A 54,790-nucleotide genomic window follows, 5' to 3' on the forward strand; every position below is an offset into this window, starting at 1 on the left:
AAGGACCCTAACACCGGCTACGCTGCCAGTAGCCGCGTAACCACAAATCCCGTGTCCACTACATGGGGGCAAGGCCCTTAGGGTCACGCTATGAGCCTTGATGATCGAATCGTCGCCGAACTGCGTAAGCACGAGCCAAGTGCGGCTATCTCAGGCGCACAGTTGGCCGCAGCCCTTTCGGAGGGCTGGCAAGCCGTCTACGACTCAAGTAGGCGTCTTGAAGCAGCTAGTCGGAAACCGGGAAGCGACCACATCATCATCATCTCCAACCAGCGCGAAGACAGTTCAATCGAACCGCCAAACGAGTTCTACGTCCATCTGTCTAGCGTCGTCGAACCCTGACACGCCAGGCCGGTTGTAGTCATCGGTACGGGTAACTGGGCGAACGGGCCCGCCCGGCGTCCGCCAGGATTCGTGCGGCTGCTGTCGGTAGAAATCAGCGACGGCCGCTACCCGAGTTATACCCCGGTGACGCCACGTCCGACTCGGAGAGCTCGAACGGCGGCGGCGCCATAACTTCAGGGGTGAACAGATTGCCCCCTGTCGGGGTGCCCTCGGCCGGCGGTGCACTCTCCGCGGGTGGGGTGCTGATGATCTCGCTGGTGCCGACGGGGGTGTCGGAAACATCCTCAGATGCATCGCCCACGGGACCGCGCGGCACCCAGACCAGCAGGTCCTGCATACCGTCGTTGTAGACGACGCTGTTGGGCACGTCGCCGACGACGTCGAAGTAGAGCTTGCCGGTCGACGTCCCGCCGGGCGGTGCCGACGGCAGACCGCCACCGATCACGCGGTAGTTCGCCCCGCTCTCGGCCCGGGCGTTGAAGAACGCGGTGATCGGGTTGGCCCAGCCGCCGACCCCTTCGACAGTCACGGTCGCCGAGTAGAGCTGGCCGTTGTGCGGCACGGGGTCCGAACTCGGCTTCAGGCCCTTGACCGTGTAGCCGATCTCGTTCAGCGTCTCCTGCTGTCCGAACGGCTTGATGTTGTTGGCCGCCGAAGCAGAGCCCGCCGTCATGCCGGCCATACCGAACACGATCGCGGCGATCCCCACGGGCGCCACAAGTTTGATCTTCACCGTTACTCCCGTCCCACACCGAGGCAGTGTCCAACGCGGAGGTTACCCGCCGAACCGCTGGTCAAACGCAACTTCGCGCAGATCATTCGGACGTTCAGTGCCCGGCTGCCGGGACACCGGCATCCGCTGCATGCCCGAGCGGGATAGGAACAAGCCGAATCTCGAGATCGGAAGGATGTCATGGGCAAGCAATTCGGGTGGGGACGCTTCTTGGCGGTGGCGCTGCCGGTATCGATTCTGACGTTCATCCTCGACGTCGTATTCCACAAGACTGCGGGACCGGCACTCTTCGGCAACAGCTACCCGGCGGCCGACTACCCGCAGCGCCCGCTCGCCGAAATCATGGACCTGTTCCCGTTTCTCGGGTTCACGTACGTCCTGCAGCTGACGATGCTGTGCTTCCTGTTCCTGCGGCTGTACCCCGGCCGCGGGCTGGGCAAGGCCGCCTGGTGGGGCATCTGGGGCGGCCTGTTCGTCGTCATCCCCAACATGCAGTTCTTCGTCGCCGTCGCCCACACCACATGGACGATGCTCGTCATCCAGATGATCGAAGCCATCGCACTGTGTGTCCTGGCGGCATGCCTATTCGAAATCGCCTACCGCCCAAAGGACTACAACCAGGACAGCGCGGCCACCACGAGCGCCTCGGTGCCGGTGTCGAGCGTCGGCTGAATCACCGGGCCGAACGTCGGCGAGTGGTTCACCGGGATGTCCTGACTGATCCGGCCGGCTTCGGCAGCACGGCTGAATTCGGCGGCATCGATGCCGCCGAACATCCAATAGGTGTACGGCACGCCGAGCGCCCGCGGGATGTCGCTGAAATCCTCACTCGCGGAGGCCTGCGGGATGGCCAGCACACGGTCGCCGAATTGCTCGACGAACGCCTCATGAACCCGGGCGGTGGCGGCCTCGTCATTGTCGGTGACCGGAAACTGGTCGTAGAACTCGAATTCCGGCTCCTTCGGGGAATCCGACGCCTGGCACTCGGCGATGACGATACGCTTGACGGCCGCGATGACGGCGGTGCGCACCGCCTCGTCGTAGGTGCGCAGATTCAGTTCCAGCACGGCGTGGTCACCGATGATGTTGCTCTTGGTGCCCGAATTGATGCTGCCGACGGTGAGCACGACGGTCTCGATCGGCGCGACCTCGCGCGACACGATGGTCTGGAGCCGGACGACGATCATCGCGGCCAGCACAACGGGATCGATGGTGGCGTTGGGCATGGACCCGTGGCCGCCGCGGCCGTAGACCGTCACGCGGATGCTGTCGGCCGCGGCCATCACCGGCCCGCTGCGGGTGCCGACGTATCCGGCCGGAGCCGGAGCGACGTGCTGACCCAGCGCCACGTCGACCGTGCCGACGACGTCGGCCAGCCCGTCGGCGACCATGCCGGCGGCACCGCCGCCGACCTCTTCGGCCGGCTGGAACAACGCAATCGCGGTGCCCTGCCAGTGATCTCGCCCGTCGGCCAGCAGCGCGGCCGCGCCGAGCAGACAGGTGACGTGGGTGTCGTGGCCGCACGCGTGCATGACGGGCACGTCCTTGCCGGCGGCGTCGGTGCCGCGCACCGTGCTGGCGTAGGGCAGCCCGGTGGCCTCGGCGACGGGCAGCGCGTCCATGTCGGCGCGCATGAGGACCGACGCACCGTCACCGTTGCGCAGAATGCCCACCACGCCGGTGCCGCCGATTCCGCCTGTCACTTCATAGCCGATCTCGGTCAGCTTGTCCGACACCAGCTTTGCGGTGCGATGTTCCTGGTGTGACAACTCCGGGTGCTCGTGCAGGTCCCGGTACAGGTCCTCCTGCCACACCCGCACCTCGGGCAAGCCGGCCAGCACGTCCGTCGCACGACTCATAGCGCTGCCTCTCCGGTGAAGTCCTTGACCACGTCGGCCACCCGGCGCAGCTGGTCGATGTCCGAACTGGTGGGGATGAGATGCACCTCGTCGGTGCCGATGTCATCGAATTTCTGTAGCACGTCGAGCAATTCGTCTTCCGTGCCGGCCCAGCCCGTGGTGGGCGCCATCGCGTCGACGTACTCCTCGGGAATCCAGTTCATGTACCGGCGCAGGTGCCGGTGCACCTGGTTGCGCGCTTCGTCCTTCTCCCCGAGGGCGAACCAGAACGACGTGGCCAAGTGCGGCTTGGGTTTTCCCGCCTCGGCCCACGCCTCCCGGGCGACGTCGAACAGTTCGCTCTCACGCTCCACGTTGAGGTCCAGCGTGGTGCCGGCCATGCCGTCCGCCCAATTGGCGGCGCTGCGTATGGTTTTCGGGCCGATGGTGCCGACCAGCAATCGGGGGCCACCCGGTTGGACGGCCTCGGGGCCGACGGGCAGCACGGATTCGGTGAGCTTCTCCCCCGCCCAGACGCGCTTCATCAGCGCGACCCGCTCGGCCATGCCGCGCATGGTCTGGGTCTTCGGGTCGGCACCGACGGCGTTGTAGTCCTCGTGCCGTCCCCCGACGCCGAGGCCGACCGTCAGCCGTCCACCGCTGAGCATGTCGCCCGTGGCAAGCGCTTTCGCCAGCATCACCGGATCATGTAGTTGCGGGACGATCACCGTGGTGACGAGCCGCACGCGGTCGGTCCAGGCCGCCAGGGCGCCGAGCAGCGTCAGGGAATCGGGATTGTCGAACGCGATGCGCTCACCCCAGCACAGGGACGAGAAGGGCCCGCCGTCGATCACTCTTGCCCAGGCCGTCAGCGTTGCCGCATCGAGGTTGGGCTCCATCACTGGCATCGTCATCCCGATCTGCACACAGCCGATTCTGGCATGCGCGTCCAGCGCGAGGGTTCGGGTCGGCCGGCCGGACTCCGTCCATGAGCGGACCGGCAAGGCCCGGTACAGGGCGAACCGGTGGGGTTTACCCCCAGAGATGTCGCGGGAAAACGCCGTGTCCCGGGGCTTCGCCGGTGCCTAAGTTGGAGGCATGGTCGCAACAGCTACAGACCCCGCGTCGGCCGAGCCGACACATCCGACAACGACGCCGCCGGTGCCGCGCACATCAGACCTCGGTGTCGTCCCGACGTCGTCGATGATCGTCGGCGCGTTCGCAGGCATGATCTGGTTCTGGATACCGCTGTCCCTGCTCATCCTCGCCGTCACCTCGATCCCCTCGGTGATCGGGACGGTGTTCGGCGGAGTGGTGTTCGTCTACGCCGTCCGCGCCACCGACCGGGTCGAGCGGGTGCGCAGCGAGGCGGTGTTCGGCTTCGGCATCGCCGTCCCCTACCGAAAGCTGACGCCCTACAGCGGTTTTCAAGGATGGGCCCACCAATTGTGGCTGGACGTGAGCAGCGGCCGGTTCTGGAAGGTGTTGGCGCACAGCTACCTGCGCATGGTCTTCGACATCTTCGCGGTCGGGCTGGCCTTCTCCTTGCTGGCTTTCGCGCTGCTCGGTCCTGCCGCGGCGACCGCGATCCACAACAGCGATCCCGCTGCCGGACTGAGCTTCATCTCCCCGCCGCTGTCCTGGCTGCTGGCCATCATCGCGCTGGCCGCCGCCGCAGGCATCCTGGTGTTCGGTCCCCGGGTGGACGCCGCCGTCGACCGGTGGCTCCTGCCGGCATCGCCGACGGCGGCGCTGCAGCATGAGGTCAGCGCCCTGCACCAGGCCCGTCGCGGCGCGGTGTCGTCGGCGTCCACCGAACGGCACCGCATCGAACGCGACCTGCACGACAGTGTGCAGCCCCGGCTGGTGTCGTTGGCCATGACGATCGGGCTGGCCCAGACCAAGCTCGACTCGGACCTGCCCGAGGCCCGCAAGCTGATCGCCGAGGCACACGACGACGCCAAGGCCGCGCTCCTCGAACTGCGAAATGTGGTGCGCGGCATCGCGCCGACGATCCTGGCCGACCGCGGCCTGGACGCCGCACTGTCGGCGGTGGTGCAGCGCACCGAAACCGCCGGCGTGCCGGTGACGCTGGAACTGCAACTGCCGAAACGTTTTTCCGACGAGGTGGAGTCGTGCGCGTACTTCGTCGTCGCCGAGTCGTTGACCAACATCGCCAAGCACGCCCAGGCCACCCACGCCGTGGTCACGGTGCGCTACCACGAGCCCACCGACCAGCTCCACATCTCGGTGTTCGACGACGGTATCGGCGGGGCCCAGACGACCGGCGACGACACGACGGGCCTGCGCGGACTCGGTGAGCGGGTGCGCGCGGCGCGGGGCACCTTCGCCGTCTCGAGCCCCGAAACCGGAACGACGACCGTGACGGCGGTACTGCCATGCGCATTGTGATCGCCGAGGATTCGGCCCTGCTGCGCGCGGGTATCGAGCGCATCCTGATCGACGCCGGCCACGACGTGCTCGCTGGGGTGCCCGATGCCACCGAGCTGCTGCGGGCCGTCAACGAGCACAACCCCGACCTCGTCATCGTCGATGTCCGGATGCCGCCGACCTTCACCGACGAAGGCATCCGCGCCGCCGCGCTGCTGCGCAGCCAGAATCCCGAGTCACCGGTGCTGGTGCTGTCGCACTATGTCGAGGAACGGTACGCGGCTGACCTGATCGCCTCGGATACCAGGGGTTTCGGCTACCTGCTCAAGGACCGCGTCGCCGACGTCCCGGCATTCCTGGACGCCGTCACCACGGTGGGGACGGGTGGCACCGTCCTGGACCCGGAGGTGGTGTCCCAAATCCTGGTGCGCACCCACCGCCGCTCCACCCTGGCCGTGCTCACCCCGCGCGAGCAGGAAGTCATGCAGCTGATGGCAGAAGGCAAGACCAACTCGGCCATCGCAGGGCTGCTGCACATCTCGATCGGCTCCGCCGAGAAACACATCGCATCGATCTTCACCAAGCTGGACCTGACGCCCGACGACAGCGAGAACCGGCGGGTCCTCGCCGTCTTGCGCTATCTCGAATCCTGAAGAGAGAAAAGGACTTTCCCATGACTTCGAATCTGGATACCGCACCGCCGGCCGACACCGCCACGCCGCCCGCGCTGACCCCGGGCGGCCGGTCGGCGATGCGCTCGCTGCTGGTGGTGACCGCCCTCGTCGTGACGCTGTCGGCGGCCGCCGGGATCGGCGGATTGGCCTGGGGCATCAGCTCGGTGCGCGTCGCGGCCGAAACCGAGACCCTGCCGGCCGATTTCAGCTCCCTGACGATCGACACCGGCGATCTGCCGACTGCCATCAGGATCGCCAGCGACCGCAATGCCCATGAGCCACGGGTCCGGATGCGGCTGCTCAATACCGCAAAAGACGATCACCAGGCCCTGAAGGTCACCCGCAACGGTGGCGCTGTGAGCCTCACGGTGACCGGCACACCGTCGCCGCTGTTCGACTTCGGGCCGCCCGGGGAGATCATGGTGACGCTGCCTCCCGATGTCGCACACCGGCTTTCGGTCACCACCAAGCAGCAGGTCGGCGTGATGCTGAGTCTGACCGATCTGGATCAGCTGACCGTCCACAACACCGACGGCGCGGTGATCCTCGGTGGCAACGCCCGCCGGATCGAGATCCACACCCAGAGCGGCGATGTGCAGACGCGTGAGCCGATCGTCGTCACCGACGCGTTCATCGCCGACTCGACCGATGGCCACATCGCGGTGGACTTCAAAGAGGTCGCTCCGCGCACCGTGGAGGTCACCAACCGGGACTCCGACATCGACATCACCGTGCCGACCGGTGGGCCGTACCTGGTGCGGGCACAGGCGGGCGACCACGCGCAGGTGCGCGTGCCGCAGACCGAGGATCCGGCCCGCGCCGTCGCTCAGATCACCGCACGGACCGATGATGGCAGCATCACCGTCACTACGCGCCGGTGAACGGCCCCACCCGCAAGGTCGGGTAAGCCGTACTGGCGCAAGCGGTATCAGCATGGCCGATGATGATGGGCTCGGTGTCACCCGGCAGGTTGACCTGCAATCCGCTGACCGGCACGGCATTACAGTCGGCCGGGAAGTTGCCCGCGTTGACGATGCCGAGGTTCGCCGCGGTGGACTGGCCGGGTTCGATCACCACGACACCGATGACGGTCTCCGCATCCTGACTGGCGGCCACGCCGACCACATGGTTGTCGGAGCCGGCAATGAACGACACCGCCGGATAACCCGACATGCTGCACGGGGCGTCCCCGGAGTTCTTCAGGATCACCGGATAGAACGTCGTCCCGGCGGCACCGTCGGGCGGGCCGAGGCTCGGTGTCAGTTGCGCAGTGGCACAGCGCGGTACCTGGACGGGGTCGGCATGAGCGACCGTGATCGGCCAGGCGCAGGCCACCGCCAACGGGATCGCGACAACGGTTCGCATGCCTGCTCCTTTCCCGATGCTCACGCGAGCCCGGCCATGATGTCGGCGACCGAACCCGACCGGATTTTCCGGAATCCGGTGCCCGCCCAGACGTTTGTCCCGTCCGGGTCGCCGGCTGCCACCGCCGCCTTGCGCAGCGGGCTGGTGAGGTAATGCACCTCGGGATAGCCCAGCGGCGCCTGCTCGTCGTGTTCGTCGATGAACCGGTTGCGCAGCCCGCGGGCGTACCGTCCCGAGAAGGCTTTGGTGACAACGGTTTCGGTGAACCGTGGATCGACGAGTGCGGCGCGGTGCACCGGGCTGGAGCCAGACTCCTCGGCGAGCAGAAATGCCGTGCCGAGTTGTGCGGCCACGGCACCGGCGGCGATCACGGCGGCGACGTCGTCGCCGGTCATCAGGCCGCCCGCGGCGACGACGGGCAGTTCGGTGGTGGCGAGTACGTCGGCCAGCAGTTCGGTGAGTGGCTGCGTGGCGGGCGCGGCCAGCGGATCGTAGGTGCCGCGGTGGCCGCCGGCGCCGGGGCCCTGCACGGCGAGGGCGTCCACCCCAGTGGTTGCGGCCTGCGCGGCTTCGTCCGCGGTGGTGACCGTTGCGACGGTGGTGATACCGGCCTGCCGCAACCGCGCGCACTCGTCGGCGGTTGGCCCGCCGAAGGTGAAGGACACGACGTCGGGCCGCAGGTCGGCGACGACGTCGAGCTTGGCCGCCCAGTCGTCATCGTTGAATGTCGCATCGCCGAGCGCCGCCCCGTAGCGGGTGGCTTCGGCAGCGAGTTCGGTCGCGTACCGCTCGATCTCGCGGGGCTGTGCGGTACTGGGCTGCGAGGCAAAGAGATTCACGCCCAGCGGGCCGGTGGTCAGCGCGCGTGCGGCGGTGATGCGGTCGGCCAGCGTCTGCGCCGTCAGGTAGCCGGCTGCCACGAATCCCAGGCCACCGGCCGCCGACCCCGCAGCGGCCAGCTCGGGCGTCGATGGCCCACCGGCCATCGGCGCGACAATCACCGGAACTGCCAGCTCACGCAGGTCGAACGCCATACTTAGATCATGACAGGCAGGGGCCGCACACCGCGGCAGTGACGCGACGCTCGTGAACGGGTAGAACGGAGGAATATGGCCATCACCTTCAACCACACCATCGTCCACTCGACCGACCGCTCGGCCGCGGCCACCTTCTTCACCGAGCTCTTCGGTTTGCCTCCCGCCCAAGAAGGCGGGCCGTTCCTCGCCGTCGAACTGAACCACGGCGTCAGCTTGGATTTCGCCCAGGTCCCAGAGGGGACAAATGTCGTCCCGCAGCATTACGCGTTCCTGGTGTCCGAGGATGAGTTCACCGCGATCTACGGCCGGATTCGTGAACGCGGACTGCAATATTGGGCCGATCCGCGCGGCCAGCATCCCGGCGAGATCAATCGCAACGACGGTGGCCGGGGCGTCTACTTCCAGGATCCCAGCGGGCATTACCTGGAGATCATCACCCGGCCGTACGGCTCAGGCGGCTGAGCACCCGGTCCGCCAGTGTCACGGCGCCCGGGCCGCGTAACCGGGGCAACACCTTCGGCCGGTTGCCGAGCACCGAGATCAGCTCGGCGGCCGTGCCCTCCACCGCCGGCCCGGTGGTGCCGTGACGCCAGCCGGTGTCGACGGCGCTGAGCTGAAGACCCCGGCTGTTGCGGTATGCGGGGACGAACGGGTTGGGGAAGGCGACTTGGGTGTCCAGGACCGTGTTGAGCAGGTGGGCCGGGATGTCCGGTTCCCGGCCGACGGCGAACAGGATGTCCAGCTCGTGGGTGATGTGGTCGCCCAGCAGTAGCCGGGCCGGAAAGTATCGGCCGACGCCGGCGGGACGGGCGCTGACGGCTCGGAAATCGTCCAGCAGGCGTTCGGCGCTGCGGCCCCGTGCGCGTTCGGTGGCAGTGGCGGTGTTGGCGCGGTCGAAGTCGCGGTGCCGGATCATCTCCCCCACGAACGCGCCGACGGGATGACTGCATCCGACCACCAGATGTCCCAGCACGTCGCGGTTGCTCCACTCCACACACAGGCTCGGTGCGGCCCATTCTTGCGGCGTCAGGCCGGCAACGACGTCGGCGAATCGTTCGTCGTTGGCGCGCAACGCATCACGCGCGGACATCAGAGGTGCTCCGTCAGGAAGGCGAGCTGATCGTCGAGTACTCGCCGCACCAGCGGCGGGTGGTAGATCGCGAAATGGTCGGATGCGTAGTGCCGCGCGATCCCGCGCGGCGCTCGCTCGGCCACCGCTTGGGCGTACCGCGGATCCATCAGCGTCTCGTCATCGCAGACGCACACCAGGAGGGGCGCCTGGACCGTCGCGGCATGGCGCAGCGCCGATCTCGTGATCAGCAGCGCGGCGTCGACCGCGGTGATCCGATTGTCGAACGCGGTGCCGGCCGGCACCGTCGACCGCCACCCGTTCTCGGCTCCGGGCACCGTCACGAGCGCGTCGGTCCCGGGCTGTCCCACGATGGGCACGTAGCGACGTCCGCGCCGGAGAAGCGCACGCACCGCGTCGTGGACGATCGCCGGTGTCAGCCGCAGCGCACCCCGGATGCCGACGCTGCGGGCCGATGCCGGCCCGTGAGTGATGGGACATTGCACCACCGCGGCGGCGATGTCGGTGCGGCTGCCGGCCACCCGCACCACGTTCATGCCGCCGAGGCTCGTGCCCCACAAGCCGATGCGGTCGGCGTCGACTTGCGGGTGCCGCTGTAGGTAATCGATTGCGGCGTCGACGTCCCGGCATTGTTCAGGAATCGAAATATGTTGCCGCGGTTCGCCTTCGGAGGCCCCGTTGAACCGGTAGTCGAAGGACAAGGTGGCAATGCCCGCGGCGGCGAAATGCTGTTCGTACTGCGACAGCATCATGTCGCGGGTGGCGCCGAGACCGTGCACCAGGACGACGGCGGGATGCGGACCAGGGGTCGACGGCAACGTGAGCCACGCGGCGCAACGGTCTCCACCGCTGACGAAGTGCAACTGCTCGACCGGGATCGCTGATGTCATCTGAACTCCTCACATAAGTACGCTGTACGTATCGTCTACACTTCAACACGTACGACGTACTCGTCAAGGGGGTGCTCATGCGCGCACGGTTCACCACGGACGAAATCGCTTCCGCTGCACTGCGAATCGTCGACGAATCCGGTTTGGCGGCGCTCAGCATGCGGTCCCTGGCCGCGGCACTCGGCACGGGGCCGATGACGATGTACAACTACGTCGCCGACAAAGAGGGCCTGGAAGAACTCGTCGTCGCCGCGGTGTCCGCCGGGATCGAGGTGCCCGAACCCACCGACGACTGGGCCGCTGATGTCCATGCAACGGCGTCCGCGGTGTGGCGCGGCGTGCGGGCCCACCCGGCCGCCATCCCCCTCGTCCTGACCCGGCGAATGGCGTCGGCCACGGGGTTCGCTGCCGCCGACGCGCTCGTCGGCGCGCTCGAGCGGGCCGGCCTGTCCGACGCTGCCAGGCTGTCCGCGTTTCACGCGGTGCTGGGATTGGTGACCGGCTCGGCTCAGGCCCAGCTGGCCGGGCCGTTCTCGGGCGACGCCGCCGAGACTGCGGCCCGGATCGGGTCGGCAGCCGGAGTCCGGTACCCGCACATCGCCGCACTGTCCGAGGTGGCCGCGACCGTGTCGGTCGAGGACGACTTCGACGGCGGGCTGCGGATGCTGATCGCGGGCATCGCGGCGGCGGGCAGGTAGCGGCCGCTCATCCGCCGCGAGCGCGACGTAACTGCACGCGAATCACGGTGTGTCGGCGTACAAACACGGCCGCTCGCGGCAATGAGGACTAGCTGTAGCGGCAATGAGGGCTAGTTGTAAATGGGGGCTAGCTGTGGCCGCGGCGGGCTTCCTGGGTGCGGTAGTCACCTGCCAGCGTGCTGACGTGGTCTGGAAGCTTGCCCGTGGCCACGTCGGCGAGGCTGGTCTGTTCCAGCACCGAGCGCATGCTGGCGCGCAGGGCGCGCCACACATCGGTGAGGGCGGCCGTCGGCCCGGAGTACGGCAGATCGCCGAGTCCGATGTCGCGGACGCTCGCCAGCGGGCCGTCGATGCAACGCAGGACGTCGGCGATGCTGATGTCCGCGGCCGGCCGGGCCAGCTCGTAGCCGCCGTCGCGGCCGCGGTGGCTGCGCACCAGACGGTCGGTGCGCAGGTTGGTCAGGATGTCGACCAGGAACTGCGCGGGGATGCCCTGCGCCTTGGCCAGGTCCTCGGTCTTGACCAGCGCACCGGCGTCGGCGGCGGCCAGTTCGACCATGGCGCGGACGGCGTACTCCGCCTTGGCTGACATCCGCATCAGCCAATCATGCCATTCCGGGCCGGATTAGTCCGGAATAGCTGCGACGTTGGGCGCGACCACCGCCACCAGATCGGCCAGGCCGGCGAGGCTCGCCGCCTGCAGCGCCGCGGCCGGCACCGCCTGACCGTCGGGCCCGGCCAGGGTGCGCGTCGCCGTCGCGGCGGCCACGACCGTCGGCGCGTACCCGAGGCTGAACGCGCCACGGGCGGTGGAATTCACGCACATGTGCGTCATGAAGCCGGCGAGCACCAGGTTCGACGCGCCCAACGCCTTGAGCCGCTCATCGAGATCGGTCTGCACGAACGAGTTCGGGAACTGCTTGACGATCACCGGCTCGTCGCCGCGCGGCGCCACCCGGTCGACGATCGCACCGGACTCGCCCCCGATGTCGTACAGCGAGCCCGGCCCATCGTCGTGCTGGATGTGGATGACGGGGATGCCGGCCGTGCGGGCACGGTCGAGCAGTGCGGCAGTCTCATCGAGAGCGTCCTGCACACCCTCGAGCTCCATCACCCCTTGCGTGTAGGTGTTCTGGCAGTCGATCAGAACCAGGGTCGAGTCCGCGAGGCCGACCGGTTCGACAGGCAGGCTGGACAATTCACGCAGGGTGGGGCGAGTCATGTTGTGAGCCTAGTGGCGTGCGGTGGCAGTTAGGCTGAATTGGTGGGGCTACCGGACTGGTCGAGGCCGAAGATCCTGCTGGCGCTGCTGGCTGTCACCGTGCCGATCTTGGTTCTCATCGCCATCAACAAAGCGGACAGTTCGAGTGCACCGCCGCAGCAAGAGGCCAGCGCCGACTGCCGGCAGGTCGACCAAGCAGTGCGGCATTGGTCAGAGGCTTTGCCCGCCATTCAGTTCGGACTGACCCGCTCCGCCGATGCCGCCGCCATTGCCCGTGACTCTGCCACCGCGGCGGCCGCAGTGCGCAGTGACGCGGCCTCGATCACCGATATGACCTTGCGTGACAAGGTAACCGCACTGGCAGACAAACTCGACATGGTCAGTCGGGGCAGGCCGAGTGCCCCACCGGACTGGCGTCCCGACCAGACCTTCATGGATGGATACCACCCGATGACGACGCTCGTGCACCAGCTCAAAGTCGCGTGCCCGAACGTCGGCAACGATCCGGCGCCGGCCGGGCCGCCCACCCTGCCGACGAATTAGCTTCGGCGGGAATCGCTTTCGACGTCCCCCGCCCGAGGCTAGTTGTTGCCGTTGAGACCCGGATGCAGACCGGGTGCGACGCTCGGTGCGCCCGGCGCGGTGACAGCCGGACTGAACAGGTTGCCTCCGGTGGGGCTGATGCTCTTCTCCGTCGGCGTCGCCGATGGAGACGGCGACGAGGTCGTCGTCGTTGTGGTGGTGGTCGACGGCGACTGCCCGCCGTTGTTGCTACAGCCCGCGGTGAGCACGCCCATGGCAAGGAGGGCGGCGCCGCCGGCCGCGGCCATCAGACGACGAGTGGACAGATGAGTACGCATACGAACACAAACTAGCCCTGACCGGCTGTTATCGCCACCGATCGATCAGCGGGCCGATTCCTGCCCCAGGATCGCCGCGCCCAGCCACCGCCGGATGAACGCCCGCAACTCGTCGGGAGTGCGCCCGTCCCCTGCCGGCGCGAGGAAGTAGGACAGCATGATGCGCAGCGTGAATTCGACCAGCTCGCGCAGCGCCGCGTCGTCGTATCCGTAGCTCGCCCAGTCGACGTCGAACCGGGTGATCATCTGCATGCCGAAGTCCTGCGCCTCGGCAGACGCCATGTCACTGCTGTGCGCGCTGACGTACGGCGCCGACATCAGGATGCCGAGGTGCGGTGTCCGGGCCACGGCGTCGAGTGTGTAGAGCACGCCTTCGGTCATCGCGTCGGCGGGATCGTGAATCCCCCGCACGTGCTCGCTGAGCTGATCCAAAAAGCCTGCGACCGAGGCGATGGCGGCGGCGCGCATCAACTCGTCGGCCGTCGGGAAGTACCGGTACACCGTCTGGCGGATGACGCCGAGCGATTCGGCGACGTCGGCGATCGTGATCGCGGTGCCCGTGGTCGCGAGCAGCTCGACTGCCGCGGCGACGATGCGGCGGGTCGCCTCGTCGTCATCGGCGGGCGGCTCCCCTCCCCAACCGCGACGTTTGCGTGCCATCCGCCGGACGGTACACGGCCGGCACCGCGCCGGGCATTGACGGATGTTCGCCAACACTGTAACCATACACAGGCGACATAGTTTGTATGATTACTGATCGAGGTGCCCAGTGACCGATCTCCAGGTCCGCAAGATGCGGTTCGCTTTCGCGGACCACCCCGTGCCCTTCCTCTGGAACGAGACCAACCCCGCGTTCTCCGCAATGGCAAATGCCGTGTCCTTCTTGGCGATTGCGTTCGAGAAGATGATCGTCAGCACCATGGCCGAGGCCAAGCCACTGCTGACCGACCCGGTGATCGCCGAAGAGGCCGACGCCTTCGTCCGCCAGGAGGGGCAGCATTCGATGGCCCACCGGGCCCATGCGCGCGGCCTCATCAAGGCCCACCCGGAGCTCAAGGAGACCCTCGACGAGGTGATCGCCGCGTTCGACGACCTCGTCGCCAACAAGCCCCTCAAATATCGGCTGGCCTACACCGCCGACCTGGAGGCGACGTTCACGCCGGTCTTCAAATTGATGCTCGACCACGACGACACGTTGTTCGCGCCAGGCGACGACCGCGTCGCGTCACTGTTCTTGTGGCACTTCGTCGAAGAGGTCGAGCACCGGAGCTCGGCGCTCATCATCTACAACGGCCTGGTCGACGATCCGTGGTACCGCATGCGGGTGGCGCCGTCGATCTTCAAGCACGTGATGGATTGCGTGCGGATGGCGTGCAACGGGTTCAACAAGCATCTGCCGCTGGAAGTCCGCAAGGTCGACGCGCTGTCGGCGTTCGCGCTCGAGCGCCGCAAGAACACGATCCTGAAGAAGCTGGGCCGCATCCCGGACTTCGGGCCGTTCACGAGCGCGTTCCACGACCTGCCGGTCCGCGAGCAATTGGTGGCGCTGTCAGGCATCGTCCGCAGCCAGATTCCGGGCCACAACCCGGAGCACGAGAAGCTGCCCGCACTCGCGGCCGAATGGTTCGATCGCTACGACGCCGGCTACGACGTCACCCACTGGTACACCGCCGGAAAGCAGAGCGCCCATGTCTGACCTGTGTTCCCCGACGTTCGCCGATCTCGCCGGGCGCCTTGGCTTTTCCTGCGACACGGCCGGCGGCCTGCTCGAGGTCCGCAATCCCCTGCAGCTGGAGAACTGGACCCTGCCGGTCCTGGAGTTGACGGTGATCACCGGCGCGGTGCTGACCCTGGTCTACGCGATCATCCGGCTGCGCCGCCACGGTGACGCCACCAACATCGCCCTGTGGTTCGGCGCCGTCGCCTACCTGCTGATCATCGAGCCGCCGCTGTACTTCCCCGCAGCCTTCGGCATCGCCGACCGCGTCGACACCATGTTCGCGCACAACGTGTTCACGTTGGACTTCCTGTGGGGCCGGCTGCCGCTGTACATCGTCGCGATCTACCCGATGATGGCGACCGTCGCCTTCGAAATCGTGCGCAGCCTAGGGGTTTTCCGGCGGTACGGCACCCTGGTCGGCGCCGTCTGCGTCGGGTTCGTCCACCACGCGTTCTACGAGATCTTCGACCATCTGGGCCCGCAGCTGCGGTGGTGGGAATGGTCGGTGCACAACCCGATGAACCAGCCGATGTTCGACTCCGTACCGCTGCCCAGCGTCGTCGTCTTCGCCGCGCTGTGGCCGATGTCGCTGGCGCTCTGTGTGCAGTTCTTCGTGGGCCGGCACGCTGATCGGGGCCGCCGCTTCACCGGTTTCGAAATCGTCTGGCGCACTGTGGTTGCCGGGGTGTTGGCTTCACTGGGTACCGCGATCCTGCCGCTGCCCGCGACCGTGATCGGCGGCGTCACCGGCAGCAGCACCGCGGGCGGTATTGCCTACGCGGCGGAACTCGTGGCGGTGTGCGCCGTGGCGGTCTGGGCGCTGGTGACGCAATGGCGCCGGCTGCGCGGCACCGTCGCCAGCCCGACCGAACCGCGCTACGTGAGCCCGCCATGGCTGATCGGCTACGCCGTCGCCTACCTGGTCGTCATGGCGGCGCTCTGGCTCAGTGCCCTGCCCGCCTACTTCGGCGCGGTCAACGGCGTTACCGCGCACGGGGATCCGATCGGCAGCCTGTGGTACACGGCGGCGTGCTTTGCGATCGCGATCGCCTGCCTCGTCGCGGTTCGCACCGTTGCACCAGCGAAAGCCAATGCGCCGCTGCCGGTTACCGCGTCGGCGTAGCTCGATAGGCCCCAAGAGAAATCCGTAGCTTCAATCACGAGGCACTCTCGACTGTCATTGTTGAAGCCAGGGACGTTTTCGGGCCGTCAACAGTCCCTGGCTTCAATAACCATCGGCACATCACCACTTCGGCTGCACTGAGGGATTTTTCCCGCTACGGAGTCTGCATGGCTGGACGCAGTCGTCCGAGATGCGCGAAATGGCTGTGGGAACATGCGTCCCCACAGCCATTTTCGTCGATGTCGCGAGAGCTACTGCGTCGCGGTGATCGCCAGCACCCGCTCGGCCAGTTCCGGCCGGCACACCACCAGGTCGGGCAGCTTCGGGTCCTCGCGGTTGTAGACCAGCGGCGAACCGTCGATCCGCGAGGTGTGCAGGCCGGCAGCGCGGGCCACCGCGACCGGCGCGGCGGAGTCCCACTCGAACTGACCACCGGCGTGGACGTAGACGTCGGCCCGGCCCTGGATCACGGCCGCGACTTTGGCTCCGGCCGAGCCCATTTCGACCAGGACTCCGTCAAGGGCGTCACGCACCGCGAGCGCGATGGCCGGCGGGCGGGTGCGGGACACCACGATGCGCGGCGGACCGTCGACCGCGAAGGGCGCGGCCACCTCGGGCGTGTGCAGCGTGGTGTTCTGCGCGGGCAGCGCCACGGCGCCGGCGACCAGCTCGCCGGATTCCCACAGCGCCACGTGCACGGCCCAGTCGTCACGGTCCAGCTCGGAGAACTCGCGGGTGCCATCGAGCGGGTCGATGATCCACACCCGGTCGGAGGTCAGGCGGGCGCTGTTGGCCCGTTCCTCCTCCGTCGCCTCCTCCGAGAGCACCGCGTCATTGGGACGCAAGCGTGCGAGCTCCGTCATCAGGAACTCGTGAGAGCGCTTGTCCCCCGCCGCTTTCCGCTCGGAAGCGTCGGCCGTGGCGAACTCGGCCCGCACGTCCAGCAGCAGGTCACCCGCGCGGGTGGCCAGCCGCTCGGCAACCTCGTGATCGGTCATCGCGGCGCCACCAGCATGTCGACGACGCGCTGCGCCTGAGCATCCAGATCACCCGGCACCAGCGCCAGGTCCGGGTTCTTCGGCCGCTGGTACGGGCTGTCGATACCGGTGAAGTGCGTGATCTCACCGGCACGCGCCTTGGCGTAGAGCCCCTTGGGATCGCGGGCCTCGCAGTCGGCCAGCGGGGTGTCCATGAACACCTCGAAGAACTCGAATCCCTGGTCCGTGTGGACCTTTCGCGCCAACTCACGGTGCTCTTCCAGCGGGCTGATCGCCGGCACCAGCACGATCTGGCCGGAGTCGGCCAGCAGCGTGGCGATGTGGGCCAGGCGGCGCAGGTTCTCCGAGCGGTCGGCCATGGAGAAGCCCAGGTCCGAGTTCAGCCCGTGGCGCAGGTTGTCGCCGTCGAGAACGTATGCGGGACGTCCCAATTCGAGCAGCTTGCGCTCCACCAGCATGGCGACCGACGACTTACCCGAGCCGGACAAGCCGGTGAACCACACCGTGCTGCCCTTCGACAACCGGTCCTCGGCCGTGACGAGGTTGGCGTGCCGCACCGCGTTCGGGCTGGCCGACCGGTTGGCCGCCGGCGTGGTGTCACGCACCATGCCCGCGGCGACGGTGCCGTTGGTGTCCGGGTCGATCAGGATGAACGAGCCCGTCACGGCGTTGCGCGAGTACTCGTCGAGCAGCAGCGGCTGCTGCGTGCGCAGCGTGACGCGGCCGAGTTCGTTGAGCTTCAACGCCGTTGCGCTCTTGTCGCGGTGCAGGGTGTTGACGTCCAGCCGGTAGTCCAGGTCCGAAACCCGGGCCCGCGTGGTGCGGGTGGTGTGCTTGATGATGTAGTCCCGGCCCGGCTCGAGGCTCGCGTCGTCGGACATCCAGCACACGGTGGCGTCGAATTCCTGCGTGGTGTGCGGCTGGTTGTGCACACGAGCGATCATGTCGCCGCGCGAGATGTCGATGTCGTCGGCCAGACTCACCGATACCGCCATGGGCGCGAAGGCCTCCTCGAGCGGCCCGGTGGGGCCGTCGATCGCGGTGATGGTGCTGGTCTTTCCCGTTGGGAGAACGACGATCTCGTCGCCGGGGCGCATGACGCCACTGGCGATGGTGCCCGCGTAGCTGCGGTGGTCGGCGTGCTCGTGGGTCTGCGGGCGGATGACGTACTGCACCGGGAAGCGGACGTCCATGAGGTTGCGGTCACCGGCGATGTACACCTCTTCGAGGTGGCTCAGCAGCGACGGACCCTCGTACCACGGCGTCTTGTCCGACTTGGTCACCACGTTGTCGCCGGCCAGCGCCGACAGCGGGATGGTGGTGACGTCCTGGATGTCCAGGCGGGCCACGAACTCGTGGAAGTCGTCGCGGATCTTCTCGAAACGCTCACGGTCCCAATCGATCAGGTCCATCTTGTTGACCGCCAGCACGATGTGCTGGATGCCGAGCAGCGAGGCCAGGAAGGCGTGCCGGCGCGACTGCTCCAGCAGCCCGTGGCGGGCGTCGACCAGCACGATGGCCAGCTGCGCCGTCGAGGTGCCGGTGACCATGTTGCGGGTGTACTGGATGTGACCCGGGGTGTCGGCGATGATGAATTTCCGCTTGGCCGTGGCGAAGTAGCGGTAGGCGACATCGATGGTGATGCCCTGTTCCCGCTCGGCGCGCAGGCCGTCGGTGACCAGTGCGAGGTCGGTGTAGCCGTGGCCGCGTTCCTTGGAGGTGCGCTCGACGGCGGCCAGCTGGTCCTCCATGACGGCCTTACTGTCATAGAGCAGCCGGCCGATCAGCGTGGACTTGCCGTCATCGACGGAGCCAGCAGTGGCGATACGAAGCAACGTTGCCATATCAGAAGTAGCCTTCCCGCTTACGGTCTTCCATGCCGGCCTCAGAAATCCGGTCGTCTGCGCGGGTCGCGCCGCGCTCGGTCAGTCGGGACACCGCGGTCTCGGCGATGACTTCCTCGACGGTCGAAGCCTCCGACTCGACGCAACCGGTGCAGGTGACGTCACCGACGGTGCGGAACCGGACGGTCTTGGTGATGACCGGCTCGTCGTCGTTCGGCTTCAGGTATTCGTGCACGGCCAGCAGCATGCCGTCGCGCTCGAAGACCTGGCGCTCGTGCGCGTAGTAGATGCTCGGCAGCGCGATCTCCTCGGCGCCGATGTAGGCCCAGATGTCGTACTCGGTCCAGTTCGACAGCGGGAAGACGCGGATGTGCTCGCCCTTGCGGTGCCGGCCGTTGTACAGGTTCCACAGCTCGGGGCGCTGGTTCTTGGGGTCCCACTGGCCGAACTCGTCGCGGAAGCTGAAGACACGCTCCTTGGCGCGGGCCTTCTCCTCGTCGCGCCGGGCGCCACCGAAGGCGGCGTCGAACTTGTTCTCGCGGATGCCGCGCAGCAGCGACACAGTCTGCAGCGGGTTACGCGAGGGACCGTTGTCGACGACGCGTCCGGCGTCGATGTCGTCCTGCACGCTGGCCACGACCAGGCGCAGGTTGTACTTCTCGACCAGGGCGTCGCGGGTGGCGATGACCTCTTCGAAGTTGTGGCCCGTGTCGACGTGCATGACGGGGAACGGCAGGCGGCCCGGCGCGAACGCCTTGATGGCCAGGTGCAGCATCACGATCGAGTCCTTGCCACCGGAGAACAGCAGCACCGGCCGCTCGAACTCCGCGGCGACCTCGCGGATGATGTGGATGGCCTCGGCCTCCAGCGATCGCAGATGGCTCAATTCGTATTTGGCGGCCCGCTGGTCCACCTTGGACGCCTCGGCGGCGTCGGGAGTGACGGTCATCATTTCCCCGTAAAGTTGGTAGAACTGGTCAAGTTAAGAACCATGGTCGGAATTTACGTGCCCGGTGGCGCAGTGTCAACGGTTGTAACCACCGAGATCAGGTGGAACAACGCCGCCGGCGGCTGCCGGCTTCCCGATCGCCGTCTCTGCCCGAAGGAGCACCCCACCCCACGCTTCACGCCGGGTCGCCATCACTACCTGCCAGGTAATTGAACCGACTACCCGCCGCGCGCAGACTTCCATGACATGAGCCCGAGTACCGGCGCCGAGGTCATGGCGCAGTTCATCCCGCAGTCACCGCTCGTCGCCAAGCTGGGCATCGTCGCCGAAGCACTCGACGCCCCGGAGGTCCGGTTGCGGATGCCGTGGGACCCGACCAACACCACGCTGGCCGACATGGTGCACGGCGGCGCCATCGCCGCACTGGCCGATGTCACGGTCATGGCGGCGGCGTGGTCGACCGAACGCGAACCCGAATCGCTTCGCGGGGTGACGATCTCGATGTCGGTCCAGTACCTGGCGCCCGCCCGGTCGACCGACCTGATCGGTGTCGGGCGCGTGCTGCACCGCGGAAAGTCCTTGGTGCACTGCGAGGTCGAGATCGAGACACCGGGCGGCGACCCGGTGGCCAAGGCCGTCGGCACGTACAAGATCGGCTGAGCGAGGCCGCCCGATCGAGGCCAACGAAACGCAATGCCTCGGATCGCAGTCACCTGCTGACTGCAATCCGAGGCATAGACGCGTGCTCCGATCAGTGGGGCGCCTCGAGGTCGTAGACCGTCGCGCCACCGACGTCGAGCTTGGCGAAGTGCCCCGTCACCCATGCGGTGATCTCGGCGGCACTACCCCGCTCACGCCGGGGGCCGCCGGGCCCCTTGTGATCGCCGGCGATGAAGTAGTGGATCTGGCCGTCCTCCACGTACCGCTGGAACTGCGCCAGGGTCGGCGCGTTGTCCCCGCCGGAGAATCCGCCGATCGCCATCAACGACTTGCCGGTGCTCAACTCCAGATCGCCGGCCTGGAAGGACCCGACCGTCGCTGCGGCCCAACGGTTGTCGGCACCGCGGATCAGGTTCTCGAGTTCGGCGTTGGGGCCGTCGCGGTGCGGACCACCCGGGCCACCACCCGGCCACGAATCACCGCCGGGCCGCGGCGGACCTGACATCGAGCCGGGGCCACTGCTGTGGGCCGCGGCCACGTTGTAGATCGTGAACGACGCCGACCCGGCCAGGGCCGCGGCGACCGCGATACCGGCGACGACGGCCGTGACCCGTCCGGAGCGCGCCCCGACCGCCACGACGGCCACCGCCGCCAGGACCGCCACCACCGCGATGGTCCACCGCAGGGCGGGCATCCAGTCCGGGGTGCGGGACAGCAGCGCGAACGCCCACCCGGCCGAAACGACCAAGATTAGTGCGAGCAACAGCCGTGCCGACAACGTCTCCCGGCGCTGCCACAGCTGCGCGACCACCATGCCGGCCAACGCGGCGACCGCAGGGGCGAGCGCGACGTTGTAGTACGGGTGCACCGTGCCGTCCATGAAGCTGAACACCGCACCGGTCACCAGAAGCCAACCGCCCCAGAGCAATACACCCGCGCGTGCCAGGTCGGTCCGCGCGGCGCGGCGACTGGTCCACAACAGCAGCACGAGACCGAGCAACGCCGCGGGCAGCAACCACGACACCTCGACGCCCATCGACGGGCCGAAGAGCCGGGTGATGCCGGCGTGGCCGCCGAAGAAAAGGTTGTCCCGCATGCCGCCGCCGGGGCCGCCTGGGCCGCCGCTGGGACGGTCACCGCCGGTGATCCGCTCGATGCCGTTGTAGCCCAACGCCAACTGCAGCAGGCTGTTGTCGGTCGACCCGGCGATGTATGGACGGGCGTCGGCCGGCCACAGGCTGACCAGCGCGATGTACCACCCGGCCGAAACCACCACGGCCACACCGGACATCAGCAGCGCGCTGATCCGGCGTCCCACGCTGAACGGCGCGGCGACGAGGAATGCCAGGGCCAGACCCGGTACCGGCAGGAAGGCCTGCAGCATCTTGGTCAGGAAGGCGAAGCCGACGATGACGCCCGTCAGCGTCATCCACCGCGCGGACACGGCGAATTCGGCGGACTGGATGGCCCGCACCGTGCAGTAGGCCGCGCTGATCAGCAGCAGCACGAGCAGCGCGTCGGGGTTGTTGAACCGGAACATCAGGGCCGCAACGGGAGTCACCGCCAGCACCAGACCGGCCAGCAGTCCGGCGGCCGCGCCGCTGGTGCGACGGACCGTCGCGTACAGCATCCCGACCGACGCCACACCCATGAGGGCCTGCGGCAGCAGCATGCTGAACGCGCTGAATCCGAACAGCCGGCCGGACAGGCCCATCAGCCACAGGGCGGCCGGCGGCTTGTCGACCGTGATCGCGTTGCCGGCATCGAACGATCCGAACAGCAGCGCCTCCCAGTTCTGGGTGCCGGCCTGGGCCGCGGCGGCGTAGTACGAGTTGGCCCAGCCCGACGAGCCGAGCGCCCACAGGTACAGCACGGCCGTCCCGGCCAGCAGTGTCAGCAGCGCGGTCCGTTCCCAGACCGGGCGTCCCCACACGGCCGGGCGGCGGCGAGCCTTCGGCAGGTGAGCCTTGGCAGGCGCGGTGGCGATCACGAGCGGGTCTCCTCTGAAGCGGTTGGTAGGCAGGTCAATTCGCGCACTGGGTGGACGCTCTAGCTCTGACGCCGCGGGTGGAACACCCAACCGCGCAGCAGCACGAACCGCACTGCGGTGGCAACCAGGTTGGCGGCCACCAGCACGCTCAGCTCGAGGAGATGGTGGGCGTGCGGCGCGAACACGTGCAGCCCGGCCAGCGCCCCGCTGGTGATGGTCAGGGCGATACCGAAGACGATCAATCCCTCGAACTGGTGCCGGGTCGCACTCGCCGCTCCCCCACCGCGGACGCCGAACGTGAACCGCCGGTTGGCGGTGGTGTTGACGATCGCGGTGAGCAGCAGGGCGATCAGGTTGGCGGTCTGCGCGCCGAGCGCGGTGTGCATCATCATGAACAGCAACAGGTAGGCCAGCGTCGAGGCGACGCCGATGGTCCCGAAGCGGACGACCTGACGCAGCAGCGAGCCGGGCGCGGCCGCCTTGGTCGACGAACCCAGCTGGGCGGCAATCGTGTTCACCGGGATGCTGCCGTTGGCGAAGCCGCGCAGCAGGCGGCCGACGCCCTTGAGGTCGGCGGCCGCGGTCGCGATGATGTCCACGCGGCTGTCGGGGTCGTCGACCCAGTCGACGGGGACCTCGTGGATGCGCAGTCCCGTGCGCTCGGCCAGCACGAGCAGCTCGGTGTCGAAGAACCAGCCGGTGTCCTCGACGAGCGGCAGCAGCGCCTGGGCCACGTCGGCCCGGATGGCCTTGAAGCCGCACTGGGCGTCGGAGAACTTGGCCGACAGTGCCCCGCGCAGGATCAGGTTGTAGCAGCGCGAGATGAACTCCCGCTTCGGCCCGCGCACGACGCGGGAAGACCGGGCGAGCCGGGTGCCGATGGCCAGGTCCGAGTGGCCCGAGATCAACGGGGCCACCAGCGGGCCGAGGGCCGCCAGGTCGGTGGAGAGATCGACGTCCATGTAGACGAGCACCGGGGACTGCGAGTGCGACCACACCTCGTGCAGCGCGCGGCCGCGGCCCTTGAGCTCGAGCCGCACGACGCGGACGTTGTCGAACTCGAGGGCCAGCTCGGCGGCAACCTGTGGGGTGGCGTCGATGCTGGCGTTGTCGGCGATGGTGATCTGCACCGGGTACGGGACGTGCTCTTCCAGGTGGCGGTGCAGGCGGCGGATGCAGCCGGGCAGCGCGACCTGCTCGTTGTAGACGGGCACCACGATGTCCAGCACCGGGACGCCGGCAGCGCGTGCGGCGAGGGCGGCATTTGGGCGCGTAGTGAAGCGTTGCTCGGCGTCGCGCTCGACCAGGTTCGTCATGACATTGATTTTTGGACCGCAGCTTTAGGCCGCCATGGGCTGAAGCTATGGGCCAGCTATGTGTTTCGAGCCGCCGACCGCCCGCACCGCGGGATCAGCGCGGCCGGGTCAGGTCGTAGACGACGGTGTTGTCCACAGTGGTGGCGGTGAAGTGTGCGCTGACCCAGGTGGCGATCTGCCGCGATTCCTGCTTGTCATCGTCCTGGCCGTGGTGTCCCCAGCCCATGTTGATGTCGCCTTCGACGAAGTAGTGAATCTGTGCGGCGGCGACGTACTGCTGGAACTGCGCGAGCGTGGGCGCGGGGTCGGTGCCGTTGAAGCCGCCGATCGCCATGACCGGGACGCGGGCCGCCAGCTGGTAGCCGGCGGCGTTGGTGGAGCCGATGACGGCGGCCGCCCAGCGGTAGTTCGCGGCGTCGGCGCTCAGCAGTGCGCTGACGGCAGCGCTGGGCTTGGGAGACTCGAAGAGCCCGCCGCCCGGCCGGAAGCCTTGCGGCGGAGCGCCCATCGCACGACCCGGCCCACCGGCGGGGCCCCGGGCCTTCATGCGCCCGGGAGGAGGCGGCCCCCACCCCGAACCGTGTCCGCCGGGCCCGCTCACGGACGGCATCGCCCCGGTATGCGAAACACCAGCGGTGGCAATCGAATACGCAGTGGGTGCCGCTAGGGACACCAGGACCGTGACGGCCACCACCAGGCGTGCGGGGCCGAATCGCGGCGGCGCCAGCAACAGCAGTGCGGCGACGGCGCCCACGATCAGCACCGAGGTCCGCAACCAGCTGATGTCAGCGCGACCCAGCAGTATCGCCGCCACCGCCGCCGTGGCCACCACGGTGCCGGCCATGGTCAGCCGGGCCACCAACGCAGTGCGGTTGCGCCACAACAGAACCGATCCGATACCCACGCACGCGCCGATGGCCGGCGCCAGCGCGACCGTGTAGTACTGGTGCACGATGCCGTTCGCGAAGCTGAACACCGCGGCGGTGAGCACCAGCCACCCGCCCCACAGGATCAGGGCGCCCCGCGTCGCATCGGTCCGCGGGGCGCGCCGCGTGAGTACCAGTCCCGCGACCAGACAGATCAGTGCCGCGGGCAGCAGCCAACCGGCGTAGCTGCCCATGCTGGCGCCGATTAGCCGGTCCCAGCCGACATCGAAGTTCGGGTTGCCCAGGCCACCGGGCTCGTTCCCGTTCAGCCGGCCCACACCGTTGTAGCCCAGTGCCAGTTCGATGATCGAATCATGTTGCGATCCACCGACATACGGGCGCGACGCGGCCGGCCACAGCTCGACCAGCGCCAGGTACCAACCGCCGGAGACGACCATCGCGGCGGTGCCGCCGAGCAGCCGCCACAGCCGGGTACGCACCGGAGACGGCCCGGCGACCAGGTACGCGGCCGCGAAGGCCGGCAGCACCAGGAACGCCTGCAGCATCTTGGCCAGGAACGCGAACCCCGCGGCCACCCCGGCGGCGACCAACCACCAACGGCCCGCGTCCTCTTCGCAGGCACGCTGCACGCAGTAGGCACCGATCACCAGCAGCAGGACCAGCAGCGCGTCGGGATTGTTGAACCGGAACATCAAGGTGGCCACCGGTGTCAGCGCGAACACCACACCGGCCAGCAGGGCGGCGGCCGGCCCGGCGGCGCGGCGCACCGCGGCATACAGCACCGCCACCGCCGTCACACCCATCAGGGCCTGCGGCACCAGGATGCTCCAGGAGCTGAGCCCGAACAGCCGCACCGACAGGTCCATCACCCACAGCGCGCCGGGAGTCTTGTCGACGGTGATGGCATTGCCGGAGTCGCTGGCGCCGAACAACATTGCGGTCCAGTCACTGGCACCGGCCTGCGCGGCCGCTGAATAGAAGCTGTTGGCCCACCCACTCACCGACAGGTTCCACAGGTACAACACAGCGGTACCCGCCAGCAGGAGTCCGAGCTGGAGTTGTTCGCCGAGCGGGCGGCGGCGTAGTTCGCGAGTCACCAGTCTCATTGTGGGAGCGTTGATTAGGCGGACGTCGAGGCAATGCTGTGCAGCGGCTGTGAGCCTGCGGCCGCCGGGCCCGCGGGCAGGCGCACGGTGAAGACCGTCGCGCCGGGTCGGCTGTCGACGCTGATGGTGCCGCCGTGCGCTTTCACGACCGCGGCGACGATGGCCAGCCCCAGGCCGGTGCTGCCGGCCTGCCGGGACCGCGACGAGTCGCCACGGGCGAACCGCTCGAACACCTCGGGCTGCAACGTCTTTGGAATCCCCGGGCCGTCGTCGGCGACGCTGATCACCGTGGCGTCCGCATCGGCGGACAGCGCGATGGTCACCGACGTACCCGCCGGCGTGTGCGTGCGCGCATTCGCCAGCAGGTTCACCAGCACCTGGTGCAGCCGCGCCGGATCGCCCTCGATGGTGACGGGTTCCTCCGGCAGATCCAGCGACCAGTTGTGGTCGGGGCCGGCGACGTGGGCGTCGCTGACCGCGTCCACGACCAGCTGGGACAGGTCGACGTCCTCCATCTCCAGCGGCCGGCCGGCATCGAGACGGGCCAGCAGCAGCATGTCCTCGACAAGTCGGGTCATCCGGACCGTCTCGGATTCGACGCGGTTCATGGCGTGCGCGACATCGGCGGGCAGTTCGTCGCTCTTGCGTTGCGCCAGTTCGGTATAGCCCCGGATTGCGGCGAGCGGCGTGCGGAGTTCATGACTGGCGTCGGCCACGAACTGGCGCACCCGCGTCTCACTGGCATGACGGGCTGCGAGCGCGCCGGCGATGCGGTCCAGCATGCGGTTGAGCGCCGAACCCAGCTGGCCGACCTCGGTGTGCGCGGCGACGGGATCGACGTGCACGATCTCCGTCGGCAACTGGGCTTCACCGCGGTCCAGTTCCCGGTCGGCGACATCGCGCGCGGCCGCGGAAACCCGTGACAGCGGGGCGAGTTGGCGGCGGATGATCCACACCCCGACCACCGTCGCCCCGATCAGCGCCAGCGCGCCCACCGCACAGAACATGCCGAGCACCCACAACAGCGTGTTGTCGACGTGCCGGGTGGGCAGGCCGGTGACGATGGTCTGCGGACCGCCGTGCCGGGGATGCAGGCCGATGACCCGGTACGTTCCGACACCGTCGATGTCCATGGTGCGGATCTTCCGATCCGGTCGCACCTGCGCCAATTGTGCTGTGGCCGTGGTGGTCACCGAGTCACGACTGCCCTCGGAGGTGATGACACCGGCGTCGACCTGGCCACGGAACACCACCGCTCCGATGGTGCCGACGGCCTGTCCGGGCGCGTTGAGGAAGCCGGGACCGGGGCCGGCTTCGGGGTCGAAGCGCATCCGGAAATGCGGATCCATCGACGGCCGCGGCACCCCACCGGTCAACGGCGGCGCCATGGGCGGCGGTGGCAGCTCGAAAATGGCGGCCGAGCGCCGGCCCGCCTCCAGCACCTGGTCGTCCAGCTGATGCAGCAGAAAGCGCTGCAGCGCAAACTCGGTCGCGGCGCCGACGCCGACGATGACCAGCGCCAGCAGCAGAACCTGGGTGACCAGCAGCCGCACCCGCAGCGACCAGGTGCGCGGCTGCCAGATGCGCGTGCCGGCCTCAGCGAGCGGGTCGGAGGACATATCCGGCGCCGCGCAGCGTGTGGATCATGGGCTCGCGGCCACTGTCGATCTTCTTGCGCAGGTACGACACGTAGAGTTCGACGATGTTGGAGCGGCCGCCGAAGTCGTAGCTCCACACGCGGTCGAGAATCTGGGCCTTGCTCAGCACCCGCTTGGAGTTGCGCATCATGTACCGCAGCAGTTCGAACTCGGTAGCGGTCAAGGTGATCTGTTCGCCGGCGCGCGTCACCTCGTGACTGTCCTCGTCGAGCACCAGGTCGCCGACGACGATCTGCGCGTCACCGGCCTCATTCGCCACACCGGTGCGGCGCAGCAGCGCGCGCAGCCGCAGCACCACTTCCTCGATGCTGAACGGTTTGGTCACGTAGTCGTCGCCGCCCGCGGTCAGGCCGGCGATGCGGTCCTCGACCGAATCCTTCGCGGTCAGCAGCAGCAGGGGCAGGCCCGGGATCTGTTCGCGCAGCTTGCGCAGCACATCGAGCCCGCTCATGTCGGGCAGCATGACGTCCAGCACCACCACGTCGGGCGGGTTGTCCTTGGCCAGCGCGATCGCCGTCGCGCCGTCGCCGGCCGTGGCGATGTCCCAGCCCTCATACCGCAGTGCCATGGACACGAGCTCGGCGAGGACGGGCTCGTCGTCGACCACGAGGACGCTGATCGGCTTGCCGTCGGCCCGGTGCATGACGACACGCGGGGCTTCACTGTCACGGGCGGTGCTGCTGGGACCTGTCACAGATTCCATTATTCGCACCGGTGTGGGGCGCGACTGTGGCGAATCTATGCGCGAGCTGTGAATTGGGCCGAGTGGCTAACCCTGGGGGTTGGTGTCCGGCGACTGCCCGGCCCACAGCGGAGCCTTGCCCGTGATCGACGGCGCCGCAAAGGTGACCGGTGCGGTCGTGCTGGTCGACGTGATCAACGTGCTGTTGGCCGACGTCGTCTCGGAGGGGCCCGCCAGCACCCCGGCACATACCGCCGCGGCGCCTAGTGCCGCGCTTCCACCGATGATGCCGATTGCCCATTTCAAGGTGATGCCAGAAGTCTCTGGTCGACTCATGGTCTGCCTCCCGTGTACTTGGGACCACTGCGCTGCGCCGCACCGTCGGGGCGCGGCCTTTCATGCCTTCGAGTCAACGCCGCCAATCTGGCAACACACTGAATCGCTTCTGGCAGTTCGCCTGCATAGCCGCAGCGCGGGAGTTTGGGCCGCGGCGGAGGCCTGTCCGCCACGACCCAGACCTCATCAGCCCGGATCCTGCCCCGGGTACAGCGGAGCGGGTCCGGTGATGGCCGGCGCGGCGCTGACGATCGGCCCGACCGTCGTGGCGCTGACGACCGAACTGACCGAGGTGCCGTTGGCCGATGTCGATTGCAGAGTTTGCGCCTGCGCCCCGACAAACGCCACGGCCATCGCACAGACAGCCATGCTCCCGGCGATGACGCCGGCGGCCCACTTCTTGTTGATTTCAGAATGCTTGTTTTGACTCATCGCGGGTCTCCCACCTAGACGCGATCCGCCACGATTTCGCCACACCGTTGGGGCCCGCAGCCGGTCAAACATTTCAAGTCGTCTCGGCCGTCAGGTATTCCACAGAATCAGAACTGGTCGGGTCACCAGCCCGGGAACAGGGCGGCGGCCATCAGGTGCCAATCCCGCGCTAGCGCGCCGGGATCTCTTAACCTGTCCAGATGCGGTTTCCAGCGAGCAACCCATGACGCGGTTCCTGATCCGCCGATTGGTCAACTACGCGATCCTGTTGACGCTGGCGACGTTCCTGACCTTCGCGCTGACGTCGGTGACCTTCCACCCGCTGGACAGCCTGCTGCAGCGCAACCCGCGGCCACCGCAATCCGTCATCGACGCCAAGGCCCACGACCTGGGTCTCGACAAGCCACTGCTGCCGCGCTACGCCAACTGGGTGTCCGGCGCGGTACATGGGGACTTCGGGAAAACCGTTACCGGGCAACCGGTTTCAGAAGAACTGGGACGACGGGTGTGGACCAGCCTGCGGCTGGTGGCCATCGGGTCGATCCTGGGCTCCATCATCGGTGTGATCATCGGGGCGTGGGGCGCCATCCGGCAGTACCGCTTCTCCGACCGCACCATCACCGTGCTGGCGCTGCTGATTCTCAGCGCCCCGACGTTCGTCATCGCGAACATGCTGATTCTCGGCGCGCTCGGCGTCAACGAGGTGCTGGGCTTCCAGTTGTTCCAGTACACGGGCGAGACCTCGCCCTACGCGGCCGGCGGTTGGCACGGATTCGTCGACCGGCTGCAGCACCTGGTGCTGCCGACCGCCACCCTGGCCCTCGGCGCCATCGCCGGATACAGCCGCTACCAGCGCAACGCGATGCTCGACGTACTCGGCCAGGACTTCATCCGGACCGCCCGCGCCAAGGGCCTGACCCGGCGCCAGGCGCTCTTCAAGCACGGCCTGCGCACCGCGCTGATCCCGATGGCCACGCTGTTCGCCTACGGCGTCGCGGGCCTGGTCACCGGTGCGGTGTTCGTCGAGAAGATCTTCGGCTGGCACGGCATGGGTGAATGGATGGTGCAGGGCATCAACGGCCAGGACGCCAACATCGTCGCCGCGTTCACCCTGTTCTCCGGGACGACGATCCTGATCGGCGGCCTGCTGTCCGACGTCGTCTACGCCGCCCTCGACCCCCGGGTGCGGGTCTCATGAGCGTCCAGTTCGGGCTGCCGCGCGCCCGCTTCGCATCGCGCCGCACCTTGGTGGCGCGGCGCTTCGTCCGCAACCGCCCCGCGGTGGTGTCGCTGGTGCTGCTGGTGGCGCTGTTCGTTGGCTGCTACGCCCTGCCGCCGCTGCTCCCCTACTCGTACACCGACATGGACTTCGACGCGCTGCTGCAGCCTCCCGACGGCCGGCATCTGTTCGGCACCAATGCCCTCGGCCAGGACGTGTTCGCGCAGACGTTGCGCGGCATGCAGAAGTCGATGCTGATCGGCGTCTGTGTCGCCGTGATCTCGACGGTGATCGCCGCGACGGTCGGCTCGGTGGCGGGCTACTTCGGTGGCTGGCGCGACCGGGTGCTGATGTGGGTCGTCGACCTGCTGCTCGTGATCCCCGGTTTCATCCTGATCGCGATCGTCACGCCTCGCATCCGGCACCAGAGCACGGTGCTGTGGCTGGTGGTCCTGCTGGCGGCGTTCTCGTGGATGATCAGCTCGCGCATGGTGCGCGGTCTGACCATGAGCCTGCGCGAACGCGAGTTCGTCACGGCCGCACGGTATATGGGTGTCAGCCACGCCCGGATCATCGCCCGGCACATCGTGCCCAACGTGGCGTCCATTCTGATCATCGACACCACCCTCAACGTCGGCATCGCGATCCTGGCCGAAACCGGTTTGAGTTACCTGGGTTTCGGGGTGCAGCCGCCCGACGTGTCCCTGGGCACGTTGATCGCCGACGGCACCCCGTCGGTCACCACGTTCCCCTGGGTGTTCCTGTTCCCGGCCGGCGTCCTGGTGCTGATCGTGCTGTGCGCCAACCTGATCGGCGACGGCTTGCGCGACGCGCTCGATCCCTCGGCCCGGCCCCGTCGGCGGCGGGTGGTGAAGCGATGAGCGCGCCGCTGCTCGCGGTCCGCGACCTCACCGTCACCTTCCAGACGTCTGACGAGGACGTCTCGGCCGTGCGCGGCATGAACTTTCACATCGCGCCCGGCGAGGTGCTGGCCTTGGTCGGTGAGTCCGGCGCCGGGAAGTCCGCGACCGCCATGGCGGTGGTGGGGCTGCTGCCCGAGCACGCCCAGGTGACCGGTTCGGTGAAACTGCAGGGCAAGCAGCTCGTCGGGCTCGATGACGACGCGATGTCCCAGGTACGCGGCCGGGTGATCGGCACGGTGTTCCAGGACCCGATGTCGGCGCTCACGCCCGTGTACACCGTCGGCGACCAGATCGCCGAAGCCCTTCGCGTGCACGACCGTTCGATGGGCCGGCGGGCCGCGCGCGGCCGGGCGGTCGAACTGCTGGAGTTGGTCGGCATCAAGCAGCCCGCGGCCCGCGCCCGCGCGTTCCCGCACGAGCTGTCCGGCGGTGAGCGCCAACGCGTCGTCATCGCCACCGCGATCGCCAATGACCCCGATCTCATCATCTGCGACGAACCCACCACGGCGCTCGATGTCACCGTGCAGGCGCAGATCCTCGACGTGCTGCGCACTGCCCGCGACGTCACCGGCGCCGGGGTGCTGATGATCACGCACGATCTCGGTGTCGTCGCCGAATTCGCCGACCGCGCAATGGTGATGTACGCCGGCCGGGCGGTCGAGACCGCGCCGGTGGCGAACCTGTACCGCGACCGGGTGATGCCGTACACGGTCGGCCTGCTGGGCTCGGTGCCCCGGCTCGACGCACCGCAGGGCTCGCGGTTGGTGCCCATTCCCGGCGCGCCGCCGTCGATGGCGGCACTCCCGCCGGGTTGCCCCTTCGCGCCCCGCTGCCCGCTGGCCGACGACGACTGCCGGGCGGCCGAACCCGCGCTGCTGGAGGTCGCGCCCGGACAGGCCGCCGCCTGCATCCACACCGACCAGGTGACCGGCCGCAGCGCAGCCGAAATCTACGGGGTGGCAACCGAACCCGAGGTCGTCGCGGATGACGGCGCCGAGCGGCCGGTGGTGCTCGCGGTCAACGACCTCGTCAAGACGTTCAAGCTCAGTGGCGGGTTGCTGCGGCGCAACGTCGGCGAGCTGCGTGCCGTCGACGGCGTCAGCCTGCAGCTGCGGCAGGGCCGGACCCTGGGCATCGTCGGTGAATCGGGCTCCGGCAAGACCACCACGCTGCACCAGATCCTGAATCTGACCGCGCCGCAGTCGGGTTCGATCACGGTGCTCGGCCAGGATGTGGCCGGCCTGACCCGCGACACGCGCCGCGAGCTACGCGGCGACCTGCAGGTGGTGTTCCAGGATCCCGTGGCGGCGCTGGATCCGCGGCTTCCGGTGTTCGATGTGCTGTCGGAACCCTTGCGGGTCGGCGGTTTCGACAAGAACCGGATCGACGACCGCGTCACCGAACTGCTCGGCATCGTCGGGCTGCGGCACGAGGACGCCGCCCGTTACCCTGCCGAGTTCTCCGGTGGCCAGAAGCAGCGCATCGGCATCGCCCGGGCCCTGGCGCGTCAGCCCAAGATTCTGGCGCTCGACGAACCGGTGTCGGCGCTGGACGTCTCGATCCAGGCCGGCATCATCAACCTGCTATTGGACCTGCAAGAGCGCTTCGACCTGTCGTATCTGTTTGTCTCGCATGACCTTTCGGTGGTCCGCCACCTGGCCCACACCGTGGCCGTGATGTACAAGGGCGCCGTCGTCGAACAGGGCGATGCCGCACAGGTTTTCAGCGCCCCGCAGGACCCATACACCCAGCGGCTGCTCGATGCCGTGCCGCAGCCGGGAGGGGAATGATGACGTCCCGTCGCAGTCAACTGGTGGTGGCCCTCATCGCCCTGATCGCCCTGATGGCCGGCTGCTCGAGCGAGTACCGCGGGTCCAGCGCCGGCGCACCGAAACTCGGTGCGGCCAACGACCTCAACCCACACGACCCCGCGACCCTGAGGGAAGGCGGCAATCTGCGGCTGGCGCTCACCGCGTTCCCGGACAACTTCAACACGCTGAACATCGACGGCAACACCGTCGACACCGCCGCGATCCTGCGGCCCACGCTGCCCCGGGCATTCATCGTCGGACCCGACGGTTCGACCACCGTCAACCACGACTACTTCACGGACATCCAGCTCACCGGCACCAATCCGCAGGTCGTCACCTACACCATCAACCCCAAGGCCGTCTGGAGCGACGGCGCCCCGATCACCTGGGAGGACATCGCCGCCCAGGTCACCGCGACGACCGGCAAAGACCCCCGGTTCCAGATCGCGAGCCCCAACGGCAGCGAGCGGGTGGCCTCGGTGACCCGCGGCGTCGACGACCGGCAGGCCGTCATGACGTTCGCCCGCCCGTACGCCGACTGGCGCGGCATGTTCGCGGGCAACGGCATGCTGCTGCCCAAGGTCTCGACGACCGATCCCGAGGTGTTCAACAAGGGACAGCTGAACAAGCCCGGGCCGTCGGCCGGCCCGTTCGTCGTCTCGAACGTCGACCGCGGCGCGCAGCGAATCACGCTGACGCGCAACCCGAAATGGTGGGGCACCCGGCCGCTGCTGGACAGCATCACGTTCCTCGTGCTCGACGACGCCGCTCGTATCCCGGCGCTGCAGAACAACGCCATCGATGCCACCGGGCTGGGCTCGATCGACGACATGGTGCGCGCCCGACGCACCAAAGGCGTCGACATCCGCACCGCGCCGGGACCCACCTGGTCGCACCTGACCTTCAACGGCGCGCCCGGCTCGCCGCTCGCCGACCCCGCACTGCGCCACGCCATCGCCATGGGCATCGACCGGAAGACCATCGTCACCGTCCTGCAGCACGGTCTGGTGGACAACCCGGTGCCACTCAACAACCACATCTACGTCGCGGGGCAGGCGGGCTACCAGAACAACAGCGGCGGGACGCCTTTCGACCCGGAGGCGGCACGGCGCGAACTCGACGCGCTGGGCTGGAAGCTGCCCGCCGGCCGCTCGGTGCGGGAGAAAAACGGCAAGCCGTTGAACGTTCGGATCGTCTTCTACGACGCCCCGAGCGGCCGGCAGATCGGGCAGCTGACGCAGAAAACCCTCGCCGATATCGGCGTCAAGCTGGAACTCGTGGTGTCCTCCGGCGCAGACTTCTTCAGCCAGTACATCATTCCGAGTAACTTCGATATCGCCGCCTTCGCCTGGCAGGGCGACGCCTTCCCCTTGAGCGGTCTGACCCAGATCTATGCCTCGGGCGGCGAGAGCAACTTCGGCAAGATCGGCACGCCCGAGATCGACGCCAAGATCGAGCAGACGCTCGACGAACTCGATCCCGTCAAGGCGCAGGCCCTGGCCAACCAGCTGGACCGCATGCTGTGGGCCGAAACGTTCAGTCTGCCGCTCGCCCAGTCGCCCGGAAATGCGGCGGTCCGAAGCACTTTGGCCAACTACGGCCCTGCGGGCCTGGGCGACCTGAACTACATGACGATCGGCTTCACCAAGTCCTGAGCTGCCTGATGGCCCGCGGCAGCCCGGCCGGCACCAGCGACTCGGCGGCCGCGGCCGTCGCGATGCCCTTGACCATCAGGCGCACCGTGAAGTCCGGCGGCATATTGTCCAATTCCGTTGCCCGGTCCGGCAATTCCGCATATTCGCCGGCACACACCGCAGTGGCGATGGTCAGTGCCGCACCCTCACGCATGTCGAGCACGCTATGTCCGGCGCTGGGCAGTTCCAGCAGCACAGCGTCCGGAATCAGTTCGGCGACCCGCTGGGCGATGGCCGGCGGCGTGATCAAGTCCCGGCCGCCGGAGATCACCACGGTGGGCCAGTCGAATCCCGGCATCGCGGCCACCAGGTCGAAAGGTTCGGCGACGAAATCCGGGTCGCCGGTGGCCGATTCGCGGTACGCCAGCGCCGGGTCGAGCGGCAGACCGTCGGGCTCGGGGGCATAGTTGAGCTCCTGGTAGCCGATGTGCTCGACCAGGTCGGGCTCATGCCGGTACGGCGTCTTGCTCTCGAACAGCAGCTTGGTGCTGTGCCCGATGGCGCCCCAGAGCAGCCCGCGTCCGGTGAGCAGCAACTCGAGCTGCTGCTCCAGCACTTCCGGGCCGACCAGGCCGTACAGACCCGTCGCCAGTTGCACCACCCAGGGCGTCAGCTGCCCGTCGGCGGCCAGGTCCCGCACCCTCTTGGCGAGCCCCTCCGTCGCCGGGTCGGTGCCGTCCCACAGCACGGCCCGGGTGGCCTCGCGCACCGCGTCGATGTCGTCGGCGCACAGCAGCGGTGAGTCCAGCACCATGGCATGCACGCGGGCGTGATGGCGCACGCCGACGCCGGCGGCCAGGTAGCTGCCGTACGACGTGCCGTAGATCACCGCGGACTCGACGCCGGCGTCGTCCAGGACCGCCGCGATGTCGTCGACCGCGGCCTCGATGGTCAGCGCCTCAGTGGGCAGGTCGGCGCCGGCGTCATCGTGTCGGGACATGCCGACGCCGCGGTGCTCGACCATGATGACGTCCAGACCGGCGGCCGTCGCCCGGCGGCGCAAATTGCGGTAGTGCCCGATGGACGCCGCACCCGGCCCGCCCGGAATGATCACCAGCGGATGCTCGCTGAGCGGCCCGGTCCGCACGTAGAACAGATCGAATTCCTCTGCGCCACTTGGCCGGACCGGCCGCCGCACCGACCGTACCCCCGGCAGCGCCGCGAGCTTGTCGTGCGCCTTGCGGCGCTTGGCGTTCATGGTCATCGACACTCATTCTGCCGCGTTTGGTTCGGCGCGAGCGTAAGCCGTGCCTGTGACTGTGCTGGTACGTAGAACTGGGACATGACCATCCTCGACCTCCCCGACACGACAACGTGGACCGACCTGCTGGCCGACATCGCAGCGGGCGCCAAAGACCGCGATCTGGACGACGTGAATCCATTCGACCAGGTGGCCGCGCTCAAGCGGGCCGGATTCGGCACCCTGCGCCTGCCCACGGAGCTGGGCGGAGCCGGACTCACGGTGCCGCAACTGTTTTCCGCCGTCATCGACGTCGCCCGCGCCGATCCGGTGGTGGCGCACATCTTCCGTACGCATTTCTGGTTCGTCGAGGAGCGGCTGCGCACCCTGGACCAGCCCGGGTCCCGGGCCTGGCTGGACAAGGTGGCCAACGGCAAGGTGTTCGGCAATGCGTTCAGTGAGAAGGGCTCCCACGCGGTGGGCAGCCTGGTGTTCAACACCCGCTTGACGCCGGGCCACGACGGCGGATTCATCTTGACCGGCGAGAAGTTCTACAGCACCGGAACCCTGTTCTCGGACTACCTGACCGTGACAGCGACCACCGATCATGATTCGGTGGCGACCGTCATCGTCCCGGCCGATCGTGCCGGCGTGACGATCATCGACGACTGGGACGGTTTCGGTCAGCGCCGTACCGGCACCGGCACCACGCGGTTCCAGGACGTGACGGTGCTGCCCGACGAGGTGCTCACGGACACGCGGTACGACGCCGAGCCCGTGCCGTCGGTGCAGTACACCCTGTTGCAGCTGTACATCCACGCCGTGGTGGCCGGAATCCTGGAGAACATCGTGGACGACGGGATCGCGCTCCTGCGGTCCCGCGAGCGCAGCTTCAGCCATGCCTCTGCCGCGTCACCGACCGACGACCCGCTGCTGCAGCGCCAGCTCGGCGAACTGGCCAGCTCCGCCTACATCGCCCGGGCCGCAGTGCTGGATGCGGCGGCGGCGATCGGGGCGGCCATCGATTCGACCGGCCCGGACGGTGTGCCCGACGCGGCGCTGGTCGCGAAGGCCCAGCTGCAGGCGGCCAAGGTGAAGGTGCACCTGGACGACATCGCGCCGCGTGCCGCCACCAAGCTCCTGGAGCTCGGCGGTGCCAGCGCGGCCAGCCGGCAACGCAACCTCGACCGGCACTGGCGCAACATCCGCACCATCACGCTGCACAACCCCGTCGGTTACAAGGCCCGGGTGGTCGGGCAGAACCTGTTGCACGGCACCGCGATTCCCGCCAACGCCTACTTCTGACCTCAGGCGGCGATGAGGTCGGCGGCCTTCTCACCGATCAGCACGCTCGGGGCGTGAGTGTGGCCCCGGATGATGGTCGGCATCACCGAAGCGTCGGCGACCCGCAGCCCCGCGACCCCACGGACGCGGAGCTGCGGGTCGACCACGCTGGCCTCGTCGCTGCCCATCCGGCACGTGGTGGTCGGGTGATACAGCGTGTGCGACGTGGTGGCCAATGCCAGCTCCAGCGTGCGGTCGTCGAGATCGTGCGCACCCACCGGGCGGGCGATGTCGCCGAGCAGTCCCTTCAGCGCCGGGGCCTGGGTCATGTCCGCCAGCATCCGCAGGCCCGCCAGTAGTGCCTTGCGGTCCGCGCCCTCAGGGTCGGACAGGTAGCGCGGGTCGATGATCGGCTTGGCCAACGGATCGGCCGAGGCCAGCCGGATGGTGCCGGTGCTCTTGGGCTTCACCAGGATCGGCCCCATCGCCACCGCGTCGCGCGGGTAGGCGTCGCCGATGCCCTCGTCGAAGAACGGCGCCGGGGCGAAGATCAGCTCGATGTCGGGCTGCGCAAGTTCAGGATCACTGCGGACGAAGCCATACGCCTCACCGACATTCGAGGTCAGCATGCCGCGGCGGCGGGTCAGGTAGTTGAGCAGCTGCACCGGTTTTTCCGCGCTGATCAGGGTCTCGCACTTGGCGTCGAACCCGAGCAGCACGACCAGGTGGTCCAGCAGGTTCGACCCGACGCCCGGCGCGTCGTGGACCACATCGATGCCGTGCTCGGCCAGATGCTCGCGCGGACCGATGCCGGACAGCATCAGCAGCTGCGGGCTGTTGATCGCGCCTCCGGACAGGATCACCTCACGGCGCGCCCGGACGATCTGACGACGGCCGTCCGCCTCGTACTCGACGCCGACCGCCCGCCCGTCCTCGATCAGCACGCGGGTTGCCGTGGCGCCGGTGCGCAGATGCAGGTTCGACCTGCGCAGCGCGGGCCGCAGATAGGCGTCGGCGGTGCTCCACCGCGCGCCGCGGCGCTGACACACCCGGGTCTCGACGAACCCCTCGTAACCGGACTGCTCGGCGGCCTCCAGCCACGCGGCCGTGACACCGCGGGGGCTGCGCTGCGGGCTGAGCACCAGCGGCCCGGCCTCGATCCGGTCGAAATACTTCTTCACGGCCGCGTACGACCACTCTTCGCCGGCGAGCTCACCCCACTCGTCGTAGTCCGCGGGCAGGCCGCGCACCCACATCATGGCGTTCATCGACGACGAGCCGCCGAGGGTCTTGCCGCGCGGCCAGTAGATGCGGCGGCCGGCGAGCTCGGGCTGCGGTTCGGTCGAGTAATCCCAATCGAACTCGCCGCGGAACAGCTTCGCGAAAGCCGCCGGGATACGGATGAACTGGTTCTTGTCGACGGCCCCGGCCTCCAGCACCACCACCTGCGCGGTGCCGTCGGCGCTCAGTCGATCAGCCAGCACAGCACCGGCCGAGCCGGTCCCCACGACGACGAAGTCAGCGATCACCGCCGCAGTCTGTCACGAAACGCGGCCTACCAGGGGCCTAAGCGGTGAGCTCGATGCGCGTCGCGTCGCCGACGCTGGCATAACGCTCGGGGCTGCAGGTCAGCACGATCACCTGGCCGTCGCCGCCGACCGCGTCGAACACCTCACCCATGCGGGTCAACCGGCCCGCATCGGTGAACCCCAGTGCGTCATCGATGATCACCGGGACGGTGTCCTCCTTGGCCACCAGCGCCGCGCCGGCCAGCCGGGCGACGATCCCCAGCTGTTCCTTGGCCCCACCGGAGAGGCTCTCGTACGGCACGGTGGTGCCCGCGACGGTGCGACTGCAAATCCGCAGATCACTGTCGACCTCGACGGCGAAGCTGTCCCCGAACACGATGCGCCCCAGCCGTTCCACCTCGGTGCGGAACGGTGCCACGTACCGCTGCCGGGCCTGTTCGCGGTGCCGGCCCATCACCGTCCGCAGCAGTTCAGCGGCCCGGGCCCGACGACCCACTGCGGCGTGTTCGGACTCCGCATGCCGCAGCGCGATCTCGGCGGCATCGAGCTGGCTCTGGCGGCCCTGTGTCCCGTACACCTTCAATTGCGCTGCCACATCCCGCAATTGGTCATCGAGTTCGCGGCGCCGGGTACCGAGCCGGGCCGAATCCGCGGTGGCCGCCGCCAGTTCCGCATCGACAGTGTCGGGCGCGGCGGCAGCCAGCGCCGCGGCGAGTTCCTGTTCACGCGCGGTGGCCGCGGCAGCCTGCTCCCCCAGCGCCGCGACGCGCTGGGTCAAGGCCGCATCGTCCTCCAGTTCGCGCTGCCGTGTCAGTCGCTCGGTGGCCTCGGTGAGCGCGGCCGTCGCCGCCGTCACCTTCTCGCGGGCGACCGTCGCCGCGGTCAACGCGGCCGCCACCGCGGCCGCCGCGGCGGTGGCCGTGTCGCGGCATTGCTCGTACTCGGTTGTCGCCCGGCGCTGTTCGGCGTCGGCGGCTTCCAGCTCGGCTCGTGCCGCCCCGACGTCGATGGCGTCGGTATCGCCCAGCTGCTCCCGCAGCCCCGCCAGCCGAGCCGCGAGCGCCTCGACCGTGTCGGCGCCCAGCAGCGTCTGCCGGGTGACGGTCAGCCGATCACGCTCGGCTTCGAGTTCGCGCCGCCGCGCGTCCAGGACCCGCGCGGCCTCGACGTCAGCGACCCCGTGTGGCTGGAGCGCAGCCGCCAGCGCAGTGCGCGCCGCGTCGAGAACGGCGCTGGTGTCCGCGGCCGGGGTACCGGGCAGCACCCGCACCGTCAGCAGCCCGGGGAGTTCGACATCGGTCCGGCCGCCCGCGCTCGTGACCCACTCCGACCCGGCGGACAGCGTCACGTCCTGGTCACCCACGCGCAGCTCGACGTCGCCGTGAGCCACCAATTCGATTCGCGCCGAGGCGAGTTCAGCAGCCGCGGCCGCACGGTCCACCGCGGCGGCGGCGGTTTCGATGGCCCGCATGCCCGCCGCGGTCAGCGTGATCTTGCCCAGCTGATCGGCGACCGCCGCCAGTTCGTCGGCGGCGACCTGCACCCGCTCCAGCAGGCCGGACAGCCGAACCGCCTCAGCGCGCTGGGACAGTTGGTCCACCACCTGCCGCGCCGCATCCAGGCGGACCCGACCGGCCTCCACCACGGACCGCGCCACCGCCACGGCGGTGTCGGCGGCCTGCTGCAGCTGCGCCGCGGTCACGTGCTGTTGCGCGGCGTGCTCGGCGGCGGCGGTCAGTTCACCGATGCCGGCGGTCCGCTGTTCGACGTCGGCCTGCAGCCGCTGCCGCTCGTCGAGAGCACTGCGTGCTGCCGTCGCGGTCGCCACCGCCGCCTGCGCCTGCACGCGTGCCTGGGCAAGCTCGTCGCGGACTCGAGCCACCGCGGTCGCCGCTTCCCGAGCCGCCGCCAGCCGCACCTCAGCGGCCGCCAGTTGCTCAGTGGCCGTGGCCAATTCCTTCGTCAGCTCGCCGTGGCGGCGGACCGCCTCGTCGACCTCGGCCACCGCGGCGGCACGCGCCGCGACCTCCGCCTGCGCAGCCTTCAGGCTTTTTGTTGCCTCGGCCCACACACCGGTGGGACGGCCGGTCTGCGTGAAGTACTTCAAGAACTCGGCGTCGATCCGGTCGACCAGCAGCGGCTCGTTGCCCGACAGCGCACCCTCGAGTGCACCGGCCTGACCGGCCGCGACATCGAGTGCCCGCGCCAGCGCGTCGCATCCGGCGAGGTCGACCGGCACCATGGCGGCAGATTGCAGAATGCGCTGGGCCCGCCACAATTCGGTGTCGACCGTCTCCTCCAGCATCGCGCGCACCCGGTCGTGCGCCTCGTCGCCGGTGAGCTGCTCGCGGCGCGGCGCGAGGATGGTCAGCCGGGTTTCGGCCTTCTTGTGGAACCGCTTGTAATACTCGAACCGGTAAGGGCCGGTGGAGATTTCGGCCGTCACCTCGGCACCGACGTCAGCATGAGTCGGCTTGACCTGCTTGACCTCTTTCTTGGTCGAGCGGTCCTTGGACTCCAGCAGCAGATCGAGCGCCTCGATCATGGAGGACTTGCCGATCTCGTTGGCGCCAGCGACCACCACCACGCCGCGCTCGGGAAATTCGATCTCGCGGTGGGTGATGCCGCGGTAATTGGTCAGGACCAGCCGATGCAACTTCATGCGGCACTCCCCCGATCGACCAGGCGCAGCAGCAGCGCGAGCGCCGCGCGTGCGTCGTCGGCGTCGTCGCCCGAAGTGCTTGCGGTGCCGACCAATTCGTCGACCGCCGCCGCGGCGAACCCACCGATGCCCAGGTCCGAGAATTCGCCGTCCGCCGGGACCACGACGAGGTCGGTGTGTCGTTCCCACGTCGTCAGCGCGGCGAACAGGCGCGCGTAGCGGTCGAGGCAGGCGTCGAGGGTGGCCTTGTCGGAGATGGTCAGTGAGCCCGTCAGCGCCAACCGGACGACGGTGCGTTCCTTGTCCGGCAGGCCGTCGAGGTTCAGGTCCAGATCGGCGATATCGCGATCCGTGTCGACGATCCGGCGCAGCGTGACGAACCGCCACTGACCCACCCGGCGGGACTCGACCGTGACCGACTGATCCGTGTCGTCGACGTCGACCACCAGGACGTGGCCCGAATCCGCTTCGATGTCATCGTAATTGGTGACTTCGGGTGCACCGGAGTACCACACCCGGCCGGTGCTGCCGACCTCGGTGCGAGAGTGCTTGTCCCCCAACGCCACATAGTGGACCGCGCCCCGCCGTACCGCGGCCTCGACGGTGTCCAGCCGGATCAGTGCCGGTTTCGTGGGATCGGGATCGAGGACGTCGACCCCGCCGTGCCCCACCACGATTCGGGTGACGCCGTCAGCCGGCAGGTCGGCCACCGCGTCGCCCGTCAGGTCCGTGGTGGGCGCCTTGGAGCGCCACGGCGCGCCGACGATCTGCACCCCGGGCCGCAGATCGTGTACCCCGTCGAGCACCGTGACGTTGGGCGGGCATTCGGCCAGGAACAGCGTGCTGGTGTACACCGACGCCGGATCCAGCGGATCGTGGTTGCCCGGCAGCAGGAACACCGGAATCTTGATGGCGCGCATGGCCTCCAGCGACAGGCTGACCTCACGCGGATCGAGCTGGTTGTGCTCGAAGACATCCCCCGCCACGACGACGAACTCGGCACCCACCTCGGTGCACAGCGCCCCGAGGCGCGCCACGGCGTCACGACGTGCGGCCGAGTAGCGCGGCTGCGCCTCACCGCCCAGGAAATGCCGGGTCATACCGAGCTGCCAGTCGGCGGTGTGGACGAAACGCATGCGGCGAGTGTAAAACCCGGCACTGACAACTCCGGGGATCTACGGTGGGCGGGTGACGGGAACCCGAACATTGATCCTGCTGCGGCACGCGAAATCCGACTACCCCGACGGGGTCGCCGACCACGACCGGCCGCTCGCCAAGCGCGGTGTCCGCGAAGCGGCACTGGCGGGCGACTGGATTCGGGAACATCTCCCGGCCGTCGACGCCGTCCTCTGCTCGACCGCCACCCGAACCCGGCAGACGCTCGAACGCACCGGCATCACCGCACCCGTGACCTATGTCGAACGCCTCTACGACGCGACGGCCGGCATCGCCATCGAAGTCATCAACGGCGCGCCGGAGGCGGCGAACACGGTGCTGGTGATCGGCCACGAACCGGTCATGTCGTCGCTCGCGCTGAGTTTGGCGTCGCTCGACACGAGCGACCCTGACGCCGCCGGCCAGATCGCGATGAAGTACCCGACGTCAGCGATCGCGGTTCTGCATACCGACCGGCACTGGTCGCAGCTGGAGCTGCGCAGCGCCACGTTGGACCAGTTCCACATCCCCCGTTAGGAGTTGGTGGCGAGCGTCAGCTCCATCAGCTTGGTGGCCATACCGCAGGTGTCGGCGCCCGGCCCCTGCGGATTCACCCACCAGCCCACGACGCCGGCAGCGTCACTGGCCACGCCGCACGAGCCGTTGGGATCGTTCGGATGCATGATGATCGACTTCACGCCGGCGATCGCTTTGGACTCGTACTTGTAGTTCAGATGCTGGGCGACCTTGGTCTCCTCATCGAGGCTGCCCTGCTCGTACCAGAACCGGGTGATGTCGATGAGGCCCGCCGACTGGTTCAGCGCCTGCCACCGGCACACCGCACCCACGAAGGTGCTCTGGATGTCCAGCGGATCCGCACCGACCGTCTTGGCCAGCACGTCATTGGTCAGCACGTCGCACTCTTTGAGCAGGTTCGGGTACGAATCCGCCGAGTGCTCGCTGCCGCCGCCGGCGCCTTCTTTCATCGCGGTGCCCTCGACCGAGCGGGCGCAACCCACCAGCGCCAGCGCCGACATCACGGCGACCGCTCCAGCCAGTTTCCGTCGTGTCATTTCGCGTTCGCAATCGATTGCCGGGCCAGTTCCTTGGCGATGTCGCACGGTTCGGGGAACGGCTTCTGGGAGAAGCTGATGGACCATTCGATGAAGTCGTCGTCGAACTGGATGCCGACCTCACACAGGCTCTTGCCGATCATCGGGTCCTCACCGAGCGCGACGAAACCGGAGTGGCCGTTGATGTTGATGTCGCTGACGTCGGCCCGTGTCCGTTCCTCGGTCTTGCGTTCGCGGCCGATCGGGCTGCCGCGGTACCAGGTGAAGGAGAAGTGCGGGCCGAGGATGCCACCGTTGACCAGCCACTGGCACCCCACGGAGTTCTTCGCGGTGTTCACAAGGCCGGTGACCTGGGTCAGCTGGCTGACGGTCTGATCGCTGACGCCGCCGCACACCGGGAACATCGGGCCGTGCTTGGCCGGGCCCGAGGCAGCGGGGCCCGACTGGCCGCCCGCCTGAGCGGTGCCGCCGTTGCCGTCGTCCGAGCAGGCGGACATCGCCGGAATCATCGCCGCGGCAAGCACGGTCGCGGCGGCAGTCTTCACCTGTCTGCGGGTCACGCCATGCACTGTAGCGGCAGGTTCTGAGGTCAACCACCGACATGCCGACTGACCTGGTCTTTCTATAAGCATTCCCGGGTGTGCCACAGTAACCGCATGCTCTGGGCACTGCTGCGGCAGTACACGAGGCCGTATCGGCGGCAGCTGACGGTGGTGGCGACGCTGCAACTGATCAGCACGCTGGCCTCGCTGTATCTGCCGACGCTCAACGCCCGCATCATCGACCACGGCGTGGCGCGCGGCGACACCGGTGTGATCGGGCGGCTCGGCGCCGTCATGCTCGCCGTCAGTGCGATGCAGGTCCTGTGCGCCATCGGCGCGGTCTACTTCGGTTCCCGCGCCGGCATGGGCTTCGGCCGCGACCTGCGCTGGGCCGTGTTCCGCCAGGTGCTCGGCTGGTCCAATGCCGAAGCCGTGCGGTTCGGGGCGCCGACGCTGATGACGCGCACCACCAATGACGTCCAGCAGATCCAGGTACTGGTGCAGATGACCTGCACCATGCTGATCACCGCGCCGATCATGTGCATCGGCGGCATCGCGATGGCCGTGCACCAGAACGCCGGCCTGTCGTGGCTGCTGCTCGTCAGCGTGCCGGTGATGGCGGGGTGCAACTACCTGATCATCTCCCGGCTGCTGCCGCTGTTCCGCCGCATGCAGCGGTTGATCGACAACATCAATCGGGTGCTGCGCGAACAGCTCACCGGCATTCGCGTGGTTCGGGCCTTCTCGCGCGACGACGCCGAACGCGCCCGGTTCGCGGACGCCAATTACGACCTGACCGACACCACGCTGACCGTCGGGCGGTGGCAGGCACTGATGCTGCCCGCCACCACTCTCGTGGTGAATCTGTCCAGCGTTGCGGTGATCTGGTTCGGAGGCATCCGCATCGACCACGGCCAGATGCAGGTCGGCTCGCTGATCGCATTCCTCTCGTACTTCATGCAGATCCTCATGGCCGTGCTGATGGTGACCATCGTGCTCGTGATCCTGCCGCGGGCGTCGGTGTGCGCCGAGCGGATCACCGACGTGCTCGTCACCGAGCCGACGATCGTGTCGCCCGCTGTGCCCGTGGTGCCGGAGGTCCGGCGCGGGGAGGTACGGGTGGAAGCAGCCACCTTCGGGTACCCCGGCGCCGACGACCCTGTGCTGCACGGCGTTTCACTGACCGCTTCGCCCGGGACGGTGACGGCCATCGTGGGATCGACCGGCTCCGGAAAGTCGACACTGATGGCGCTGCTGTGCCGGATGTACGACGTCACGTCCGGCTCCGTGATGGTCGACGGCGTCGACGTCCGGGACTACGACCCCGAACAGCTGTGGTCGATGATCGGGGTGGTGCCGCAGCGCGGGCACGCGTTCTCCGGCACGGTCGCCGACAACCTGCGGTTCGGCAAGGCCGATGCGACCGAAGACGAGATGTGGGCGGCGCTCGGTGTCGCGTCGGCCGATTTCGTGGCGGACCACCCCGAGGGGCTGGGCATGCCCGTCGCACAGGGCGGCACGAACTTCTCCGGTGGACAGCGCCAGCGCCTCGCCATCGCCCGCGCAGTCGTACGGCGGCCCGCGGTGTACCTGTTCGACGACGCCTTCTCCGCGCTGGACGTCCACACCGACGCCCGGGTGCGGGACGCGTTGTCCGCGGTGGCTGCCGAGGCCACGGTGATCATTGTCGCCCAGCGCCTTTCGACGGTCGCCGCCGCCGATCAGATCGTCGTACTCGACAACGGCCACGTGGTGGGCGTCGGCACGCATTCCGAACTGATCGAGTCGTGCCCGGTGTACCGCGAATTCGCCGACTCGCAAGCGGTTGTGGCCGGAGGCCTGGCGTGACCCGGCCGCCGTCGGCCGCCATGCTGGCTTCGGGTCAGCGGTCCGAGAACTTCCGCGGTACGGCGCTGCGGTTGGTGAAACAGCTGGCACCGCAACGCGGTCGGGTGATCGTGGTGATGCTGTTGGGCATCGCCGGGATCGCCGCGGGCGTGATCGGACCGCGCATCCTGGGCCATGCCACCGACCTGTTGTTCAACGGGGTTCTGGGCCGCGGGCTGCCAGCGGGCATCAGCCGTGAGCAGGCGGTGGCAGCGGCGCGGGCCCGGGGCGACAACACCTTTGCCGACCTGCTCGCCGGGTCCGACGTCGTTCCGGGACAGGGCGTGGACTTCACTGCGATCGGCCACGTGCTGACGCTCGCGCTGCTCCTGTATCTGGTTTCTGCGGTGATGGTGTGGACCGAGGCACGACTGCTCAACACCATCGTGCAGCGCACCATGTTCACGCTGCGCTCCCACGTCGAGGACAAGATTCACCGGCTGCCGTTGTCCTACTTCGATTCCCGGCCCCGTGGGGAGATTCTCAGCCGCGTCACCAACGACATCGACAACGTCCAGACGTCGTTGACGATCACCGTCAGCCAACTGCTGACCTCGGCGCTGACCGTGGTGGCGGTGCTGGCGGCGATGATCTGGATTTCGCCGCTGCTGGCGTTGATCACCGTGCTGACGGTGCCGTTCACCTTGCTGGCGACGCGCATCATCACCAAGCGATCGCGACAACAGTTCATGGCGCAGTGGCGCAACACCGGCCGGCTCAACGCCCACATCGAAGAGACCTACAGCGGCTTCACCGTCGTCAAGACATATGGCCACCGGGCACTCGCCGAGGAGAAGTTCCGCGAACTGAATGACGATGTGTACCAGTCGAGTTTCGGGGCGCAGTCACTGTCCGGACTGGTCTCCCCGATCACGACGTTCATCGGCAACGTCAGCTATGTCGGCGTCGCGGTGGTCGGCGGTATCCAGGTGGCGACCGGGCAGATCAGCCTGGGCAGCATCCAGGCATTCATCCAGTACGTGCGGCAGTTCAACCAGCCCTTGACCCAGATCGCGTCGATGTACAACACCATGCAGTCCGGGATGGCCAGCGCCGAGCGGGTTTTCGAGTTCCTGGATGCTGACGAAGAGGCCGGAGCTGGACCGGCACTTGGCCGTGTTTCGGCCGTGCCGGACCGGGGCTCGGTTGCGGCGGACCGGGGCTCGGCTGCGGCCGACCGCGGTTCGGTTGCACCCGGCCCTGGCGGAGCCGCGGCCGGCAGTTCCGCGGCTCCGCCGGACCTCGTCGAGTTCGAGCGGGTCAACTTCTCCTACGTACCCGGGACCCCTGTCATCGAGGACCTGTCGTTCGTCGCCGAACCGGGCACCACCGTGGCCATCGTCGGGCCGACCGGAGCCGGAAAGACCACGCTGGTAAATCTGCTGATGCGGTTCTACGAGCCGGATTCCGGCCGAATCCTCCTGGGCGGCCGCGACATCGCGACGATGAGCCGCGCCGAGCTGCGGTCGCGCATCGGCATGGTGCTGCAGGACACGTGGCTGATTGCCGGCACCATCTACGACAACATCGCCTACGGACGTCCGGACGCCACCGAGGCCGAGGTGATCGAGGCTGCTCGTACCGCGCGCGTCGACCACTTCGTGCACACGCTGCCGAACGGGTACCAGACGCGGCTCAACGAGAACGGCGTGAACATCAGCGCCGGCGAGAAGCAGCTGATCACCATTGCCCGCGCGCTGGTCCGGCAACCCCAGCTGTTGATCCTCGACGAGGCCACCAGTTCCGTCGACAGCCGCACCGAGCTGCTGATCGCCCAAGCCACCGCGGAGCTGCGCCGTAATCGGACCAGTTTCATTATCGCGCACCGGCTTTCCACCATCCGAGATGCCGATCTGATCCTCGTGGTGCAGGCCGGGCGCATCGTCGAGCGTGGGTCCCACGACGAGTTGCTCCAGCGACGCGGGGCCTACTGGAAGATGACGCAGGCCTGACGGTCGCGGGCTAGGTCCACCCACCGGGCATCCCTCCCACCGAAGGTTCCCTGTGTTCAGCCGGTGCGCGGGCCTGCCACTCCGCCGCTGAAGAGGCAGGCCCGCGATGTGTTGTCACTGTTGAGTTGTCAAGGTGCGCAATGCTTTAGGTGTTATGCGGCTGTGTCGAGGCGCATGGTGCGGCGGTTGTATGCGGGGATCGGTTTTCGTTGCGGGTCGACGGCCGCGGGTGGGACGAGCCAGGGGTGTTTGTCCAGGCCCACGACGACGTCCCAGCCGTCGTGGTGGACGTTGGCGTGGCAGGCCGGGCACAGCAGGCAGCCGTTGGCTAGTGATGTCTCACCGTGGTGGGTCCAGTGGATGATGTGGTGGGCGTGGGTGCGTCCGGGTGGGGCGCCGCATTTGATGCAGCACTGATCCCGCAGATACAGCGCTTTGCGCAGGTGCGCCGGGAACAGGCGTTTCTCTCGGCCCATATCGAGGGGTACGTGTTCGCCGTCGACGATCATGGTGGTGACGGTGGTGTCGCAGCAGATTCGTTCCAGGGTCATGGTGCTGATCGACCCGATGAATTCCAGCGTGGCCAAATCCGGGGCATCCGCCGGGACGGTCACCAGTAGCTGCGTGCGCGGGGCCGAGGCGGTGTCGCCGCCGCGGGCGGCGATGTCCAGCACCGCTTCCAGCGCGTCGGCCCGCCGCCTGCCCGCCGTGCGGGTGTCGGGGCTGCCGTCGGGTTCGGGCCGCGGTGCCGAGTGTTCCTCGATCGCTGCGACCAGCTTGGCGCCCACCTCCACGTCCAAGTCCGCGCGCACCTGCACCCGACCATCGGAGGTGACGCGGTGCTCGACGGTGTTGACCGACCGGTCCTCCGCGGCCGGCAACCCACCTTCGGCGGCCGCATGCCGGTTCCCCAAACGGCGGGCGCGGGCCCCGATGTCGGCGGGCGTCGCCCCGGAGAAGAACTGCCCCAACAGATCGGTCACCTGCCCGAACCGGTCTTCCTCGCTCACCTCACCGGGTGCGCGGGCGCGGATGTGGTTGACGCCTTTGACAATCGCATCCACATGCTCCCCCGAGATCGCCCCGTCGGCAGCATGCGCCGCGAGCGTGGGCAATGCCGGCAACGCGCCCGATACCCGGATAAAGCGCTCGGCCACCGACGGGGCACATCCCAACGCCATCAACAACTCCCTCGGCGTCCGCCCCTGCGCCGCCGCCACCCCGCGGCGATCCAACACCCCGGTCAGCATCGCCGCCACATGATCGATCACATTGCGCAGCTTCATCACGCACGTCATCGCCGCCACCGCGTCGTCCCTGGACATGTCGTCGGTGACGGCCACGCCACGCAGGTGATCGAGAAGAGCGTTGAAATCCGGTGCGATTCCCATGCCCAATTGTATCGAACATCTGTTCGAACAGCAAGGAGTTTTCGGCCTACATCAGGACATCGGTGACGGTTCGAGCGATCCCGGAAGGGCAGTTGCGACCGCCGAACTTGGGCTGCGGGGTCCCGTGGCCCGGGCGTGCCGTCGATCCGGCACCGAATGCGCCGATGCCGACGGCAGGATGCGCAGGCGGGCGGCGCGGGAAGACGCGCGGGCGCGAGGTGTCGAATACGCAGGCACAGCAGGGAATTTCACTCGCCTAGAGACCGCGTCGCCACCCACAGACCTACGGCCGATATGGCGTGACCCTCGGCAGCCAGGCAGGTACCGACTCGCAGTAGCGCCGGTACTCGTCGCCGAATTGCCTCAGCAGCGCGGGTTGCTCATAGAAGTAGACGAACGCGGCCGTGCCAAGCACGAAAAAGACTGCATACCAAAGCAGTACCGGCTGGCCGAGGACCAGCGCCTGACCAACGATGACGGCCGCGACCGCGAGGTACATCGGGTTGCGGACGTACCGGTGCGGCCCCGTCACGACCAAGTTCTGCGTCGGCGCGGCCGGCAAGGGCGTGCCGAGCCCATCACTGGCGAATTTGTAGATCGCCGCGAGCAGCACCGGGAGGCCCAGAGCAATCAGCACCACGCCGCCGATCCATGTGCCGGGCACGCCGAACAGGTCACCGATCCGCCGCCAACCGGTCAGCGAATATGGGATCAGGCCGGCCATGGTGCCGGGTACGACGACGGTGAAAACCGCACTGCGCACCAGGCTTTGGCGGCGCAGGGACGCCGTCGAGCCCATGACTCAGGCCGCGAACGCTGCCGTCAGCTGGACCCGGATGACCGGATCGGATTCGAGGCGATGCCGCAGCGCACTCTCGAACTGCCAGATGGACGCGAGGTCGTGGTCCATCCGGCAGTCCACGGCTGCGGCCGTGCCCGACGGCGGCGGGCTGTCCGCGATGTGGTCGGCAACGGGTTCCAGCAGGGTCCGCGGCGCCGCCAGGTAGTAACCGGGATTCGGACCGCCGACCTCGGCCGCGTACAGCAGCCCGTGCTCGGTGATGATGATGTGCGTGGCCAGGACCCGCACCGGCCCATGCCGCTCCGCGGTGCCCCATTCCTCGGCCGCCAACCGTCCCTGGATGGCGTGTAGTCGCACGTCATCCGTGAGGAATTTCGTGAAGTCACCCGGCGCGAGCACCCGGGCCGACGCGAGGTCGGCATTCAGGCTGCCGCACAGCATCTCGCCGATGTAATTGAACAACCGATCGCTCATGACGCGCTCCCATCGGGCCAGTACCTTGAGCCTGCACCCGAGCGGCGGCGAACGTCAATGGTTGATCAGAGTTGCGGACCCTCCGCGCGAAGATCGTCGACCGCCGTCATGGCGTCACGCAGTTTGGCGAGCCACTCCTCGGCATGTTCGCCGACCAACCGGACCGACCACGCCAGCGCATCGGACCGCGACCGGGCCACGCCGGCGTCGACCAGGGTGTCGAGAACCTGACGCTCGGGCTGCTTCAGTCGGGTCATCACCGGAACAGCCAAGTGGGTGAACAGGATTCGCTCCGACTCCCCGACCGACACACCCCAGGCCACTTTGCGGCCGTAGCGGGCCTCGGCCTCGTCGGCGATCCGCATGCGCTCGGCCCGGGTCTCTTCCCGGAACCGCGCCACGCGCCCGGAGGCCCGGGCGGCCGTTTCCGGATTCTCCGGCTCGGGCAGTCGCCCGATCACCACGATCTCCTCGCGGTCCACCGTGACCTCCGGGTCGCCGGCGAACCACTCTTCCGGGAGCCGGCCGGCGAACCAGTCGGCGGCGTCGCCCGCGTCAGGCTGCTGCGCTTGTTGCCAGCCGCCACGGCGGTCCTGGCCTGAATGACGTTGCCTCATGCTTACATGATTACACCGTTACAGCTGTAACGAAACGGCCTTTCACCCCAAGTGAACGTACGCCGCAAAAAGGGGCTATCAGCGCTTACGCAGCAGCGCGGAACCGCCGAAGACGGCCGCCCCGAGCGCCACCAACGCCAGGAACACCGCCCAGCCCGGACTGACGAAGACACCGACCAGGACGATGGCGGCAATCACCGGCGACGCCAGGAACAGCAGCATGCCCGGGTGTTCCTTCGCTACCGCGAGGGCACTCTTCGCCCGGACCGGGTCAATTTCTCTGCGCGCCATGGAACCAGGATGCCACCCGAGGCGACTAAAGGAAGAGATTCAGCCGACACCCGAATCCGAGACCCGAATCACAGCCCTACCTATACCCCCTATGGGTATATACTCCAGGCATGAGTCAGGTACTTGAAGTTCAGGGAATGTCGTGCGGACACTGCGTCGCGTCCATCACCTCAGCTGTCGAGCCGCTGCCCGGCGTAACCGGCGTCGAGGTGGACCTCAAGGCCGGGACCGTACGAGTGGACGGCGAGGCCGATCGGGCCGCCGTTGCCGCCGCCATCGAAGACGCCGGATACGACGTCGTCCAACCAGCATGACCACGTCGGTCACCCTGTCCGTGGGCGGCATGACGTGTGCGTCGTGTGCGGCCCGAATCGAGAAGCGGCTCAACCGGATCGACGGTGTTCACGCCAGCGTGAACTTCGCGACCGAGCAGGCGGCCATCACCTACCCGGACAGCGTGACCACCGACGATCTTGTCGCGGCCGTCGAGGCCACCGGCTACACCGCGAGCGTCGACAAGGCCGATACCCCCGCCGAACCGGCCTACCTGCCGCGCCTGCTGGCGTCACTGGCCCTCACGATCCCCGTCATCGCGCTGTCCATGATTCCGGCCTTGCAATTCCCGCACTGGGCGCTGTGGGCGCTGGCCCTCGCCACCCCCGTGGTGTTCTGGGGCGCCTGGCCGCTGCATCACGCCGCGTGGACCAACCTGCGGCACGGCGCGGCGACGATGGACACCCTGGTGTCGCTGGGTGTGCTCACGTCGTACCTGTGGTCGGTATGGATGCTGGCCATGGGCAGCGACCACCTCTACCTCGAGGTCGCCGCCACCGTCACGACCTTGATCCTGGCCGGCAAGTTCTTCGAGACCCGCGCCAAGCGGCAGTCCGGGGCCGCGCTGCGCGCGCTGCTCGATCTCGGCGCCAAGGACGTCGCGGTGCTCCGTGACGGCTACGAAACCCGGGTGCCCATCGAGGAACTGGCTGTCGGAGATGTCTTTGTCGTCCGCCCGGGCGAGAAGATCGCCACGGACGGCGTGGTGGTGACGGGAACGTCTGCCGTCGACGCGTCGATGTTGACCGGCGAATCGGTGCCTGTCGAGGTCGGCCCCGGCGATCAGCTGGCCGGCGCAACGGTGAATGCCGGTGGGCGCCTTGAGGTCAAGGCCACCCGTGTCGGCGCCGACACACAGCTGGCGCAGATGGCGCGCCTGGTGGCCGATGCGCAGAGCGGCAAGGCCGACGTGCAGCGCCTCGCCGACCGGGTGTCGGCGGTGTTCGTGCCGGTGGTGATCGGGCTGGCGCTGCTGACGTTAATCGGCTGGCTGGTCGCCGGCGGCACGGTGAGTGCCGCGCTGACCGCCGCCGTTTCGGTGCTGATCATCGCGTGCCCCTGTGCCCTGGGCCTGGCCACACCGACGGCCCTGCTGGTCGGCACCGGCCGCGGCGCGCAGCTGGGCATCCTGATCAAGGGCCCGCAAGTACTCGAATCGACCCGCAAGGTCGACACCGTCGTGCTGGACAAGACTGGAACGGTGACGACCGGGAAGATGACGGTGGCGGCAGTACATGCCCAGTCCGACAACGTGTTACGGCTCGCCGGAGCCTTGGAGCACGCGTCCGAACACCCCATCGCCCAGGCCATCGCGACCCGGGCCGCCGCCGACGGGCCGCTGCCGGCGGTCACCGACTTCGTCAACCACGACGGCCGCGGCGTCACTGGCGTAGTCGACGGTCACGAGGTCGCCGTCGGGCGGTACAGCTGGCTGGCCACGGCGGCCACCCCGGAGTTGGAGAACGTTGCGCACACGGCTGAGGCGGAAGGCCGTACCCCGGTGTGGGTCGCGATCGACGGCGCCACAGCCGGCGTCATCGTGGTGTCCGACAAGGTGAAAGACACTGCCGCCGAAGCCATTGCCGACCTCGAGAAGCTGGGACTGACCCCGGTCCTGCTGTCCGGGGACAACGCCCGCGCGGCCGGCGCGGTGGCCGCCGAAGTCGGCATCGCGACGGTGATCGCCGAGGTGCTGCCCGCGGACAAGGTCGACGAGATCAAGCGCCTGCAGGATCAGGGCCGGGTCGTGGCGATGGTCGGCGACGGCGTGAATGATGCTGCCGCCCTTGCCCAGGCCGACCTGGGACTGGCCATGGGTACCGGCACCGATGTGGCGATCGAGGCCTCGGACCTGACCCTGGTCAGTGGCGACCTGCGGGCAGCGGGCGACGCGATCCGGCTGTCCCGCGCCACCCTCAAGACCATCAAGGGCAACCTGTTCTGGGCGTTCGCCTACAACGTCGCGGCGATTCCGCTGGCGGCCGCGGGCATGCTGAACCCGATGATCGCCAGTGCGGCAATGGCTTTCAGCTCACTGTTCGTCGTGAGCAACAGCCTGCGGCTCCGCAGTTTCAAACCGAGCAGGTAACTACCAGATCTTCACCCAGTCGACCAGCATCTCGGCCGGGTACGTTCCCCCTGACGGGTCGCCGCCACCGGACCCGGCGACGGCGAGGCCCAGGATCGGGAACAGCGTGTAGCCGGGGTCGTTGAAGTGCCAGTTGGGCAACGACTTTGCCGGGACATTGAAGTACGGTTGCGCGCCGTCGGTGTAGTCCAGCCAGAACCGCATCCCGGCGTCGTCCCACTGGCAGCGCCAGTTGTGCCAGGCACTGTCCGGCGTGATGTTGTGCGAAACATGTTCGCCGCCATTGAGGTTGACGTGCACGGTCGTACCGTGGGCCCAGCTCCCGTTGCCGTACCACTCCATGATGTCGACCTCGCCGCCGATTCCGGGCGAGTTGTTGGCCAGATACCAGGCCGGCCAGCAGCCCGGCGTCAGGCAGTTGAGCTTGATCCGGGCCTCGAAGGTATGGCCGATGCCGGCCTTGAAGGTGCCGAAAATCTTGCCGCTGTAGTACGTGTTCCCGTCCTTGGCCGCCCGGATCACCAGGTTGGACTTACCGTCCAGGAACAGGTTCTTGCGGTCGTTCCGGTACTGGCCGACGCGTTCGGGCATCTCCCAATACGTCGGGTTCTCCATCGACTCACGGGCCGTCGCGATCTCCCATTTCGAGGTGTCGGGCGACGATCCGGCAGGGCCGTCGAAGTTGTCCTCGAAGATGAGTTTTCCGGGCGTATCAGCGTGGGCCTCGGCCCTGGGAAGCGTGGCGGCCAGCAGGCCCAGCCCCGCCATCGACAGCATGCTGCGACGATCAATGTCTGGCATGCCTACCCATGTAAGCCGCGTCTCGGCCTTCGTGCAAGCCGGTATACGAGGGGCATCGGTGCCGCGGTTACTCCACGCCGCGGCGGGCGCGGAACAGTTTCACCTCGTCACGGATGCCTTTGAGCCGTCGTGCACCGGCGAAAGACCACTCGAAATCCGGCGCGTCGCCGACTGCCTCACGTGCGGATTCAGCCAGCAGAACCGACCCGGGCCGGGCCACTCCCGTGACCCGGCTGG

General features: G+C 68.2%; 55 protein-coding genes (1 of these 55 cut by a window edge). 21 read left to right on the plus strand and 34 right to left on the minus strand.

Translation table 11 applies throughout. The features are described 5' to 3' along the window. The first annotated feature begins 90 nt into the window (after nucleotides 1–90). Nucleotides 91–342 (plus strand): hypothetical protein, encoded by a 252-nt coding sequence (locus ACJH6H_RS19640; protein WP_212812529.1) that lies wholly within the window; start codon nucleotides 91–93, stop codon nucleotides 340–342. 94 nt (nucleotides 343–436) lie between these two features. Here the strand turns inward: ACJH6H_RS19640 and ACJH6H_RS19645 are convergent, their stop codons facing one another. Next, nucleotides 437–1,078, minus strand: coding sequence for a DUF1942 domain-containing protein (locus ACJH6H_RS19645; protein ID WP_244872636.1), 642 nt, complete (start codon nucleotides 1,076–1,078; stop codon nucleotides 437–439). A 180-nt stretch (nucleotides 1,079–1,258) separates the two neighbouring features. Between ACJH6H_RS19645 and ACJH6H_RS19650 the strand changes: the two genes are divergently transcribed. Next, entirely contained in the window at nucleotides 1,259–1,750 is a 492-nt protein-coding gene (locus ACJH6H_RS19650) for a hypothetical protein (protein ID WP_212812530.1), read from the plus strand. Here ACJH6H_RS19650 and ACJH6H_RS19655 read toward each other — a convergent pair. Next, on the minus strand, nucleotides 1,690–2,937 hold the full coding sequence (locus ACJH6H_RS19655) for an amidohydrolase (RefSeq protein ID WP_212812531.1): 1,248 nt from the start codon (nucleotides 2,935–2,937) through the stop codon (nucleotides 1,690–1,692). The genes ACJH6H_RS19650 and ACJH6H_RS19655 overlap by 61 nt on opposite strands. Further along, on the minus strand, nucleotides 2,934–3,830 hold the full coding sequence (locus ACJH6H_RS19660) for an LLM class flavin-dependent oxidoreductase (RefSeq protein WP_406775628.1): 897 nt from the start codon (nucleotides 3,828–3,830) through the stop codon (nucleotides 2,934–2,936). The genes ACJH6H_RS19655 and ACJH6H_RS19660 overlap by 4 nt, the downstream gene beginning before the upstream one ends. Before the next feature lie 184 nt (nucleotides 3,831–4,014). On the opposite strand from ACJH6H_RS19660, the gene ACJH6H_RS19665 reads away from it, so the two are divergent. The 3 genes from ACJH6H_RS19665 to ACJH6H_RS19675 are packed head-to-tail and all read left to right on the plus strand — an operon-like array spanning nucleotide 4,015 to nucleotide 6,862. Continuing rightward, nucleotides 4,015–5,328, plus strand: coding sequence for a sensor histidine kinase (locus ACJH6H_RS19665; RefSeq protein WP_406775629.1), 1,314 nt, complete (start codon nucleotides 4,015–4,017; stop codon nucleotides 5,326–5,328). Next, nucleotides 5,316–5,960: a response regulator transcription factor gene (locus ACJH6H_RS19670; RefSeq protein WP_212812534.1), complete on the plus strand. Its 645-nt coding sequence runs from the start codon at nucleotides 5,316–5,318 to the stop codon at nucleotides 5,958–5,960. The genes ACJH6H_RS19665 and ACJH6H_RS19670 overlap by 13 nt, the downstream gene beginning before the upstream one ends. Before the next feature lie 20 nt (nucleotides 5,961–5,980). Beyond that, nucleotides 5,981–6,862, plus strand: coding sequence for a DUF4097 family beta strand repeat-containing protein (locus ACJH6H_RS19675; protein ID WP_346416897.1), 882 nt, complete (start codon nucleotides 5,981–5,983; stop codon nucleotides 6,860–6,862). Here ACJH6H_RS19675 and ACJH6H_RS19680 read toward each other — a convergent pair. Together ACJH6H_RS19680 and ACJH6H_RS19685 are read right to left on the minus strand one after the other, a co-directional pair. Continuing rightward, nucleotides 6,849–7,346 carry a DUF4232 domain-containing protein gene (locus ACJH6H_RS19680; protein WP_212812536.1) on the minus strand — a complete coding sequence of 166 codons (498 nt, stop codon included), beginning with the start codon at nucleotides 7,344–7,346 and terminating at the stop codon, nucleotides 6,849–6,851. The two genes, ACJH6H_RS19675 and ACJH6H_RS19680, sit on opposite strands and share 14 nt — an antisense overlap. 20 nt (nucleotides 7,347–7,366) lie before the next feature. Further along, nucleotides 7,367–8,380 carry a nitronate monooxygenase gene (locus ACJH6H_RS19685; RefSeq protein WP_346416898.1) on the minus strand — a complete coding sequence of 338 codons (1,014 nt, stop codon included), beginning with the start codon at nucleotides 8,378–8,380 and terminating at the stop codon, nucleotides 7,367–7,369. 75 nt (nucleotides 8,381–8,455) lie between these two features. Between ACJH6H_RS19685 and ACJH6H_RS19690 the strand changes: the two genes are divergently transcribed. Then, nucleotides 8,456–8,845 (plus strand): VOC family protein, encoded by a 390-nt coding sequence (locus tag ACJH6H_RS19690; RefSeq protein WP_346416899.1) that lies wholly within the window; start codon nucleotides 8,456–8,458, stop codon nucleotides 8,843–8,845. On the opposite strand, the gene ACJH6H_RS19695 is transcribed toward ACJH6H_RS19690, so the two are convergent. Further along, on the minus strand, nucleotides 8,817–9,473 hold the full coding sequence (locus ACJH6H_RS19695; RefSeq protein ID WP_346416900.1) for a maleylpyruvate isomerase family mycothiol-dependent enzyme: 657 nt from the start codon (nucleotides 9,471–9,473) through the stop codon (nucleotides 8,817–8,819). The genes ACJH6H_RS19690 and ACJH6H_RS19695 overlap by 29 nt on opposite strands. Continuing rightward, a complete protein-coding gene (locus tag ACJH6H_RS19700; protein WP_346416901.1) occupies nucleotides 9,473–10,363 on the minus strand; it encodes an alpha/beta fold hydrolase in 891 nt (296 codons plus the stop codon). Before ACJH6H_RS19700 ends, ACJH6H_RS19695 begins: the two co-directional genes overlap by 1 nt. A 77-nt stretch (nucleotides 10,364–10,440) precedes the next feature. Here ACJH6H_RS19700 and ACJH6H_RS19705 point away from each other — a divergent pair, with 77 nt between their 5' ends. Beyond that, the gene (locus tag ACJH6H_RS19705; protein ID WP_406775630.1) at nucleotides 10,441–11,061 is read left to right on the plus strand and encodes a TetR/AcrR family transcriptional regulator; all 621 of its coding nucleotides are present in this window, start codon (nucleotides 10,441–10,443) and stop codon (nucleotides 11,059–11,061) included. A gap of 127 nt (nucleotides 11,062–11,188) precedes the next feature. Here the strand turns inward: ACJH6H_RS19705 and ACJH6H_RS19710 are convergent, their stop codons facing one another. Next, nucleotides 11,189–11,659 carry an RrF2 family transcriptional regulator gene (locus ACJH6H_RS19710; protein ID WP_212812542.1) on the minus strand — a complete coding sequence of 157 codons (471 nt, stop codon included), beginning with the start codon at nucleotides 11,657–11,659 and terminating at the stop codon, nucleotides 11,189–11,191. 27 nt (nucleotides 11,660–11,686) lie between these two features. After that, nucleotides 11,687–12,283: a cysteine hydrolase family protein gene (locus tag ACJH6H_RS19715; protein WP_406775631.1), complete on the minus strand. Its 597-nt coding sequence runs from the start codon at nucleotides 12,281–12,283 to the stop codon at nucleotides 11,687–11,689. A gap of 42 nt (nucleotides 12,284–12,325) precedes the next feature. On the opposite strand from ACJH6H_RS19715, the gene ACJH6H_RS19720 reads away from it, so the two are divergent. Then, the gene (locus tag ACJH6H_RS19720; protein WP_346416904.1) at nucleotides 12,326–12,826 is read left to right on the plus strand and encodes a hypothetical protein; all 501 of its coding nucleotides are present in this window, start codon (nucleotides 12,326–12,328) and stop codon (nucleotides 12,824–12,826) included. Between the two features lie 38 nt (nucleotides 12,827–12,864). Here ACJH6H_RS19720 and ACJH6H_RS19725 read toward each other — a convergent pair whose 3' ends face one another. Both ACJH6H_RS19725 and ACJH6H_RS19730 read right to left on the minus strand, forming a co-directional pair. Then, entirely contained in the window at nucleotides 12,865–13,143 is a 279-nt protein-coding gene (locus tag ACJH6H_RS19725) for a hypothetical protein (RefSeq protein ID WP_212812546.1), read from the minus strand. 45 nt (nucleotides 13,144–13,188) lie between these two features. Next, the gene (locus ACJH6H_RS19730; protein ID WP_318986551.1) at nucleotides 13,189–13,803 is read right to left on the minus strand and encodes a TetR/AcrR family transcriptional regulator; all 615 of its coding nucleotides are present in this window, start codon (nucleotides 13,801–13,803) and stop codon (nucleotides 13,189–13,191) included. A 109-nt stretch (nucleotides 13,804–13,912) separates the two neighbouring features. On the opposite strand from ACJH6H_RS19730, the gene ACJH6H_RS19735 reads away from it, so the two are divergent. Both ACJH6H_RS19735 and ACJH6H_RS19740 read left to right on the plus strand, forming a co-directional pair. Then, nucleotides 13,913–14,839 carry a metal-dependent hydrolase gene (locus ACJH6H_RS19735; protein ID WP_212812548.1) on the plus strand — a complete coding sequence of 309 codons (927 nt, stop codon included), beginning with the start codon at nucleotides 13,913–13,915 and terminating at the stop codon, nucleotides 14,837–14,839. Further along, the gene (locus ACJH6H_RS19740; RefSeq protein ID WP_346416908.1) at nucleotides 14,832–15,986 is read left to right on the plus strand and encodes a hypothetical protein; all 1,155 of its coding nucleotides are present in this window, start codon (nucleotides 14,832–14,834) and stop codon (nucleotides 15,984–15,986) included. The genes ACJH6H_RS19735 and ACJH6H_RS19740 overlap by 8 nt, the downstream gene beginning before the upstream one ends. 251 nt (nucleotides 15,987–16,237) lie before the next feature. Here ACJH6H_RS19740 and ACJH6H_RS19745 read toward each other — a convergent pair whose 3' ends face one another. The 3 genes from ACJH6H_RS19745 to cysD are packed head-to-tail and all read right to left on the minus strand — an operon-like array spanning nucleotide 16,238 to nucleotide 19,780. Further along, on the minus strand, nucleotides 16,238–16,984 hold the full coding sequence (locus ACJH6H_RS19745) for a 3'(2'),5'-bisphosphate nucleotidase CysQ (protein WP_346416909.1): 747 nt from the start codon (nucleotides 16,982–16,984) through the stop codon (nucleotides 16,238–16,240). Continuing rightward, nucleotides 16,981–18,828: a sulfate adenylyltransferase subunit CysN gene (cysN, locus tag ACJH6H_RS19750; protein ID WP_346416910.1), complete on the minus strand. Its 1,848-nt coding sequence runs from the start codon at nucleotides 18,826–18,828 to the stop codon at nucleotides 16,981–16,983. The genes ACJH6H_RS19745 and cysN overlap by 4 nt, the downstream gene beginning before the upstream one ends. A gap of 1 nt (nucleotide 18,829) precedes the next feature. Beyond that, complete coding sequence (gene cysD, locus ACJH6H_RS19755; RefSeq protein ID WP_212812552.1) at nucleotides 18,830–19,780, minus strand: sulfate adenylyltransferase subunit CysD; 951 nt, start codon at nucleotides 19,778–19,780, stop codon at nucleotides 18,830–18,832. A gap of 243 nt (nucleotides 19,781–20,023) precedes the next feature. Between cysD and ACJH6H_RS19760 the strand changes: the two genes are divergently transcribed. Further along, nucleotides 20,024–20,437, plus strand: a complete 414-nt coding sequence (locus tag ACJH6H_RS19760; RefSeq protein ID WP_110772304.1) for a PaaI family thioesterase — start codon at nucleotides 20,024–20,026, stop codon at nucleotides 20,435–20,437. 91 nt (nucleotides 20,438–20,528) lie between these two features. On the opposite strand, the gene ACJH6H_RS19765 is transcribed toward ACJH6H_RS19760, so the two are convergent. From ACJH6H_RS19765 to ACJH6H_RS19795, 7 genes are all read right to left on the minus strand, one after another. Next, nucleotides 20,529–22,427: a glycosyltransferase family 39 protein gene (locus ACJH6H_RS19765; RefSeq protein WP_371824522.1), complete on the minus strand. Its 1,899-nt coding sequence runs from the start codon at nucleotides 22,425–22,427 to the stop codon at nucleotides 20,529–20,531. A 59-nt stretch (nucleotides 22,428–22,486) separates the two neighbouring features. Then, nucleotides 22,487–23,743, minus strand: a complete 1,257-nt coding sequence (locus ACJH6H_RS19770) for a bifunctional glycosyltransferase family 2/GtrA family protein (RefSeq protein WP_212812553.1) — start codon at nucleotides 23,741–23,743, stop codon at nucleotides 22,487–22,489. A gap of 94 nt (nucleotides 23,744–23,837) precedes the next feature. Beyond that, entirely contained in the window at nucleotides 23,838–25,736 is a 1,899-nt protein-coding gene (locus ACJH6H_RS19775; protein ID WP_406775632.1) for a glycosyltransferase family 39 protein, read from the minus strand. A 14-nt stretch (nucleotides 25,737–25,750) separates the two neighbouring features. Next, on the minus strand, nucleotides 25,751–27,355 hold the full coding sequence (locus ACJH6H_RS19780) for a sensor histidine kinase (RefSeq protein WP_406775633.1): 1,605 nt from the start codon (nucleotides 27,353–27,355) through the stop codon (nucleotides 25,751–25,753). Beyond that, nucleotides 27,333–28,037, minus strand: a complete 705-nt coding sequence (locus ACJH6H_RS19785; RefSeq protein WP_212814924.1) for a response regulator transcription factor — start codon at nucleotides 28,035–28,037, stop codon at nucleotides 27,333–27,335. Before ACJH6H_RS19785 ends, ACJH6H_RS19780 begins: the two co-directional genes overlap by 23 nt. A 126-nt stretch (nucleotides 28,038–28,163) precedes the next feature. Next, nucleotides 28,164–28,412 (minus strand): hypothetical protein, encoded by a 249-nt coding sequence (locus ACJH6H_RS19790; RefSeq protein ID WP_212812556.1) that lies wholly within the window; start codon nucleotides 28,410–28,412, stop codon nucleotides 28,164–28,166. Nucleotides 28,413–28,598: 186 nt separating this feature from the next. Then, entirely contained in the window at nucleotides 28,599–28,844 is a 246-nt protein-coding gene (locus tag ACJH6H_RS19795; RefSeq protein WP_212812557.1) for a hypothetical protein, read from the minus strand. 223 nt (nucleotides 28,845–29,067) lie between these two features. Here ACJH6H_RS19795 and ACJH6H_RS19800 point away from each other — a divergent pair, with 223 nt between their 5' ends. Genes ACJH6H_RS19800 through ACJH6H_RS19815 form a run of 4 tightly spaced genes read left to right on the plus strand, consistent with a single transcriptional unit; the run spans nucleotide 29,068 to nucleotide 34,452 of the window. Next, nucleotides 29,068–30,042: an ABC transporter permease gene (locus tag ACJH6H_RS19800; protein WP_212812558.1), complete on the plus strand. Its 975-nt coding sequence runs from the start codon at nucleotides 29,068–29,070 to the stop codon at nucleotides 30,040–30,042. Beyond that, nucleotides 30,039–30,944: an ABC transporter permease gene (locus ACJH6H_RS19805; RefSeq protein ID WP_212812559.1), complete on the plus strand. Its 906-nt coding sequence runs from the start codon at nucleotides 30,039–30,041 to the stop codon at nucleotides 30,942–30,944. Before ACJH6H_RS19800 ends, ACJH6H_RS19805 begins: the two co-directional genes overlap by 4 nt. Beyond that, complete coding sequence (locus ACJH6H_RS19810; RefSeq protein WP_212812560.1) at nucleotides 30,941–32,776, plus strand: ABC transporter ATP-binding protein; 1,836 nt, start codon at nucleotides 30,941–30,943, stop codon at nucleotides 32,774–32,776. The genes ACJH6H_RS19805 and ACJH6H_RS19810 overlap by 4 nt, the downstream gene beginning before the upstream one ends. Beyond that, a complete protein-coding gene (locus ACJH6H_RS19815; RefSeq protein WP_406775634.1) occupies nucleotides 32,776–34,452 on the plus strand; it encodes an ABC transporter family substrate-binding protein in 1,677 nt (558 codons plus the stop codon). The genes ACJH6H_RS19810 and ACJH6H_RS19815 overlap by 1 nt, the downstream gene beginning before the upstream one ends. On the opposite strand, the gene ACJH6H_RS19820 is transcribed toward ACJH6H_RS19815, so the two are convergent. Beyond that, complete coding sequence (locus tag ACJH6H_RS19820) at nucleotides 34,439–35,695, minus strand: alpha/beta hydrolase (RefSeq protein WP_406775635.1); 1,257 nt, start codon at nucleotides 35,693–35,695, stop codon at nucleotides 34,439–34,441. The genes ACJH6H_RS19815 and ACJH6H_RS19820 overlap by 14 nt on opposite strands. Nucleotides 35,696–35,773: 78 nt before the next feature. Between ACJH6H_RS19820 and ACJH6H_RS19825 the strand changes: the two genes are divergently transcribed. Further along, complete coding sequence (locus ACJH6H_RS19825; RefSeq protein ID WP_406775636.1) at nucleotides 35,774–36,976, plus strand: acyl-CoA dehydrogenase family protein; 1,203 nt, start codon at nucleotides 35,774–35,776, stop codon at nucleotides 36,974–36,976. Nucleotides 36,977–36,978: 2 nt separating this feature from the next. Here ACJH6H_RS19825 and ACJH6H_RS19830 read toward each other — a convergent pair whose 3' ends face one another. The 3 genes from ACJH6H_RS19830 to ACJH6H_RS19840 are packed head-to-tail and all read right to left on the minus strand — an operon-like array spanning nucleotide 36,979 to nucleotide 42,282. Then, on the minus strand, nucleotides 36,979–38,484 hold the full coding sequence (locus ACJH6H_RS19830; RefSeq protein ID WP_406775637.1) for a GMC family oxidoreductase: 1,506 nt from the start codon (nucleotides 38,482–38,484) through the stop codon (nucleotides 36,979–36,981). Nucleotides 38,485–38,521: 37 nt separating this feature from the next. Continuing rightward, complete coding sequence (locus ACJH6H_RS19835) at nucleotides 38,522–41,146, minus strand: AAA family ATPase (RefSeq protein WP_406775638.1); 2,625 nt, start codon at nucleotides 41,144–41,146, stop codon at nucleotides 38,522–38,524. Further along, nucleotides 41,143–42,282, minus strand: coding sequence for an exonuclease SbcCD subunit D (locus ACJH6H_RS19840; RefSeq protein ID WP_406775639.1), 1,140 nt, complete (start codon nucleotides 42,280–42,282; stop codon nucleotides 41,143–41,145). Before ACJH6H_RS19840 ends, ACJH6H_RS19835 begins: the two co-directional genes overlap by 4 nt. 52 nt (nucleotides 42,283–42,334) lie before the next feature. Between ACJH6H_RS19840 and ACJH6H_RS19845 the strand changes: the two genes are divergently transcribed. Continuing rightward, a complete protein-coding gene (locus ACJH6H_RS19845) occupies nucleotides 42,335–42,838 on the plus strand; it encodes a SixA phosphatase family protein (protein WP_406775640.1) in 504 nt (167 codons plus the stop codon). Here ACJH6H_RS19845 and ACJH6H_RS19850 read toward each other — a convergent pair. Continuing rightward, the gene (locus ACJH6H_RS19850; RefSeq protein ID WP_212812568.1) at nucleotides 42,835–43,374 is read right to left on the minus strand and encodes a DUF3558 domain-containing protein; all 540 of its coding nucleotides are present in this window, start codon (nucleotides 43,372–43,374) and stop codon (nucleotides 42,835–42,837) included. The two genes, ACJH6H_RS19845 and ACJH6H_RS19850, sit on opposite strands and share 4 nt — an antisense overlap. Further along, nucleotides 43,371–43,883, minus strand: coding sequence for a DUF3558 domain-containing protein (locus ACJH6H_RS19855; protein WP_212814925.1), 513 nt, complete (start codon nucleotides 43,881–43,883; stop codon nucleotides 43,371–43,373). The genes ACJH6H_RS19850 and ACJH6H_RS19855 overlap by 4 nt, the downstream gene beginning before the upstream one ends. Nucleotides 43,884–44,030: 147 nt before the next feature. Between ACJH6H_RS19855 and ACJH6H_RS19860 the strand changes: the two genes are divergently transcribed. Next, nucleotides 44,031–45,764 (plus strand): ABC transporter ATP-binding protein, encoded by a 1,734-nt coding sequence (locus tag ACJH6H_RS19860; RefSeq protein WP_406775641.1) that lies wholly within the window; start codon nucleotides 44,031–44,033, stop codon nucleotides 45,762–45,764. Between the two features lie 20 nt (nucleotides 45,765–45,784). After that, entirely contained in the window at nucleotides 45,785–47,755 is a 1,971-nt protein-coding gene (locus ACJH6H_RS19865; protein WP_318986608.1) for an ABC transporter ATP-binding protein, read from the plus strand. A gap of 152 nt (nucleotides 47,756–47,907) precedes the next feature. Here the strand turns inward: ACJH6H_RS19865 and ACJH6H_RS19870 are convergent, their stop codons facing one another. The 5 genes from ACJH6H_RS19870 to ACJH6H_RS19890 all read right to left on the minus strand — a co-directional run bounded on the left by ACJH6H_RS19870 (nucleotide 47,908) and on the right by ACJH6H_RS19890 (nucleotide 51,330). Continuing rightward, nucleotides 47,908–49,146: a DUF222 domain-containing protein gene (locus ACJH6H_RS19870; protein WP_318986570.1), complete on the minus strand. Its 1,239-nt coding sequence runs from the start codon at nucleotides 49,144–49,146 to the stop codon at nucleotides 47,908–47,910. Nucleotides 49,147–49,429: 283 nt separating this feature from the next. Next, nucleotides 49,430–49,870 (minus strand): isoprenylcysteine carboxylmethyltransferase family protein, encoded by a 441-nt coding sequence (locus ACJH6H_RS19875; protein WP_318986571.1) that lies wholly within the window; start codon nucleotides 49,868–49,870, stop codon nucleotides 49,430–49,432. A 78-nt stretch (nucleotides 49,871–49,948) separates the two neighbouring features. Next, nucleotides 49,949–50,422, minus strand: a complete 474-nt coding sequence (locus tag ACJH6H_RS19880) for a glucose-6-phosphate dehydrogenase (protein WP_318986572.1) — start codon at nucleotides 50,420–50,422, stop codon at nucleotides 49,949–49,951. Nucleotides 50,423–50,487: 65 nt separating this feature from the next. Then, nucleotides 50,488–51,039 carry a hypothetical protein gene (locus ACJH6H_RS19885; RefSeq protein WP_318986573.1) on the minus strand — a complete coding sequence of 184 codons (552 nt, stop codon included), beginning with the start codon at nucleotides 51,037–51,039 and terminating at the stop codon, nucleotides 50,488–50,490. Between the two features lie 78 nt (nucleotides 51,040–51,117). Then, nucleotides 51,118–51,330 (minus strand): hypothetical protein, encoded by a 213-nt coding sequence (locus ACJH6H_RS19890; RefSeq protein ID WP_318986574.1) that lies wholly within the window; start codon nucleotides 51,328–51,330, stop codon nucleotides 51,118–51,120. A gap of 110 nt (nucleotides 51,331–51,440) precedes the next feature. Between ACJH6H_RS19890 and ACJH6H_RS19895 the strand changes: the two genes are divergently transcribed. Beyond that, nucleotides 51,441–51,644 carry a cation transporter gene (locus ACJH6H_RS19895; RefSeq protein WP_212812576.1) on the plus strand — a complete coding sequence of 68 codons (204 nt, stop codon included), beginning with the start codon at nucleotides 51,441–51,443 and terminating at the stop codon, nucleotides 51,642–51,644. Further along, nucleotides 51,641–53,752, plus strand: coding sequence for a heavy metal translocating P-type ATPase (locus ACJH6H_RS19900; protein WP_318986575.1), 2,112 nt, complete (start codon nucleotides 51,641–51,643; stop codon nucleotides 53,750–53,752). The genes ACJH6H_RS19895 and ACJH6H_RS19900 overlap by 4 nt, the downstream gene beginning before the upstream one ends. Here ACJH6H_RS19900 and ACJH6H_RS19905 read toward each other — a convergent pair whose 3' ends face one another. Together ACJH6H_RS19905 and ACJH6H_RS19910 are read right to left on the minus strand one after the other, a co-directional pair. Next, nucleotides 53,753–54,553, minus strand: coding sequence for a family 16 glycosylhydrolase (locus ACJH6H_RS19905; protein WP_318986576.1), 801 nt, complete (start codon nucleotides 54,551–54,553; stop codon nucleotides 53,753–53,755). Nucleotides 54,554–54,620: 67 nt separating this feature from the next. Next, nucleotides 54,621–54,790, minus strand: partial view of an adenylate cyclase regulatory domain-containing protein gene (locus tag ACJH6H_RS19910; RefSeq protein WP_318986577.1) — the final stretch only. Its footprint extends 910 nt past the window's final position; the window shows 170 of its 1,080 coding nt (coding positions 911–1,080); the start codon falls outside the window, past its right edge; its stop codon occupies nucleotides 54,621–54,623.

This window comes from Mycobacterium sp. SMC-21 (assembly GCF_045310825.1).
GTDB lineage: Bacteria > Actinomycetota > Actinomycetes > Mycobacteriales > Mycobacteriaceae > Mycobacterium.

Coding starts and splice junctions, on each gene's coding strand:
- ACJH6H_RS19865 (WP_318986608.1), top strand. CDS start 45,785: ATGCTGGCTTCGGGTCAGCGGTCCGAGAACTTCCGCGGTACGGCGCTG.
- ACJH6H_RS19805 (WP_212812559.1), top strand. CDS start 30,039: ATGAGCGTCCAGTTCGGGCTGCCGCGCGCCCGCTTCGCATCGCGCCGC.
- ACJH6H_RS19670 (WP_212812534.1), top strand. CDS start 5,316: ATGCGCATTGTGATCGCCGAGGATTCGGCCCTGCTGCGCGCGGGTATC.
- cysN (WP_346416910.1), bottom strand. CDS start 18,828: ATGGCAACGTTGCTTCGTATCGCCACTGCTGGCTCCGTCGATGACGGC.
- ACJH6H_RS19800 (WP_212812558.1), top strand. CDS start 29,068: ATGACGCGGTTCCTGATCCGCCGATTGGTCAACTACGCGATCCTGTTG.
- ACJH6H_RS19680 (WP_212812536.1), bottom strand. CDS start 7,346: ATGCGAACCGTTGTCGCGATCCCGTTGGCGGTGGCCTGCGCCTGGCCG.
- ACJH6H_RS19710 (WP_212812542.1), bottom strand. CDS start 11,659: ATGCGGATGTCAGCCAAGGCGGAGTACGCCGTCCGCGCCATGGTCGAA.
- cysD (WP_212812552.1), bottom strand. CDS start 19,780: ATGATGACCGTCACTCCCGACGCCGCCGAGGCGTCCAAGGTGGACCAG.
- ACJH6H_RS19660 (WP_406775628.1), bottom strand. CDS start 3,830: ATGACGATGCCAGTGATGGAGCCCAACCTCGATGCGGCAACGCTGACG.
- ACJH6H_RS19725 (WP_212812546.1), bottom strand. CDS start 13,143: ATGCGTACTCATCTGTCCACTCGTCGTCTGATGGCCGCGGCCGGCGGC.
- ACJH6H_RS19780 (WP_406775633.1), bottom strand. CDS start 27,355: ATGTCCTCCGACCCGCTCGCTGAGGCCGGCACGCGCATCTGGCAGCCG.
- ACJH6H_RS19860 (WP_406775641.1), top strand. CDS start 44,031: ATGCTCTGGGCACTGCTGCGGCAGTACACGAGGCCGTATCGGCGGCAG.
- ACJH6H_RS19905 (WP_318986576.1), bottom strand. CDS start 54,553: ATGCCAGACATTGATCGTCGCAGCATGCTGTCGATGGCGGGGCTGGGC.
- ACJH6H_RS19835 (WP_406775638.1), bottom strand. CDS start 41,146: ATGAAGTTGCATCGGCTGGTCCTGACCAATTACCGCGGCATCACCCAC.
- ACJH6H_RS19810 (WP_212812560.1), top strand. CDS start 30,941: ATGAGCGCGCCGCTGCTCGCGGTCCGCGACCTCACCGTCACCTTCCAG.
- ACJH6H_RS19890 (WP_318986574.1), bottom strand. CDS start 51,330: ATGGCGCGCAGAGAAATTGACCCGGTCCGGGCGAAGAGTGCCCTCGCG.
- ACJH6H_RS19875 (WP_318986571.1), bottom strand. CDS start 49,870: ATGGCCGGCCTGATCCCATATTCGCTGACCGGTTGGCGGCGGATCGGT.
- ACJH6H_RS19740 (WP_346416908.1), top strand. CDS start 14,832: ATGTCTGACCTGTGTTCCCCGACGTTCGCCGATCTCGCCGGGCGCCTT.
- ACJH6H_RS19675 (WP_346416897.1), top strand. CDS start 5,981: ATGACTTCGAATCTGGATACCGCACCGCCGGCCGACACCGCCACGCCG.
- ACJH6H_RS19855 (WP_212814925.1), bottom strand. CDS start 43,883: ATGATTCCGGCGATGTCCGCCTGCTCGGACGACGGCAACGGCGGCACC.
- ACJH6H_RS19760 (WP_110772304.1), top strand. CDS start 20,024: ATGAGCCCGAGTACCGGCGCCGAGGTCATGGCGCAGTTCATCCCGCAG.
- ACJH6H_RS19775 (WP_406775632.1), bottom strand. CDS start 25,736: ATGAGACTGGTGACTCGCGAACTACGCCGCCGCCCGCTCGGCGAACAA.
- ACJH6H_RS19820 (WP_406775635.1), bottom strand. CDS start 35,695: ATGACCATGAACGCCAAGCGCCGCAAGGCGCACGACAAGCTCGCGGCG.
- ACJH6H_RS19640 (WP_212812529.1), top strand. CDS start 91: ATGAGCCTTGATGATCGAATCGTCGCCGAACTGCGTAAGCACGAGCCA.
- ACJH6H_RS19745 (WP_346416909.1), bottom strand. CDS start 16,984: ATGACCGATCACGAGGTTGCCGAGCGGCTGGCCACCCGCGCGGGTGAC.
- ACJH6H_RS19690 (WP_346416899.1), top strand. CDS start 8,456: ATGGCCATCACCTTCAACCACACCATCGTCCACTCGACCGACCGCTCG.
- ACJH6H_RS19685 (WP_346416898.1), bottom strand. CDS start 8,380: ATGGCGTTCGACCTGCGTGAGCTGGCAGTTCCGGTGATTGTCGCGCCG.
- ACJH6H_RS19730 (WP_318986551.1), bottom strand. CDS start 13,803: ATGGCACGCAAACGTCGCGGTTGGGGAGGGGAGCCGCCCGCCGATGAC.
- ACJH6H_RS19695 (WP_346416900.1), bottom strand. CDS start 9,473: ATGTCCGCGCGTGATGCGTTGCGCGCCAACGACGAACGATTCGCCGAC.
- ACJH6H_RS19825 (WP_406775636.1), top strand. CDS start 35,774: ATGACCATCCTCGACCTCCCCGACACGACAACGTGGACCGACCTGCTG.
- ACJH6H_RS19715 (WP_406775631.1), bottom strand. CDS start 12,283: ATGACTCGCCCCACCCTGCGTGAATTGTCCAGCCTGCCTGTCGAACCG.
- ACJH6H_RS19880 (WP_318986572.1), bottom strand. CDS start 50,422: ATGAGCGATCGGTTGTTCAATTACATCGGCGAGATGCTGTGCGGCAGC.
- ACJH6H_RS19665 (WP_406775629.1), top strand. CDS start 4,015: ATGGTCGCAACAGCTACAGACCCCGCGTCGGCCGAGCCGACACATCCG.
- ACJH6H_RS19785 (WP_212814924.1), bottom strand. CDS start 28,037: ATGCACCGGGCCGACGGCAAGCCGATCAGCGTCCTCGTGGTCGACGAC.
- ACJH6H_RS19700 (WP_346416901.1), bottom strand. CDS start 10,363: ATGACATCAGCGATCCCGGTCGAGCAGTTGCACTTCGTCAGCGGTGGA.
- ACJH6H_RS19895 (WP_212812576.1), top strand. CDS start 51,441: ATGAGTCAGGTACTTGAAGTTCAGGGAATGTCGTGCGGACACTGCGTC.
- ACJH6H_RS19795 (WP_212812557.1), bottom strand. CDS start 28,844: ATGAGTCAAAACAAGCATTCTGAAATCAACAAGAAGTGGGCCGCCGGC.
- ACJH6H_RS19850 (WP_212812568.1), bottom strand. CDS start 43,374: ATGACACGACGGAAACTGGCTGGAGCGGTCGCCGTGATGTCGGCGCTG.
- ACJH6H_RS19885 (WP_318986573.1), bottom strand. CDS start 51,039: ATGAGGCAACGTCATTCAGGCCAGGACCGCCGTGGCGGCTGGCAACAA.
- ACJH6H_RS19770 (WP_212812553.1), bottom strand. CDS start 23,743: ATGACGAACCTGGTCGAGCGCGACGCCGAGCAACGCTTCACTACGCGC.
- ACJH6H_RS19870 (WP_318986570.1), bottom strand. CDS start 49,146: ATGGGAATCGCACCGGATTTCAACGCTCTTCTCGATCACCTGCGTGGC.
- ACJH6H_RS19655 (WP_212812531.1), bottom strand. CDS start 2,937: ATGAGTCGTGCGACGGACGTGCTGGCCGGCTTGCCCGAGGTGCGGGTG.
- ACJH6H_RS19705 (WP_406775630.1), top strand. CDS start 10,441: ATGCGCGCACGGTTCACCACGGACGAAATCGCTTCCGCTGCACTGCGA.
- ACJH6H_RS19815 (WP_406775634.1), top strand. CDS start 32,776: ATGACGTCCCGTCGCAGTCAACTGGTGGTGGCCCTCATCGCCCTGATC.
- ACJH6H_RS19650 (WP_212812530.1), top strand. CDS start 1,259: ATGGGCAAGCAATTCGGGTGGGGACGCTTCTTGGCGGTGGCGCTGCCG.
- ACJH6H_RS19840 (WP_406775639.1), bottom strand. CDS start 42,282: ATGCGTTTCGTCCACACCGCCGACTGGCAGCTCGGTATGACCCGGCAT.
- ACJH6H_RS19900 (WP_318986575.1), top strand. CDS start 51,641: ATGACCACGTCGGTCACCCTGTCCGTGGGCGGCATGACGTGTGCGTCG.
- ACJH6H_RS19790 (WP_212812556.1), bottom strand. CDS start 28,412: ATGAGTCGACCAGAGACTTCTGGCATCACCTTGAAATGGGCAATCGGC.